Below are 52,328 nucleotides of genomic sequence, written 5' to 3'. Positions count from 1 at the left end.
TTTGTGGGGATACCTCAGACTCTGACCCCACTATTTTATTTGAGGTTGCGGAGGCCTTGGGTGAGGAGTCGGTCTAGTGCGTTGGCGAAGTTTTGTTTGTCACGTTGGGAGAAGGCTTTTGGGCCGCCTGTGTGTTCGCCGCTTGAGCGCATAGTTTCCATGAAATCACGCATGCCCAGTATCTGCTTAATAGACGACTTATCGTATTCTTCACCACGATTATTTAATGCTAGCGCATTTTTTGCCAGTACATCAGCGGCCAATGGAATGTCATTGGTAATCACCAAGTCGCCCGCTTCACACTTCTCTACTATATAGTCGTCAGCAGCATCAAACCCTGAGGGAACTTGCGTTAAGGTTATGTGCTTGTCTGGTGGAACAGACATAGAATGGTTAGCCACCAAAGACAAAGGCAGCTTGGTACGTCTGGCTGCCTTAAAAAGAATGTCTTTGATCACTGCAGGGCACGCGTCGGCGTCAACCCATATATGCATGGTCGTATCTCGTAACTGTATCTAATTACGCTAGCATACCACCATCTACCACCACTGTCGTGCCAGTTGTGTAGGTTGAAGCGTCTGATACTAAATACAATACCGTGCCCGCCATTTCATCTGGGTCAGCGACACGACCTAGTGGAATAACTTTGAGCGCGTGCTTCAAGATTTGCTCGTTAGTTGTTAACGCTGACGCAAATTTAGTATCGGTTAAACCTGGCAATAATGCGTTTACGCGAATGTTCAAGCTACCGCACTCTTTTGCAAATGACTTAGTCATGCTGATAACCGCAGCTTTCGTTATAGAATAAATCCCCTGCATGTCGCCCGGTGTTACACCATTTACCGATGCCGTGTTGAGAATGACGCCACCACCCTGCTCTTTCATGATTTTGCCAGCTTCAATCGACATGAAGAAGTAGCCACGAATATTGACGTCTACAGTTTTATTGTAGGCGCCAAGATCAGTATCTAAGATATGCCCAAAGTAAGGATTGGCTGCCGCGTTGTTTACTAGAATATCCAATTTTCCAAAATCCCGTTTAATGACGTTAAATGCTTCTGTAATTTGCTCCATCTCACCCACATGACACGCTAGCGCTGTCGCCTTACCACCTGCGTCACGAATTGAAGAAGCCACGGCTTCACAGCCGTCAATTTTGCGGCTTGATACAATTACATGCGCGCCATACTGGGCAAGCAAACGGGCAATAGACTCACCGATACCGCGACTTGCACCTGTAACCAGTGCCACTTTTCCTGTTAAATCAAAAAGGTTCTTCATTGTCATATCCTTAATTCTTGCTGATAAAGTGCTGTGTGCTTAATTTCTCTTATTAACGCTTGTTACGGTGCCTGCTCTAGGCCAACATACCACCGTCGAGTACTACTGACTGACCCGTCATGAATGACGACTCATCACTACACAACCAAGCAATGGCATTAGCAATCTCTTCTGGTTTACCCAAACGCTTCATTGGATTGGCGCCAATAAGCCCTTTTTGGCCTCGTTCATCCAATTTTGATAAAACGCCTTGAACCATAGGCGTATCGACAAAACTAGGACATACTGCGTTGATGCGGATATTCGCTCGCGCGTACTCCACCGCCGCCGATTTTGTCAGCCCTATTACTCCGTGCTTAGACGCACTATAAGCACTTATCATGGGCGCTGAACGCAAACCTGCTACTGATGCGATATTAATAATGTGACCGCCACCTGTTGCCGTCATGTGCTTCAGTGCGTTTTTCATGCAGTACCACACACCAGCTAAGTTGACCTGAATGTTTTTCATGAACATTGCGTCGTCGACTTCGGTGAGTGGCGCAGGAAAATGATCGATACCCGCGTTGTTAATGATCACGTCAATCTTTTCATGGTGAGAAAGCGCAGTATCAAACATCGCGTTGACTTGAACAGGTTCGGTAACATCAACAGCAACTGCATATGCTTTACCACCAGCTGCAATAATTTCTCTAGCTAACGCATTCGCGTTATCTTCGTTTAAGTCGGCAATTCCAACAATTGCACCCCGTGCACTTAATACGCGGGCCGATGCAGCGCCTATCCCCGAGCCACCACCAGTAATAAGAATGTGTTTACCTTCAACATTTGCAGCTACATTCATTAGCTGTACTCCAATTTCGTGAACAAGCGCAACGCTGTTAAATAAAGGTCACTGCGCATGCTCTTTGTTTTGAATGATTAAAAATAACTCGCTTTTACGTTGTTACACGTTGCCTCGCGTGAAGAAAGCACTTCAATATCGCGACTGACCAGCGGTAATTCCCAATTTAAGAAGTATTCCGCGGCCGCTAATTTACCTTCATAAAAATCAGCATCTTGCTCGCCTGCACCGTTAGCGAGTGCTTGTTCGGCAACATTTGCCTGGCGCAGCCAAATCCAGCTCACCACACAACTTGAAAATACATTTAAGAAGCAACTCGCATTGGTTAACAAAACTGGTTGCTTATCTGAACGCAGATCTGCCGCTGCTTGTTGGATTAAACCGCCAAGCTGATCTAGATAAGGTTTTAATTTTGCAACCAGCGCCTTTGCTCTTGGCGTTTCTGCGCGCTTCATATCACTGGTTACACGAGAAAGCAGCACCTGAAGACCTTTGCCGTCGTGCTGCCATAACTTTCTTCCTAGCAGGTCTAACGCCTGAATACCATTTGTGCCCTCGTGAATTGGGTTTAAGCGATTATCTCGCCAGCACTGCTCAACAGGATATTCACGGGTGTAGCCCGCACCACCTAGAATTTGAATAGCCAAATCGTTGGCTTTAGGGCCAAACTCCGAAGGCCATGCTTTGAACACGGGTGTTAAAAGATCTAAAAGCTGAGAAAGCTCGGTGCGCTTTTCGCTGTCAGTTTCTGTCTCCATCTCATCGATGAGCATGCTGCCGTACAAGCAGAGGGACATACCGCCTTCACAGTAGGCCTTTTGCGCTAGCAACATACGTCGCACGTCACCGTGATTGATAATAGGTGTTGGCTCATCTTCTGGTGCGAGATTTGGCGCGGCACGACCTTGTGTACGGTCTTTGGCATATTCTAGTGAGTAACGGTACCCGCGATATCCTATCATGGCAGCACCATAGCCCACGCCAATGCGTGCTTCGTTCATCATCATGAACATGTAGCGCAAACCTTGGTGTGGCTCGCCAATAAGGTAGCCGTGGCAGTCACCATTTTCGCCAAAGGTTAGTGCGGTTGAAGTTGTACCTCGGTAGCCCATTTTGTGGATGAGGCCAGCAAGGGTAACGTCGTTGCGCACATCTGGGTTGCCGTCAGCGTCGAGGCGGTATTTAGGTACAGCAAATAAGGAGATGCCTTTTACACCAGCTGGGCCACCTGGAATTTTCGCCAACACCAAATGTACGATGTTGTTAGAAAGCTCATGCTCACCACCTGAGATATAAATCTTGCTGCCTTTGATTCGATACGTACCATCATCTTGCGGCCTTGCAGATGTACGAATATCAGCAAGTGACGAACCGGCATGGGGCTCAGTAAGTGCCATGGTTCCAGTGAAATCACCCGCTAGCATTTTTGATAAAAACGCACTTTTGATATCTTCAGAGGCAAAGTGTTTAATGACATTAGCAGCCGCTGCAGTTAAGAAAGGATAAGCAGTTGACGATGGGTTAGCCGCCAAGAAGTAGCCCGCACAGGCATTCATAACGGTAACAGGAAGCTGCATACCGCCATCTTCAAAATCAAAATGACCCGCGATAAACCCAGACTCTCTATATGTGTCAAAAGCCACTTTTACGTCATCAATCATAGAGACTTTGGTGCCGTCAAAAGTAGGCTCATTTTTATCAGCAACAGCGTTATGAGGAAGAAACAGTTCTTCTGCCATCTTCTCAGCCATGTCGATAACGGCGTTGAAAGTTTCCACATTGTGCTCTTCGAAGCGTGCTTTTTCACATAAGGCAGCGGTATTTAAAACTTCGTACAGCTGAAATTGCATTTCACGGCGGGGAATAAGTTGGTCGGCCATGGTGTCCTGTCCTCTACGAATACTTGTTAACACATTGTGTCATATTCGTTATCGTGCCATTATTGTCATTAATGACACAATAATGGCCAATCACGCCAACAATCACTGAGCTTTATATTACTTTATAACTCGAATTATTTTTATGAATGACACGAAATTCACCGTGACCGTACTCGGATTTAATCAAGCGCTAGCATCTGCCATTACGGGAGCCCTCGATGTATTTGCTTTCGCAGGTATTAGTTGGCAGCGAATACACAGCTTACCGACCAGCCCACAGTTCAAAGTACAGTTGGCCAGTCACCACGGGCAGCCTATTCTCTGCTCTAATCAGGTAATATTGCAGCCAAATATCGCCATTGAAGATGTGTCGCACACCGACATTCTGTTAATTCCAACAATTGGTGGCGATATTGATGAAGTGCTAGAAAGCACAGCGCCTCTGCTTGTACATATAAGGCGCCTTCAAAAGATGGGGGCCGACATCGCGGCCAATTGCACAGGCACTTTTCTTTTGGCCCAATCCGAACTACTAAACAATAAAACTGCCACCACCCACTGGGGGTATGCAGATAAATTTAAGACCATGTACCCTACCGTAAACTTACAACCCGAGAAAATGGTCACTGAAGACGATACAGTGTTTTGTGCAGGCGGCGGCATGGCGTGGATTGATTTATCTATCTTGTTGATAGAACGCTATTGTGGCCATCAAATTGCCAGTGATACGGCAAAATCCCACGTGTTAGATGTGTCTAGAACGAGCCAAACTGTTTACGCGAGCAGTCGTCAGAGGCATTTTCACTCAGACAAGGACATTAAAGCAGTGCAATCCTTCTTAGAGAAAAACGTGCAGAACAAATTTACGCTCGGCGAATTAGCGCAAAGGCATAATATGACCGAACGTACACTTATACGCCGTTTTAAAAACGCGTGTGATATTACACCAGGTCAGTATTTACAGTCGCTACGCATTGAGCATGCGAGAAAGCTTTTGGAAACCTCCGGGATGCCGTTAGAGCGCTTAATCAGCGCCGTGGGATATGAAGACCTTAGTTCTTTCACACGTCTCTTTAAAAAAACTACTGGATTATCACCATCTCAGTATCGTGCAAAATTCAAGCGCAGCTAGGATCTGGTGGAATGCTTTTATATAAAACGCACCAAAAAATATCTTTGTTCTAAGACAAATGTTCCACGCCTGTGCACAAAGGCGTTTTGAGTACATGCGCTCTAACTAATATTGTGCATTTGCGATGAAAAACGCGTCGTATTGCACAAATTTGAAGTTTTTACGCAAAAGTTTGTGTAAAATGCAGCGCCAAGCATAGATTGTTAATTTTTGTGCTAAAAACACTACAAAAGTATAAATTTAAAATCATCTTGGTGGAAACATGAGAACACACAAAATCGCCACACTAGCGTTAGCCGTTAGTGCTGCGTTCAGCTCTTCAGTTCTTGCACAAGAGGCCGCGACGACAGAAAAAAAAGAAGCCTCACTTGAACAGATTACCGTTACTGCGCAAAAGCGTACTCAGTCAATTCAGGAAGTACCTATTTCTGTTGCGACGCTAAGCGGTGAGAAATTCGAAAGCCTTTTCTCTGGCGGTGAAGATATTCTTGCTCTAGCAGTTCGTGTACCTGGTCTTTATGCTGAGTCATCAAATGGTCGTGTTGCACCGCGTTTTTATATTCGTGGTCTAGGTAACACCGACTTCGACCTTGCTGCATCACAACCTGTTTCTATTATCATGGACGAAGTGGTAATGGAAAACGTGGTACTTAAAAGCTTCCCGCTTTTCGACGTTCAACAAGTTGAAGTACTGCGCGGTCCACAAGGCACATTATTCGGTCGTAACACTACAGCCGGCATAATTAAATTTGACACCGTTAAACCTACACAAGATGTTGAAGGTTATGCGAAAGCTGGCTTTGGTTCATACGGAACTATGAATTTTGAAGGCGCGATTAGCGGCGGTCTTACTGACGAGCTTTCAGCGCGTTTATCGCTACTATCGCAAGAACGCGACGATTACATCAATAATGCCTTCACCGGAGAAAACGATGCCATCGGTGGTTACGACGAAAAAGCCTACCGTCTACAGCTTCTTTGGGAGCCGTCTGCTGACTTTTCTGCTTTGCTAAACGTACACGGCCGCGAGCTTGAAGGTACAGCGTCTATTTTCCGCGCTAACGTGTTTACTAAAGGCAGCAACGAGCTTAACGAAAACTACGATCGCGAAACTGTATTCTATGACGGCGATCTTCAAGGCGACGGCATTGATAACAACCCACAAGAATACGACGGTTTTGGTGCTTCACTTAAATTAGAGTACGATATGGATGAAGTTACATTCACGTCGATCTCAGCCATTGAAACAGCTGAAGGCTCTAGCCTAGGTGACGTTGATGGTGGCTTTAATCGTGCTGACGGCACTTCAGGCCCTGGGTTTATTCCTTTCTCTGCGGTAACGCAAGATAACCTTGACGACCTAGAGCAATACACCCAAGAATTCAGATTTTCAAGCAACACGCGCGATGCTTTGAACTGGCAGCTAGGTGCGTTCTACTATGACGCATCGTTTAACGTTACCAGCATCGACGGATTCTTTGGTGCAACAACCGTATTCCATGAAAACCAAACATGGGCGGTATTCGGTCAGACGTCTTATCAAGTTAACGAAAAACTAAACGTTACGGGCGGTATTCGTTACACCCATGACTCAAAAAGTTTAGTAGTCGGCGATCAAAACGTTGACGGTTTTGCTCTAGTAATTGGCGCTGCTCAAGTTCAAGACTATGAAGACATTGACGTAGATGACGGTCAAACGAGCTTTGAATTAAGCGCAAACTACCGCGTTACTGATGATATGTCTGTTTTTGCTCGCTACGCTAATGGCTTCCGTGCTCAAACAATTCAAGGCCGCGATGTTGCATTCGAGGGCTCGCCTTCCGTTGCAGATGCAGAAACCATCAACTCATTTGAACTTGGTATTAAGTCGGACTTGTTCGATGATTCACTACGTCTAAACGCAGCAGCATTCTACTACACAGTAGATGACATGCAGTTCTCAGCAATCGGTGGTGGCAACAACTTTACTGCGCTTGTAAACGCAGACAAAGGCGAAGCGTATGGTTTTGAAGTAGACGCACAGTGGCTAGCTACTGATGAGCTAACGTTTACAGCAGGTTACAGCTATAACCACACTGAAATTAAAGATGACTCTTTAACTGTTTCACCGTGTGGAACAAGTGCTGCTGATGGATTTACCGGTAACTGTACGGTAACGGACCCTCGTCCAGACGGCTTCGTGGCCTCTATCGACGGTAACCCATTCCCTCAAGCGCCAGAGTCTATCTTTAACTTCACAGCACGCTACACCATCCCTATGGGTGATGATGGCGAGTTCTTCGTATTTACTGATTGGGCGTTCCAAGGTAAAACAAACATCTTCCTATACGAAGCGGTTGAGTTCACTACTGACGACAACTTTGAAGGCGGTCTACGTATTGGTTACGAAAACTTCGCGCACAACTACACGGTAGCGCTATTTGGTCGTAACATTACTGACGAAAACAATGTTAAAGGTGCAATCGACTTCAACAACCTTACAGGTATCGTAAATGAGCCGCGCATTTGGGGTGTTGAGTTCAAGTACACTTACTATTAAGCAAAGATAAGTAGCTACTTTCATTTATTGTGGCTATTGAGATTATCAAAAGCGGTGGCGTTGAAAAACGGCACCGCTTTTTTATGTCTATCATGCCGCCATATGAATATCAGACGTAGGCATTTGCACTAGCTGCTGCAGTTTTCTACAAACCTGCACCCAGCGCGCGACTTTTTGATAGTAGACTTGCTCTATCAATTGCCCTTTTTCATCAAACAGAAAGCTTGCTAACTTCCCTTTATTACTCGGCATATAAAAGTGGTGCACGGTAAACTGCTTTGATAATGGGGCATGTGCCACTTTTTGATACATACAAAATGGCAATGCGTTAGCGCGCTCATCGCCACCGGTTAGGCGAGTACGGCGTTGAAACGTGTCTGCACCTAAATCAGCCATAATGCCGTGTTTTGAAATAAGTTGATCAACCGCTTTAATGCCTGTTTGCATAATTTTCTCCTAAAGGTTGTGCAAAATCGCCCAACCAAATAAGACTCAAAATAAACCATACTGATATTTATACAGTATATGTTCATTTGTTTAAAATGCAAACAAAAAAGCCGCTTTTTAAAGCGGCTTCTATTTAATAGCAGTATATATGCGCTAGTTGAGAGCGGATTCCAAAAAGGCCCACTGGTCGGCATACCCTTCTATTTGCATCCATGTTGGCGTACCCGCACCGTGACCAGCTCGAGTTTCAACACGAAGCAGAACTGGGTTATCACAGCTTTGGTCAGCCTGTAGTTGAGCTGCAAATTTATAGCTGTGCCACGGCACAACACGGTCGTCGTGATCACCGGTAGTAACTAATGTAGCTGGGTAGCACGTGCCCGGCTTAGTGTTGTGAAGTGGCGAATAAGCATAAAGCGCTTCAAATTCGTCTTTGTTTTCACTTAACCCATAATCAGAGGACCAGGCTCGCGCATTTGCACTTGGCGTGTGATAGCGCAGCATATCTAATACACCGACTGCTGGTAAAGCGGCAGAGAAGAGATCCGGGCGCTGTGTTAAGGTCGCACCAACAAGCAAACCGCCATTTGAGCCCCCCTGAATACCCATTTTCTCTGGCGTGGTATAGCCGCTTTCCACTAAATACTCACCGGCGGCGATAAAGTCATCGAATACGTTTTGCTTATCTAACTTAGTCCCAGCCTTGTGCCACTGCTGCCCATATTCGCCACCACCACGTAAGTTAGCTATGGCTAGCACATTACCCTGCTCTACCCATACCATGCGTGATACTGAATAGCGTGGCAGCAGTGAAATATTAAAACCACCATAACCATATAGCAGGGTTTTATTATTGCCATCCAGCTTTAAGCCCTTTTTATGCACAATAAACATGGGCACCTTAGTGCCATCTTTGCTGGTATAAAACACCTGCTTAGTTTCATAATCGTCGTAGTTAATTCCCGTGTCGATTGTTTTGAACAGTGATGATTCGCCACTTTCAATATTATAGGCATAGACCTGACCCGGGTTAGTAAACCCAGTAAGTTTATAAAAAGTGGTATCTGCATTTTTACCGCCATAAAAGCCGCTTACGCTACCGATATCGGAAAACGCAATTTCATCGACCTTTTTGCCGCTTAAATCAAAGACACTTACCTGCCCCTTTACGTCTTTTAGATACTGAGCAAAAAGCTTTTCACCTAAAAGTGAGACACTAGACAAGGTATCTGGAGAACTCTCAATTACAGTGTCTGTTGCTTTAACGCTATTATCAAAAGTGACTTTGATAACCTTACCTGTTGGCGCGCCTGCAGTAGACTTAAAAAATAGCGCATTTTGTTGTTCGCCGATTAAATCGTAACGCCCATCCCACTTATCGAAAACGGGAACAAGTTCACTGTTTTCTTTTTCAAGAGATTTAGCGTAGACACCATTAGCCTGGTACCCCTCGAAAACGGATATAAGCAACGTTTTTCCGTCTTGCACAACTGATGGGTATGGGTTCCAAGTGGGTTTATTATCAAAAGCAAAGACCTTTTTATCTGCGCTTTGCTTCGTACCCATAGCGTGAAAATAGATAGATACGGTTTGGCTATCATCGTATTTGCCTGACTCATTTTTAGGATAACGAGAATAGAAAAAACCGCTTTCATCGGGCAACCACGCAATATTTGAAAACTTAATGCCTTCAATGGTGTCGGTTAAGTCTGTTTTGCTGCTGGTGTTACGAACGTGGATAGTTTTCCAGTCGGTACCGCCGTCAGACAGCATATAGGCAAGATATGAAGCTTTAGGGCTAAGTTCAGTCGACGCCATTGAAACGGTGCCGTCATCACTCAATGTATTCGGATCGATAAGTACTTGAGGTTCATCGTTCACGCCATCAGCCATATAAAGCACGTATTGATTTTGAAGGCCATTGTTATATGAATAAAACAGCTTGCCGTTTACCATATAAGGAGTTGAATACTTTTCGTAGTCCCAAAGTGCGGTTAAGCGTTCCTTGTAAAGCTCTCTAGAAGATAGTTCGGTCAGATAAGGGCGAGCAAGCGCGTTCTGTGAGTCAACCCAAGCCTTTACTTCTTCGCTCTTTTCTTCCTCTAGCCAGCGGTATGGATCGCTGACTATCGTACCGTGGTAGTTATCTTTGTGTGCCACAGTTTTAGTTTCCGGATAACTCGAGATCTTAGGCATGGAGGCGCTATTTACTTCATTTTGCTTCGATGCGGTTGTTTCGTTTTGCGAACTTGTACATGACCAAGTTAGGCCTGCAGATGCTGCAACCACGGCAGCGTATATCAGCTTTTTCTTCATGTTTTATTCCTTTAAAGAAAAATGCCGGTATTACCCGGCATTATCTTTTTAGCTTTCTGTCGTAACTTCTGCGTGTTTTCGACCTTTAAACACATTTTTAAGGTCGTTTAAAATAAGGTACAAAGCGGGCACTAACAGTAAGGTAATCACCGTGGCAAATAAAATACCAAAGGCTAAAGAAATAGCCATGGGGATCACAACTTGAGCCTGAAGACTACGCTCAAATACGATTGGCATAAGACCCATAAAGGTTGTTAATGAAGTCAAGATGATAGCTCTAAAACGCTGTGTACCAGCGCTAATAGCCGCATCCATAAGCGACATGCCTTCTTTACGTGCGCGGTTAACAAAGTCCACCATAATTAAGCTGTCATTAACTACGACACCCGACAATGCGATAATGCCGCAGAATGAAAGTACGCTTACTGCCATCCCCAGTACTAAATGCCCGACAATCGCACCGACAATACCAAAAGGAATGACTGACATAATAATGAAAGGTTGGCTGTAAGACCTAAGCGGTATGGCAAGTAAGGCATAAATAGCAAACAATGCAAACAAGAGCCCTTGCATCAGGCTTACCATAGCATCAGCTTGCTCTTTTGAGTTGCCTTGAAGCTGAAACTCTACACTTGGATAGCGGGCTAGTAGGTCTGGCATCAAATTTTCAATTACATCGTTGGTGACTTCTGATGGATCGAGCAGAGCTTTATCCACTACGGCTGTTACCGTTACCGAACGTTTTCCATCGACACGAATTATCGAATCAAACCCCTGACCCACTGTAAATGTTGCCACTTGCTCAAACGGGACTTCTTGGCCGTTAGGTGCTCGAATTCGCATATTTTCAAGGTGCTCTACAGAGCTTCGCTCCGCTTTAGGATAGCGAACCATAACCTTGATTTCTTCATCATCTCGCTGAATACGCTGAACTTCTGCACCGTAAAAACCAAAGCGAACTTGCTGCCCTAGGTCGCGAAGTGAAATACCTAAAGCATCAGCCTGAGGCTTCAATGCTAACTGAATTTCTTCACTGCCGCCTGAGAAAGTATCGTTGATGTCAGTGACGCCTTCGTATTTGTCTAACGCCTCTTTTAGCTGGTCACTGATTGCTCGAAGCGCTTTAATATCGCTAGAACTAAATTCAAAGCTAAGGTCAGAGCCGCCCCCAGGCCCTCCCGGTGAACTAATATTGAACGACTTTACCCCAGGAATTTCGGGTAGCTCTTGACGCCACAAGTCTTGAATCTCGAAATCAGTCAGCGTACGGGTTTCCCCCTTGGTAAGCTCCGCAAAAATTTCACCACCTAGATTGCCATTATCAAAGGCGATGGCGTGCTTAATGACATTTTCCCCCGTCTCTTCTGCGACTTTGTCATCCATGCGGTGCATAGCTTCACGAAGTGTAGTTAGTACCTTGTCTCGCTGCTCAAGTGACGAACCAGGCTCTAACTCAAAGCTGGCCATCATAAAGTCACTAGGAATACTCGGGAAGAATACGAAGCGCACGATGCCACCACCGAATAGCCCCACAGTAAGAATAAGCATCGCCAAAAAAACGGCCACTGTAGTGTAGCGATTGCGTATTGCTTTTGCTAAAAACGGCGCATACTTATTATTAATGAATGTCTTTATGCCTTCACTAAAGAAGTCTCGAAACTTTTGGAACGCGTTAGCTTTTTGCGGATCATAAGGCTTAAGCTTCATGTGCACTAAGTGCGCCGGAAGGATTAACTTCGATTCAATAAGCGAGAAAATAAGACAAACGATTACCACTATACCTATGGTTTTCCAGATAATCCCAAATGGACCTGATACCATAAGCATAGGTGAAAACGCAGCAATAGTGGTTAAGACACCAAAAGTTGCGGGCATAGCAACTTTTTTAACGCCAGCTATAACGTTGTCAGCACTATGCCCTTTTTTATCGATCTCAGAGTAAGCCGATTCACCCATAATAATTGCATCGTCGACCACAATCCCCAGTACAAGAATGAATGCGAATAGACTCAGCATGTTGATGGAAACACCAACCATATCTAAAGGCATTACCAGCAAGGTGCCAAGAAAGCAGACTGGCAAGCCCACAATTACCCAGAACGCGAGCTTAATTTTCAAAAACAGTGAAAGAACTAAGAATACAAGCAGTGCACCGAAAAACATATTTTCAAGCATCATGTTCAGTCGGTCAGCCAAATAGAAAGAGCTATCCCCCCATGTATCGGCAGTGATGTGTGCTGGAAATTCCGATTTTTGACTGTCAATGTAAGCGTTAACTTGCTCTGAAATTTCTAACGCGTTTTGGTCTCCTACCGCTTGTACCCGAAGACTTACCGCTGGTTTATCATCGAAGAGCGCATATTGATTATTCTCAATAAAACCATCGTTGATATAGGCTACGTCACCAAGCATAACGCGCGTCCCGTTAGCGTTTGTTACAAGAACAATTTGTGAAAAGTCCCAGCCAGTATAGGCCTGTCCTTTTGTTCTAAGCAGTATATCGCCGTTTTCAGTGCGAATTGAGCCACCGGGTAAGTCCACACTGGTTTGACTTAAACGCGCCACCACATCAGCAAACGTAAGATTGTACTTTTGCAAGTCAACTTCAGATAGCTCAACAGAAATTTCATAGTCTCTTGCGCCAACCACCTGAACACTTGAAATACCTGGCAAATTAGCAATGTCGTCGCGTAAGTCTTTAGCAAATTCCTTAAGCTCCCTTTCAGAAGCATCACCGTAGACTGATAGCCATATCACGTCTTGTTGAATCTTTTGACGATAAATAACAGGCTTTTCAGTATCTGCAGGAAAGCTTGGAATAGCGTCTACTTGGACTTTCACTTCATCAAGTAGTGACTGAACATCGTAATCTTCTTCAACTTGTATACTCACTGTTCCCATGCCTTCAACGGCGGTCGAGTTGAGTTGTTTTATGCCTTCTAAATCTTTTATAGCCTCTTCAATTTTAAGGAGTACCCCTTCTTCAACTTCTTGAGGCGCTGCACCCAGATAGGGTACACGAACGCTAATAACGTCTATTTCAAAGCTTGGAAATACTTGTTTTTGTATACTAAAAGCACTGAACAAGCCGCCCACAATAAGCAAAATCATTAGCAAATTTGCTGCTACATTATTGCGTGCAAACCAGGCAATAATGCCTTTATTAGTATCGATGCGACTCATTAGTTTTCACCTTCCGAGCGTTCACTTTCCACCTTTTCAGAGCTATCGGAGATATCCGCTTCGGCAGTATCGGCAAGTACGGGCTCATCACCGGGAAGTCGAACTTTCATCCCGTTATATGGGTTAGGTACAGCACTAGTTACCACTAAGGCTCCCTCAGTTATACCAGAGCGCACGAACACCTCTTTTGCGGTTGTGCGTGCAACCTCTACAGGTTTAATTTCTATTTCACGGTTGTCGTTAACAGTCAAAACCGTATTGTCTAAACGCAATATACTGCGGGGAAGCACCACAAGCTCTTCGTTTTGACGAGACGTAATTTCAGCTTCAACGAATTGACCAAAACGCAAAGGTGACTTGTGTGAAGACTTCAAGTTGTATGGGTCTCTCACCTCTACGATGGCGTACACTACGCGGCTGCCCGTATCTAATATACCTTCGGAACGCACCAGCTTACCTTCCCAAGTTCGCTTCATCCCCCCTACAGAAGCTGTTAACGTAACCGGAGCACTGTCACTAGACTGCCCCGCAATGTTAATAAACATCAAATCGCTGTCAGTGATAGGCAACCTTACTTCAGCAGTATCAGTTGAATAAATCGTACCAAGCACGGAGCCCATCGCCACAAACTGACCAAGGTCGATATTGCGCTCAACCACAATACCGTTATAAGGGGCGGTAATCTGCGTTCTGGCCAAGTTGCGCTTGGCGCGCTCTAACTTCGCTTCTGCTGCTTTAACGTTTGCTTGTTCTTTTGCCAACTGCGGTTTTCTTAAACCTAACTCTGGAGGAGCTACACTGCTGACCGAACGCCATTCTTGCTCGGCCACTTTACCCCGTGCGATTTCCTCTTGAAGCGCAGCCTGAGCTTGGGCCAGTTCTGCTTCGGCAAGCTTAAGGTCAGTGCGGTAATCATCTTGTTCAAGTGTTGCCAACACGTCGCCTTTCTTAAACGTGCCACCTGCAATAAACACATCAGATAAACTGATCACTTGCCCACTCACTTGTGCACTTAATGCGGTTTTATTTCGGGGCACCACATTACCTTGAGACTTAACAATGAAATTTACGGGCTCTGCAAAGACTTCTTTTGCATCAACAAGGAAAGCGGGAATTTCTACGGGAGCTTGTTCGGGCGGCTTGCGTGACTTTATCATAACGGTAGCCGCTACGAATGCGACCAACAATATGACTAATGGAAGACCACTTTTCATCAACATGGAGTTTTTCATTTACTATCCCTAGGAACGAAGGCAAGCAGCGTGAATGAGGTTGGCGCAGCGACTCACTGCACGCATCATTAAACACCCGATAACCGACTAAATTCTATTATTATTGTTACAACACTAGTGTACTAATTTTATGTTTTGCGTGCCCAATTTAGATTGTTAAATTTTGTGTCTATTTATTGTTTTCAATGTGCACACTTAAATCAGCTTTCCTAATATAAAAAATTATCAAAAGAATACAAAGTAAGATTGATAATTATCAGTTTTTCGTTGATTATTTAATCACTCATTGATTATGAGTTAACCGACGGCTGCTAGTTAAGTGCAGTCTTAACAGATTGTAGCCTCGGAAATGATTTCGCTACGTTGAAGGGAAAACACATTATGAGTCTTAAGAAACAATACCTTAAATCAAAACCTCTGTGCAAAGTGACATTTCGACTTAATGCGGAAGCGGCGAAGGACGCCAAAGAAGCATCGCTGTGCGGAGATTTTACTGACTGGAAGTCACAGCCACTTACGATGAAAAAATTGAAAAGTGGTGATTTCACGTTAACGGTAGATTTGGAGAAAGATCACGAGTACCAGTTCCGTTATCTGCTTGACGGAGAGAAGTGGGAAAACGACTGGGAAGCCGATGCTTATATTCCCTCACCTGTTAGCATTGAAGATAATTCAGTTGTGCGCGTTTAACTCATTGCTTTAAAAATAGAACATGCCTGTAATACCTCTGGGCGTAGAATAACAATTCCCTACAAAAAAGGCTGCAAGAATGCAGCCTTTCGTTTTATTATCGTTTATAGACGCAGATTAAAGAGAGCCTTCCAACTCTGGTAATACGTCAAACAAGTCACCTACTAACCCGTAGTCGGCAACCTGGAAAATTGGCGCTTCTTCGTCTTTGTTGATAGCAACAATAACTTTAGAGTCTTTCATACCCGCAAGGTGCTGAATAGCCCCTGAAATACCAACAGCGATATAAAGTTGAGGCGCAACAATTTTGCCTGTTTGGCCCACCTGCATATCGTTTGGAACAAAGCCAGCATCTACCGCAGCGCGTGATGCACCAATGGCTGCACCAAGCTTGTCTGCAATACCTTCAAGAAGCTTGAAGTTGTCACCGTTTTGCATACCGCGGCCACCTGAAATAACGACTTCTGCAGCAGTAAGTTCAGGACGCTCTGATTCAGTAAGCTCTGCTGAAACGAAGTCAGACTTCTCACTACCTTTAACAACATCAATTGCGGCTACTTCAGCACTACCACCAGTTGCAGTTGCAGCTGCATCGAATGATGCTGCACGAACCGTAATCACCTTTTTTGCGTCAGATGATTGAACGGTAGCAATCGCGTTACCTGCATAAATAGGACGTACAAAAGTATCTTCGCTCTCTACGCCAATAATGTCAGATATTTGAGCAACATCTAACAATGCAGCTACGCGAGGCATAAAGTTTTTACCTGTAGTGGTTGCAGCGGCAACAACATGGCTGTAGTCGCCAGCAAGTTCTACTACTAGGTCAGCCGTATTCTCAGCAAGCTGGTACTTATAAACCGCATTGTCAGCAACAAGTACTTTTGCTACGCCGTCAATTTGCGCTGCTGCTTCAGCTACCGCTTGGCAACCTTCACCCGCTACTAATACATGGATATCACCACCCATTTTTTGTGCGGCGTTTACAAGCTTATGCGTTTCAGTCTTTAAGCTTGCATTGTCGTGTTCTGCATATACGAGTACGCTCATGAGATCACCTTTGCTTCATTCTTTAACTTATCTACCAACTCAGCAACGTCTGCTACTTTAATGCCACCTTCACGCTGAGGCGGAGGTGTAACTTTGAGTACCTTTACGTTTGATTCAAGCGCAACACCAAAGTCTGCCGCAGCTTTAACATCAAGAGGCTTACGCTTTGCTTTCATAATATTTGGAAGCGATGCATAACGCGGTTCATTCAAACGAAGATCTGTCGTTACAACAGCTGGAAGCGAAAGTGCAACCGTTTGAAGGCCACCGTCAATTTCACGTGTTACATTCACCTTCTCGCCATCTACAACCACTTCTGATGCGAAGGTACCTTGAGGCATACCTGTTAGCGCTGCAAGCATCTGACCAGTTTGGTTGTTGTCAGAGTCAATGCTCTGCTTACCAAGAATAACAAGTTGAGGCTGTTCTTCTTCAACCACTTTCGCCAAAAGCTTTGCCACTTGAAGTGAATCAAGATTTTGGTCGGTATCAATTTGGATACCACGATCAGCACCTAGGGCAAGTGCTGTGCGTATTTGTTCTTGGCAGCTTTTGTCACCAATTGAAACAACAACGATTTCCGTTGCCACGCCTTTTTCTTTTAATCGAACGGCTTCTTCAACAGCAATTTCACAAAAAGGGTTAATGGCCATTTTCGCGTTTGTAAGATCTACGCCTGATTCATCAGCCTTCACTCTTACCTTAACGTTGTAGTCGATCGCGCGTTTGACCGGTACGAGTATTTTCATATTTACCTCAATTGTTGAGTTCGTCAGTGCTAATTACGTTTCATTAATAATTAACTATTAATAATTAAAAACGTATTACTTCACCACGCTTTTTGAAACTTTAACAATGTGCTCTACGTTAAAAAAGAATCCGTGGAACGTACGTTTTTTAAAGGCTAGCCTTAAAACGCCGTTAACACCACGTTTACGAGCAGGTATAATACACTGCCAGTTAACGTTAACGTAAACTGCTTTGCAATGTACTTACTGTTGACGTAAACGTCAACCTGCATTACCTTGCAAAACGACAATTAATTTACATGTTTTTGACACAAAGCATTATTTGTTTCATCAATAGTGCATTATAAAAATACAAACATAAGGAGCCTCCCGTGGAACGAGAATCGATGGAGTTTGACGTAGTCATCGTCGGTGCCGGCCCAGCTGGATTATCAACTGCTTGCAAGCTTATGCAGCTTGCGAATGAAAAAGACCAAGAACTTATGGTTTGTGTGGTCGAAAAGGGCTCCGAGGTAGGTGCACATATTCTCTCAGGCGCGGTATTTGAACCTCGTTCTCTTAACGAACTATTTCCCGATTGGAAAGAAAAAGGTGCGCCACTTAACACCCCGGTAACCGAAGACCACATTTATTTACTTAATGATGAAACGTCAGCTAAGAAGTTACCAAACGGCATTACGCCCAAAACTATGCATAATGACGGTAACTATATCGTATCTATGGGTAATGTTAGTCGTTGGCTAGCAGAACAGGCCGAGCAGCTAGGCGTTGAAGTATTCCCCGGTTTCGCAGCTTCTGAAGTTATTTACAACGAAGACGGTAGTGTTGGCGGCGTACTTACCGGTGACATGGGCGTGAGTGAAAATGGCGAACCGAAAGACGGTTACATGCCGGGTATGGAACTACGTGCCAAATACACGGTGTTTGCAGAAGGCTGTCGCGGACACTTAGGAAAAGAGCTGATTTCACACTTCAAATTAGATGAAGATAGTTCACCGCAACACTACGCCATCGGCTTTAAAGAAATTTGGGATATAGATCCATCTAAGCATCAGCCAGGCCTTGTTGTTCACAGTGCAGGCTGGCCATTGGATGATGCCACAGGCGGCAGCTATTTATATCACGCCGAAGATAATCAAGTATTTGTAGGGCTAATTGTCGACCTTAACTACGACAACCCTTATTTGAGCCCGTTTGACGAATTTCAACGCTTAAAACACCACCCTGTTTTTAAACAGTACCTTGAGGGTGGTAAACGTGTATCTTATGGCGCACGTGCAATTGCCAAAGGTGGGTTTAACTCGTTACCTAAGATGACTTTCCCAGGTGGCCTACTGGTTGGTTGTGAAGCAGGCACCCTAAACTTTGCCAAAATTAAAGGTAATCACACGGCCATGAAGTCGGGCATGCTTGCAGCAGAGAGTATTTTTGAAGCCATTTCAGAAAATGCTGAGGCACCAGTAAAAGAGTTAACAAACTTTACAGAGAAATTTAAATCATCGTGGCTATACGACGAATTGTTCCGCTCTCGTAACTTTGGCCCCGCTATCCACAAACTCGGAAATTTCTGGGGTGGCGCATTTAACACGCTAGAGCAAAATATCTTTAATGGTAATTTGTTTTTCACCATGAAAGACGAACATAAAGACTACGCACAGCTTAAAGAAGCGAAAGATGCAAAAGAGATTTCATATCCTAAGCCAGATGGCGTGTTAAGCTTTGATAAATTGTCTTCTGTATTTTTATCTAATACAAATCACGAAGAAGACCAGCCTTGCCACTTAAAATTAAAAGACCCTTCTATTCCTTTGCAGGTTAATTTACCTAAATTTGCAGAGCCAGCACAGCGCTACTGCCCTGCTGGTGTATATGAAGTAATTGAAGAGGAAGGTGAAAAACGGTTCCAAATTAATGCGCAAAACTGTGTTCACTGTAAAACGTGCGACATTAAAGATCCGAGTCAGAATATTAAATGGGTTGTACCAGAGGGTGCTGGAGGCCCGAATTACCCAAATATGTAATTTAATGCGTTATTTAGTTATTTAACTGATATTTTTTAAAAGCGAGCTTAGCTCGCTTTTTTTTTGTGCTACTTTTAATTATTATCTTAAAAAAATTTAGTACAACGTATTAAGGTTAATTAATGAGCGAATTTTTAGATATTTTAACCCATGGAAGACGTTTACAAGGTGCTGTTAAGGAATTAAGCATAGAAGAGCTTGAACAAGTTCAGGAAAAACTTAGCGGTATAATAGAAAAAAGAAAAGAAAAATTACTAGAACAAGAAAAACTAAAAAAAGAAAAGTTAGAAAAACTTGCTGCTATTAAACAGCAAATGGAAGAAGCTGGTCTAAACGTCGAAGATTTACAAGCTTTAGATACCGGCACAAATAAAAACGTAGGTAAGAAGCGCCCTGTTAAATATAAACTTGTGGATGACAATGGCGAAGAGCATTTGTGGACTGGCATTGGTCGTATGCCACGCGTTTACAAAGATGCACTAGATAGCGGCAAATCACTCAACGATTACGCTATTAATTAATATCACTATTTAACCTGCTAATAAGGTCTGTTTTTACAGGCCTTATTTTGTTTTTAAGACTAAAGCTATGTCTATCAGACAATTATTTATGGGTAACTAAATTGTGAAGTTAAATTATAAACTTTCAAAGCGAGATGCATCATCACCATGGTTAATTTTAATCCATGGGCTTTTCGGTAATGCGGATAATTTAGCCGTTGCTAAACGGCATTTTGAATCGGCTTTTAATATTATAAGTGTAGACCTCCCGGATCACGGTGAGTCTCCATGGACTGAGAGTTTTTCTATGTCAGCTGCCGCAGATGCAATCTACGACATTATGCAATCTTTAAATATTGAAAAGAGCGCTGTATTGGGTCATTCCCTTGGCGGAAAGGTTGCAATGAAGCTGGCTTTAAATCACAACGAAAATATCACACACTTAATTGTAGCTGATATTGCCCCAGTAAGTTATGACCACAGCCACCAAGCGGTATTTGATGGGTTGAATTCTGTTTCTTTGGACACAATTGAAAGTAGAAAGGACGCTGAAAAACAAATGGCTGCCCACGTAAAAGAAATGGGTGTCAGACAGTTTCTGCTTAAAAGCCTGTATCAAGATGAAAGCGGAGCATGGAAGTGGCGGTTTAATGTCAGTGGGCTAATGAAAAGTTACTCGCACATTATTGATTGGGAACAAACAAATCAAACGTACGATGGCATAACCTTATTCATTAAGGGCAGCGAGTCTGACTACATCACACCGGCCTATCGCGATTCGATAGCTCGCTACTTTCCAAATGCGAAAGCGCATATTATTGAAGGTACGGGTCATTGGTTACACGCAGAAAAACCAGCTATATTTAACGGTATTGTAGAGAGAACGCTTAACAAATCGTCATAAAGTTGAACATTTCTCATCAATCAGGATGAGAATGACTATTATTACATATTTTTGAACGTTTTAGGCTCTTACAGGCGTATATACTGTGATATAGTTGCGCCAGAAATTTTTAAGTAACAACACTATGCTTGCAGAAAATTACGAACTCATTGAGTCCATTATGCTGTATGGCGGCTTATCTATTCTTTTTGGATTGATGGGTTTTGCTGTACACGATGTATTACGTAAGAACGATGTTCCACTTATTGGACGAGTGGTTACCTATGGCGTGCTGGGTTTAGGCGCGTTAGGGTTTCTTGCGAAAGGCATTATTGAATGGTTTTGGCTAAGCACAGGCGTTTAATTAGTAACGATTAATAGAGGTTAGATATGGCAAGCGTTGGCCTATTTTTCGGAAGTGACACGGGTAATACCGAACATGTTGCGAAAATGATCCAGAAGGAATTGGGTAAACAGCTAATTGATGTTAAAGACATTGCCAAGAGCAGTAAAGAAGACATCGCTGAATTTGATTTGCTTATCTTTGGTATCCCTACGTGGTACTACGGTGAAGCGCAATGCGATTGGGATGATTTCTTTCCTGAACTAGAGCAAATTGACTTCAACGACAAGTTAGTTGCTATTTTTGGTTGTGGAGACCAAGAAGACTATGCAGAGTACTTCCTAGACGCGATGGGCATGGTACGTGACATCGTTGAAGCCAAAGGCGCTATTTTAGTAGGTCAATGGTCAACTGAAGGCTACGACTTTGAAGCGTCTAAAGGCATGGCTGACGACAATCACTTTGTTGGTTTGGGTATCGACGAAGACCGTCAACCAGAACTAACTGACTCGCGCGTTAAAGCCTGGTGTAAGCAAATTCACGACGAGCTTTGCTTGGCGGAGCTTGCCTAGAATCGCTGGAGTTTACTTAATCTTTACTGTGAAAGCTGTTAAGTAACTGTATATTGAAAAAACCGCTCTATTGGAGCGGTTTTTTGTTTCATAAAGAGCCTTCTTTTAATTTTTTGGCATAGTTTTTCAGCGCCCGCTAAAGCTGAAACCGCTCTACCGCCCTTCGTAAACTCTCTGTTTGCGCATCCAGCATCATAGTTGATTCGTTCGACTGCCTTGTGCTTTGCGCACTTGAATCGGCCAGTGCTACTATTCGGTTTAAGCTTTTCGCTACATCTCCTAACAACACATCTTGTTGTTCAGTGTCTTCAACAATGTGCTCATTAATATCGCTCAAACGCTCAATAATTTCGCGAATGCTGTTTACTTGCTCAGATACTTGCTGAGTTATCACTACCCCTTCTTGGGCTTGCTCGCGACCTGCATTGATGGCCTTCACAGCTTGCGCTGCATCTTTTTGTAAATTACCAATCATCTGCTCAATTTCTTCAGTAGAGTCATGTGTACGGTTTGCCAAAGTTCGAACTTCACCCGCCACAACAGCGAAGCCCCTGCCCTGCTCGCCGGCTCTCGCAGCTTCGATAGCGGCATTAAGCGCAAGTAAATTTGTCTGCTCTGCAATGGTTTTAATCACGTCCAAAATACTGCCAATACTCCGTGAGTTATCATCTAAACGTCCGATAACCTGCGCCGACGACTCTGCCTGTTTGGCTTGATTACTTACTTGCTCACTACTTTTTTGAACGAGTTGGCCTATATCTGAACTTTGTTTAGTAATTGTGCGTAACGCATCCATCGCTTCATTAATTTGGGCTAGGTTGCTGCGGCTCTTATCCTGAACATTTTTAGTGTTAGTAGAAGTAACGGTTACTTGTTCTCGCTGTTTGTCCACCTCAGATAAACTTTTATTTCCAAGTTCAACACTTTCTTTTGTAATCTCAATTAAACGCTTTTCTTGTTCAAGAATATTACCGACCAACTCTCGTAAGCTATCGGTTAAGCTATTAACTTTTGCTGAAAGCGCAGAGAATTCATCATTGCCTTCTTCTGGTAATTTAGTACTTAAATCGCCTTGGCTTAACAGGCTTAACCCTTTGTTAATTCTACCAAGAGGTTTTGAAATACTCCGTGTAACAATAACAGCAAGGAAGATAGCAGCGGTAAGCCCCAGTACCGCAACAATAATGTTGCGTAGCAAATTTTCTTGCACAGATTCAAGAATAGCATTTTGCCCTTCCAGTGATTGTACTTGAACGGTATCAAACAGGGTATTAATGTCTGTTAGCGCAGTTTCTAATGCGAGCTTAGCTCGTTTCTGCGCTTTCGCTGCTTTTTCAACCTCTAAGAGTTTTTGACGTTGAAGCGCGATTAAACCGCTCGAGCCATTCACCGCATCTATCAATAAATCGTATTGCTCGTTAAATGCCTCGATTGTGCCACCATCATCCACCCCTGTGGCCAAGCGATTCACATAGTCTTTGTCTACTTGCAGATTACTTAGCTGGTATTCAAGATCCTCAATAATGCTGGCACTTTGCTCTGCGTCATTAGATTCAGCGAGTTCGATAAAGGAGTCGTTCATCGTTAGCAGCTTGTTGTCGATGGCGGTACCTGCACCAATGAGTGTTTCAATACTTGGGTTGTTACTTTCTAGATAAGAAAGATCGAGCATGAGCGCACTCGCTTCATCAGCAATCATCAGAACGTTTTCAAGTTGTGCCGCAAGCGCTTTTTCTATATTCATCCTTTCATCGATTGCAGAATACATTTCAATGCTATCACTGACATACGCAAGACTCACTTCAACGGCATTTTTAGCTACCGAATTGCTAGGCATAAGCGATTTTAATTGCGCAAGGTCATCGGAGAAGGTTGAAGAAAGCGAATTGAACGTTTGCTTATTAGCATCGAGTTCGTTTCTATTTTCTACGTGATAGCCGTTAGCTGTTATCACCGAAAGAGACAATATTTCTGTTTTAACTTTAACCATGCTGGTCTGTACCGGCATTTTTTGTTCTACCACATTTTGCGCAGAATCCTTTATGCCACTGAGACCAAAATAAGAAAGAATACTTGTTAGTAATAGCAAGCAGCCGAATAAGCCGAAGCCTAACGTAATTTTATTTATAATTGTTAACCGCATGGGTACTTCCACTTAAAAACATGCCAAAAACCACAAAATAGAAAGCAACTCTTTAAGTTTAGTTTAACAGGATGTTAATTCAATACATCAAAAGTTTTAATTATTTTGCTTATTTATCTGATAAATCTGACACTTACATTCTGGTCAGGCCACATGCTATGAGGTCTGTACTTGTGCGCGACGTTTTTAGTCAATTTCTACTTGGGCAAATTTTCGTCGAGGAAACAAAGTTTCCACGGTTTTCCTTTTAAATTGTTTCAACTTACCTATAATAACCACCAAACACCTTTTCACTCGTTTTTAGTAGGCTGTAATGGATCAAAATAAAGAATTGAAAAAAGCAGGGCTTAAAGTAACTCTGCCTCGCCTTAAAATTTTACAAATTCTGCAAGAGCCAGAAAACCAACATATCAGCGCTGAAGACGTCTATAAAATCCTTATCGAACAGGGTGAGGAAATCGGTCTTGCTACTGTATATCGCGTTTTAAACCAATTTGATGATGCAGGCATTCTTAATCGCCATCATTTCGAGGGCGGCAAATCTGTTTTTGAGATAAGCCATAAAGATCACCACGACCACCTTGTTTGCTTGAAATGTGGCAAAGTCATCGAGTTTGAGGATGAGATCATCGAAGAACGCCAAGAGATGATAGCTAAGCAACACAAGATGAAACTCACGCATCATAGCCTGTACCTATATGGTGAATGTACAGACGGAAATTGTGACAACATTCCAGAATAAGTAGCTCTATTCTTATCGTAAAAGGCCCGCTATATTAAGCGGGCCTTTTACTGTTAATTACGCTTTAAATTTGTATGCGTGGTAGGCCCTAATTGCTTTTTCCCACACCTCACCCACTTCCCCTGTACCAATAGGTTTTCCGTCTACTTCAACTACCGGTGCTACTTCCTTGCTTGAAGAGGTTAACCATACTTCATCTGCCTCTAGCAACTCAGCTTTGCTAAACCAGGTTTCAGTTACCACCAGGCCGGCGTGTTTAAAAGCCTCAATTGCTATAGCGCGAGTAATACCGGGAAGAAGTTCATGGTTTAATGGCGGCGTAGAAATACATCCGTCTTTCACTATAAATACGTTACATGAGCTCGCCTCGGTTATCATACCTTCGCTGTTATACAAAATAGTTTCGTTAACACCTGCATCAACGCCTGCTTGATAGTGCATTACGTTGCCTAACAAGGATGTTGATTTAATATGACAACGCTGCCACCTTTTATCTTGCTCAAGCGCGACCTTGAAAGGTTTTGCATCCTCTTTTGCCGTGGGCTGAGGAGGTGCTATTTCGAAGGCAAATCCGAACACTGTCGGCGCTATATTCTTTGGGTAGGCATGAAAGCGCTTTGTATCAGCACCACGACTTACATGGAAATATATACCAATGTTTTCACTTTCAATAAACGCGAGATTTTTCTCAACCAAGCTAGACAAAATGACTTGCCATTCTTCTACCGTATAAGGGTTAGCAATTTCAATGGCTTTAAGACCTTGCGCCATACGCGATGTGTGCCCTATGAAGCCTACTGGGTTGCCGGAGTACGTTGGGATGACTTCATAAATACCATCACCAAAAAGGAAGCCTCTGTCCATCGGAGAAATTTTCGCCTCAGAAAGAGGCATATATTCACCGTTTAAAAACGCAATTGTCACAATATTTCTCCTTGCAAACGGCGGCGTCTACTTGTCATTAGTAGCCAGTCGGCCCTTGCTTCTTCTTCATCTTGAAAAACAAAATTTACTTTTTCACCTGGGACGGCTTGGGCTAAGCGACTTATATCGCAGGGGCTTACGCAGCCAAGTTTTGGATACCCCCCCAGTGTTTGCCTATCGCGCATCATTACAATAGGCTGCCCATCACCAGGAACTTGAATAGCGCCCAAATGAATAGCTTCAGAGCGCATATTTTCTATATCGGCGGTAACCGGTTCACCGATAAGCCTAAAGCCCATGCGATCGATAGCTGAAGAAACCGTATAGCTACTCGTTTCAAAAGTACGCAAAGCAACAGTGCTAAAATTTGAAAACTGATACCCTGGAATAACACGGATAGACTCTAAGAAGCCATAGTCATCGATATGTCGCTGCGCAAGCGAGCGCATTTTAGCGCTTTCTTGATTTCTAGTGTTAGTTAAAACCTCGATGCAGTCTCCTTCTTTTAACGCGCTTCCCTTGCCATCTAACCCGCCAAGCTGTTCGCGAACTACTGTGCAAGCACTGCCTACTGCTTTGGGGACTTGCCAGTTTCCACCTATGGCTAAGTAAACTTTACTACCCAGTAATACGCTACCAAACGTGATAACAGCGCCTGCGGATACCTGTTGGCTTTGATAAGCCGCACTCGGTATTCCGTCTATACAAAGTGTGGGCTCCCTTCCAGTAACCGCAACAGTACAATCTTCGTCAACCTTCAATCGCATTTCACCAATGGCTTCAATGCATGGCGTGCCATCTAAATTGAAGGCAAGAAAATTAGCCCAGTCGTAGGCGTTACTATCCATAGGGCCTGATTCACAAAACCCATCCCGTTGCCGCCCTACTCGCCCGTTATCAATAATAAGGCTATATAGTCCCTTATTGAGTACTTCAATTTTCATCGTTCAACCTGCAATCCTGCTCTATATTCCTGTTCAGTAACAGGAACGAATTTAACGACATCTCCTGCTTTTAATCGCGCTTCACTTTGCTCTTCGCTGTGAATGAGCATGTCAAATGCCGTAAGACCCAATAAGTTCCAGCCTCCTGGTGATTCACTGGGATAAACGGCAGTTTGCCTATCAGCGATTGCGACCGCACCTTTAGGTACGCGTTTGCGCGGTGTACCTAGTCGTGCACATTTGAGCGCTTCCGGAATATCGCCCATATAGGCAAATCCCGGAGAAAACCCCACTGCGTATACTTTATAAGTCGTGCTCGTGTGCAATTCGATAATCTCTTCAATAGACAGTGACGTTTTCTTACTCACTACGCTTAAATCACTGGCATTAGGCGCACCGTACCAAACAGGAATTTCAATCACGGCGCTACTTTCATTCTCTTTTGCTTGCAAAGAGAATGATTGCAGGCTCATGTCTTCAGCGCTTAGATTACTTATGGCACGGTATACACCGTGGCTATCAATTAATGCCATATCAAAAACAATTAACAGGCTGTCATAGGAAGGCACGCATTCGCGCAGCCAACGCCATGAATTGCTTTTCTTGTTGCTATCTATCGCTGCCAGCATGCAATGACAGGCATTATTTGCGTCGTCCAAGTTTGCACCATCAAAATACAAAATAATGGCGTCTGCACTTGCAGTAACTATTCGCTTTATGCGACCAAAAGCTTGCATCTACTGTCCTTGTTATTTAAATGGCTGTCAGTGCTTGGTTCTGAGTACTTGGTTTTAGATATACCACTCTCAGCACAACAATGGGTAACAGCCTCTTGTATTGTTCTAGTAAATTGTGTTTTTTATGAGGCAGGTTTATAGAAATGTTCTGATTTTCTTTGCAATATTCACCGCCCCTTTAGTATCGCCATGTACACACAGAGAATCCGCTTCTATTGCAAGTGTTGCACCCGAGGCTGTCGTTACTGTTCCCGATGATATAAGTTGTTTAGCTTGAAGTAATGCGTCGCTCTCGCTTAACACGGCACCTTCGATCAAGCGGGATTGTAGCAAACCTTCATCGGTATAACGCCTGTCTGAAAATGCTTCAAAATACAACGGCAGTCCCCACTCTTGCGCAGCGTCTTTAAGCGCTGCATTTTGCGAAGTAGCCTGTACCATTAGTGCGAGGGGCGAATTTAACGACTGCATATTTATTTCGGCTATGCTTTGCATTACTGTGCGCATGACAGCTGTATCTTTCATCATGTCATTGTAAAGGGCGCCATGAGGTTTCACATAGCTCACGTTGGCCCCACAAACCTTTGCCATTCCACTCAATGCACTTACTTGATATTGGATCATAGCCTTAAGTTCATCAGCGGCAATCGCCATACTTCTGCGGCCAAACCCCTGTAAGTCTGGATAGGCTGGATGGGCACCTATGGCCACGTCATGTTGTTTAGCTGACAGAATAGCCTGCTTCATGACTAATGGATCACCCGCATGAAAACCACATGCAATGTTGGCCTGATCAATTTCTGCCATAATGGCCGATTCCACCGGCATAGACCATGCGCCAAAACTCTCACCTAAATCGCAATTTAACTTCATAATGGTTTAGCTCTTACGTTCATTCCAGTATCATGTTACCTGTTCTTTTAAAAAAGTCAGTGCTGATGATAAATATTGGAAAAATTAATACATTACGCGTGGTAGCCCAATACCCTTTTGGCTACGCTTTAGCGCCACTTGTCGTAAACAACGACGAAAACGACAGCGTAATAGAAATAGATGATGCTGATGAGCAGCAAACCGTTACACTTGCGGTTGACGAAGTAGAGACGTCGTTAACCGAAGGCCACCAGGTAGACGTATTTGTAGCCACAGATCAGCGCGGCGATCTTTATGCCACCATGAAGAAACCTTTGATTCAAGTTGGTGAAACTAAAGTACTTAAAGCAGTATCTGCCACTAATTTTGGCGCATTTTTCGATTGGGGCTTAGACAACGATCTTTTAGTGCCTAACGATTATCAAGCTCAACCTGTTAATCCAGGTATGTACTATGTTGTTCACACCTTTTTTGATGATAAAACCCAGCGTATTTTAGGTGCTACCAAGCTCCACTATTTTCTAAAGGAAAGTAGCGCCTATCTCAACGAGGGCGACACAGTGCAATGCTTGGTTTATGCCAAAACTGATTTAGGTTTTAAGGTAGTTATCAATGAAAAAAGCTTAGGTCTTATTTTCCATAGCGATGCCTTTAAGCCGCTTAAAGTCGGGCAAGCTACTGAAGGGGTAATTAAAACAATTCGTGAAGACGGCAAAGTGGATGTAGCCCTTCAGCGCATAGACAAAGGTGGCCGTGATGCACTTCAACAAGCCATTTTGGATGACTTAGACGCCCACGGTGGGATTTCTACGCTAACAGATAAGAGTGCGCCAGAAGCCATTTACTCTCATTTTAACGTGAGTAAGGCGGCGTATAAAAAAGCGTTAGGGGCGCTATATAAGCAAAAGAAAATCACGCTTAGCCCAGATGCAGTTCGCCTTAACAAATAAACGCACATGTTACAGCTGCATTGAAGCGCTAAACTAGCCTGTGTTGCAGCTTCTCTTATTCTTATGACATTAGGACAAACAATGAAAGCACGTGTTTCTTGGGATCAAGATTTAACTTTTACAGGAACTACAGACAGCGGTTACAAAACGGTTATGGACGGCAGCGGTAAGGCTGTATCTCCGATGGAGTCGGTACTACTAGCGGTTGGTGCATGTTCAAGTATTGACGTCGTAGATATTCTTAAAAAAGGCCGCTTTAACATTGAAGCCTGTAACTGTGAATTAGAAGCTGAACGCGCTGAAGAGCCGCCTCGTGTATTTACTAAAATTCACGCACATTACACGGTGTCAGGCGAAGGTATAAGTGAAAAGGCTCTTGCTCGCGCTGTTCAGCTTTCTGCAGAAAAATACTGTTCCGTAATGTTAATGCTAACGGGTAATGTTGAGATCACTACAAGCTATACTTTGGTTTAATAAACTATAGTAGAACCAGCCTCTTTTTAGCGATTCTCGCTAAGCATTAGTAGAAAAGGCCAACCGCTTAGGTTGGCTTTTTCGTTAAAACTGTTTGTTACACTCGTAAACAATTGAAATAATTAACAATTAACATTAATTAACATCTTTGGCATATTAGCTGCTGTATGTGGTCATTATCATATAACGACAATTACCTTAGGGTTATTGACCATGGAAACTACAACGCACAGCAACACCTCTCTTTCACCATCACATCTTTTATCACCTTTTTCGCCAAACGCGCTTAAACTACTTGTTGGAAGTAGTATTGTTGCCCTTACTCTCTCGATGACAGCATGCTCTGATGCTGATGCCATTAACGACCAAGCCAACGCCACCGAAGTTGAAGAAACTGCTTTCGCTATTCCCGTTGAAACCCAAACCATTGTTACCGGCGACATTACGTCAACCTATGACACAACAGCTATTTTAGAAGCCCGTGAAGAAGCATTTGTCGTAGCACGGGCCTCTGGAATTATCGAAGAAATCTTCGTAGAAGAAGGTGATTATGTTGAAAAAGGCCAGATACTGGCACAGCTTGATAAGCGCCGCTACGAGCTGAACTTATCAAAAGCTTTGGCTGATTTAGCTGGCATTGAAAGCGAACTAGAAAAGGTCAACAAAGTCTATTCTAAAAAGCTTATCAGCGATGACACTTACGACAAGCTCACTTCGCAATTTGAATCAGCAAAAGCATCTGTACGCTTGGCTGAACTTGATTTGAAAGAAGCCACTATCACAGCCCCAATTGATGGATACATTGCAGAGCGAAACGCCAAAGTAGGTAACTTAACCGAATCGTTCCAACGAGAGAGAATGTTCCATATCGTTCAGCAACGTAATCTTCAAGGCATTGTGTATCTGCCTGAAAATGAGCTACCCAACGTAGTGATTGGACAAGGTGCAATGCTTACCGTGGCGGCTTTAGGCGACAGAACGATTACAGCCAACGTAGAGCGTATTAGCCCGGTTATCGACGCGACCACCGGCACGTTCAAAGTAACGTTAAAAGTACCTAACGAAGACAACAAACTAAAAGCCGGCATGTTTACCGATGTATCGCTTGAATATGCTACCCATGCAAACGCTACATTATTACCCCGCAGAGCGCTGGTTACCATCGATAACAACCACAGCGTGTTCGTAGTCGATAATGGCAAAGTTAAAAAAGTTGATATTTTAACTGGCTTTGAAAACAACGAAGTAATCGAAGTTACCAATGGTTTAAGCGGCAATGAAGAAGTGGTTACCGCAGGCCACCAAAATTTGAAAGACAGCGCCCCTGTTGAAGTAGTAAACAGCTAATTCGGTCCAACAAGGAATTCACACAATGCGTATTGTAGATATTGCTGTAAAGCGCCCTGTTGCCGTTAGTATGTTCACTTTTGCGGTATTGCTCTTTGGTATGGTGTCGTTAGGCAGACTGTCGGTTAACCTTCTGCCTGACTTATCTTACCCTACTCTCACTATTCGCACTGACTACGACGGTGCAGCGCCAGGCGAAGTGGAACAACTGGTTTCAAAGCCCATTGAAGAAGCCATCGGCGTAGTAAAAGGCGTACGTAAAGTCACCTCAACATCACGAGCCGGACAGTCTGACGTAGTGCTTTCATTTGCATGGGGTACTGATATGGATTTCGCGAGCTTAGAAGTGCGCGAGAAGCTTGATGTATTACAACTTCCCCTTGATATAGAAAAGCCAAGGCTCCTTCGTTTTAACCCAAGTTTAGACCCGGTAATTAAACTGGGGCTGACGGCACAAAGCGACACGTCAAGTTTAAGCGTAGCGCAAATGAAGCGATTACGTTTATATACCGAACAGCAGGTAAAACGAGCTTTAGAGTCGGTAGAGGGTGTGGCAGCTGTGCGCGTTGGCGGTGGTTTAGAAAACGAAATTCACATTCTTATTGACCAGCAAAAAGCCAGTCAGCTGTCTATTCCTATTACCCGAATTATTGACCGGGTCAATGCTGAAAACATTAACGCAGCGGGCGGTCGAATTGATAACGCAGCCCAGGCGTTTTTGGTCAGAACCCTGAATCAGTTTGAAACGCTTAGCGATATAGAAAACCTGTTTATTGGCCGTTTTGAAGGCAAAAACATCCAGCTTAAAGATATTGCCACGGTAGAAAGTGCGTATAAAGACCGTGATGTGGTGACGCGCTTTAACGGCAATGAAGGCATTGAAATTGCCATTTATAAAGAAGGCGATGCTAATGCGGTTAACGTTGCGCAAAAAGTAGCTAACCGGTTAAATGAGGTCAACAACAATCTGCCTTCTAACTACACGCTTAGCGAAATTTACGATCAAAGTGTGTTCATCAAGCAAGCCATAGACAACGTGAAGTCAGCGGCAGTGATGGGCGGTATTTTAGCCATGTTAGTGCTGTACCTTTTTCTTAAAGACTTCTGGGCTACCGTTATTATCTCGGTTTCTATTCCGGTATCAGTAATTGCTACCTTTAATCTAATGTATGCCAACGATATAAGCTTAAACATGATGAGCTTAGGTGGTATCGCGCTGGCTGTTGGATTATTAGTAGATAACAGCATTGTTGTGCTTGAAAATATCGATCGCCATAAAAAATTAAAAGTGGCTGGGAGTGATAACGCTACAGCTAATGAAAAAACGACGGCAGAAGCCACAGACACTGAGGCATCTGCCGCCAGTGAAGGCACAAAAGAAGTCTCTAGCGCAATTGTGGCTTCTACACTGACCACTATGGCCGTGTTTGTGCCGCTAATATTTGTAGAAGGTATTGCAGGTCAGCTGTTTAAAGACCAAGCGTTAACCGTGTCGTTCGCTTTAGCTGCATCGCTTGTTGTCGCGCTTACACTAATTCCTGCGATGGCACACAAGAAGAAAAAGCAACAGCTCGATCACGAAGAGGTGTTCACTACACCAGCGCCTCCCCCTCCTACGTCAACGTTTGGCAAAGTTATGTATTACCTTACCCTACCAATCCGTTGGGTATTCAGACTTATCTTTGTATTTTTACCTGCAGCTTTGGTCACCTTGGTGATAGGTGCATGGCATATCGTCAGCAAATTACTGAGCGTTGCCTTTAAACCACTTATCTGGGTATTTAATAAAGCGTTTGACCTTCTCGCTTCCGCCTATGAAAAACTGCTACGTATAAGCCTTCGAGCAAAAGCACTGGTACTAGCCATTGCCTTTGTACTTGCTGCGGGCGCGGTGTTGCTGATACCGAGATTGGGCATGGAACTTATCCCAACCCTATCTCAAGGCGAGTTCTCGGTAGAAGTGACCCTTCCAGCGGGATCGCCACTAGCGCGTACCGACGCTATTATCAGCGAACTTGCTGCGGTTGCAGTAAATAATAATGATGGCGGCGAAACCACAATGCTTCGCAGCGATAATAAGGTGCTTCGCACCTATGCCATGTCTGGTACAGGAAGCCTTATCAGCGCAGCGCCAAATCAAGGTGGCGATCATTGGGGCCGCTTAAACATTGTCATGCAGCCTACGGCGACAGCTGCCGATATGGACGCGGTAAAGCGTGCGCTTCGTGATTACCTAGCCTTCAAACCTCAGGTTCAGGCAACGTTTTCAGAACCAGAGCTATTTAGCTTTGCCTCGCCTATTCAAATTGAAATTGCGGGCTACGACCTTAATCAATTACAGCAATATGGCGACGCCATTGCGACAAAACTTGCCAGTTACAGTAATTTTGCAGACGTAACTACCAGCATTCGTGACGGAAACCCAGAGCTTAAGATAGCCTTCCATCACGCTAAACTTGCTCGACTTGAGCTTGATGCATCAACCGTTTCTCAGCTTATTGCAGCAAAGGTGGGTGGCCGTGTCGCTACACAGTATAGTGTTGAAGACAGAAAGGTAGATGTGCTGGTAAGAACGCAAGAAAACCAGCGAGATGACATCGCTAGTGTGCGCGCCATTGTTGTTAACCCAGGCTCTGCACAACCTATTCCATTAAGTGCCGTTGCAGACGTATACATGAGTGTAGGTCCTAGCGAGATCACCCGCGTTGGACAGCAGCGTGTAGCGCTGGTATCTGCGAATTTAGCTAAGGGTAAGCTTGATGAAGCAGTTGCCGTTGCTAATAAAGTCATTGCTGAAACCCAACTTCCTCTATCTTTAAGTGCAGAGGTAACCGGACAGAGCGAAGACATGCAAAGCAGCTTCCGTTCGCTACAGTTTGCTCTGGCACTTGCAGTGTTCATGGTGTATTTGGTTATGGCGTCACAGTTTGAGTCGCTGCTGCACCCTTTGCTTATTTTGTTCGCAGTGCCGCTAGCCGGTGCAGGTTCTGTGTACGGATTGTGGCTTACCAATACGCCGCTAAACGTGGTGGTATTTATAGGTTTGATTATGCTGTGCGGTATTGTAGTGAACAACGCTATTGTATTAGTTGATCGTATAAATCAGTTACGCCGTCAAGGAGTAGATAAAGACACCGCTATTCTAGATGCTGCAAAGACCCGCCTGCGCCCCATTGTGATGACTACACTTACTACGGTACTGGGTTTATTGCCTATGGCGTTTGGTTTTGGTGAAGGTGCTGAAATTCGCACGCCAATGGCCATCACCGTTATATACGGCCTCCTGTTTGCTAGCTTGCTCACCCTCATATTACTGCCAGTGCTTTACAGCCTGTTCGACGTTAAGAAAAACGTTGCGCAGAAAACGTCTGTTAATACTAATGCGGGCTTTGGTGACGAAGGAACAATGCCAAAAGGAGGTGTACTATGAGTACACCTTCTCACAACGCTAATAACAGTGCTGAAACCCACACTGACAAGCGCCAAACACGTGACCCGAATCAACGCGAGACAGACATAGCTTCGCAGCCGCACCTTTCAAAAATTGCAGGTATAGGCGCCTCGCTTGCACGCTTTGCGTTAAATAAGCCCATTACCATCGGAATGCTGTTTTTGTCTATGTTGCTGTTCGGCATTGTATCTGGCCGCTTATTACCCCTTGAAAAATTCCCTGGGATTGATATTCCAGAAATGGTAGTGCAGATCCCCTACCCTGATGCGACTCCAGTTGAAATTGAGACGATGATAACCCGTCCGGTTGAAGAAGCTGTTGCTACCATGTCGGGGATAAAGCGCTTAAGGGCGCGGTCGTACGACAATATGGCTGAGGTCATTGTAGAGTTCGACTGGGATGAAAACCTTAAAGCCAAAAGTATTGAAGCGCGGGAAAAGATTGACACTATTCGCCATGAACTCCCTGACGATATAGAGCGGATCATGGTGTACAAGTTTAACACCAACGATATGCCTATATTCCAGCTGCGTGTATCGAGCGACCGCGACTTATCGAATGCTTACGACTTGCTTGAGCGTAACCTTAAGCGACCGCTAGAGCGTGTTCCGGGTGTGTCGAAAGTTGAGCTATACGGCACCATGAAGCGTCAAATTACTATTCGCTTAGATCCTAAGAAAATGGCGGCCTACCAAATAGACGGTACACGCTTAGAGCAGCAGCTTCAAAACGCAAACTTCTCGCTAACCGCGGGCTACATGTACAATAACGGTGAAAAAGTTCTGGTTAACCCAACTGGCGAATTTACCGATGTGAACGACTTTAAAAACATGTGGGTTACCCGCAGCGTTCGCTTGTCTGATATAGCCAGCGTGACTTACGAGCTTCCTCAACGCAACGAAGGACGTCATTTAGATCGCACCTTCGCGGTAGGCTTTAACGTATTTCGCGAATCGGGCAGCAATCTTGTAGAAGTTTCCGACGCGGTAATGAAGGTTATCGAAAAAGCCAAGGAAGACCCTGAGTTTACAGGAATTAGTTTATTTGTAATGGACGAGACCGCGAAAAGCGTAACTTCGTCGCTGAGCGATTTGCTAAACGCTGGCCTTTTAGGTGCGTTACTTTCAGTTATTGTGCTGTACTTATTCTTGCGCCAGCTTACCACCACCTTAATCGTGGTGCTTTCTGTACCATTCTCAATTTGTATTACCTTAGGTGTGATGTATCTATTAGGTTATACACTCAACATCTTATCGTTAATGGGCCTCATGCTAGCTGTAGGTATGCTGGTAGACAACGCCGTTGTGATCACTGAAAGCGTATTTCAAGAACGCCAACAAGAGGGAGACATTAAGCGAGCCACCCAGATTGGTGTAAACAAAGTCAGTCTTGCAGTCATTGCCGGAACTGCAACCACGGCAATAGTGTTTTTACCTAATATTATTGGGGTAAAAATAGACGTGACAATTTTCTTAGAGCACGTTGCTGTGGCTATCTGTATATCTCTGTTCGCGTCGCTTTTCATTGCTAAAACACTTATTCCCTTGCTGACAACTAAGGTAAAGATCCCTGTTGTAAAAACGCCTCAAACACCGTCCTACATAAAAGGCTATGGTCGTGCGCTAAACTGGATGTTGAAACACCAGGGCGTAACCTGCGTTATCGCATTATTTATCCTGGCATCGACCTTTGTGCCTATGCAGGTGGTTACGTCTGACGATGAGGGTAACGACAATCAAGAGCGCATTTGGCTTAATTACCATGTGACGCAAAACTTCACCTTGGATGAAGTGGAAAAAACCGTAAATAAAATGGAAGCATATCTTTATGAAAACCAAGAACGTTTTCATATTAAACAGGTTTATACCTATTTTACTGCCGGCCATGCTGTTAGCGGTATTACGCTTAATGACGAACTCCCCGTCAGTGTAGGAAAAATTAAAGAGGATATTCGTGAAAACATGCCTTCATTCGTGCGTGCTCGCCCCTCTTTCCAGTGGGATAGCGGCAACGGTGGTGGCGTAAGAGTAACGCTGTTGGGCGAATCGTCTGAAACCTTGCTCACTATTTCAGAGCAGATCATTCCTATTCTTTCCACTATAGAAGGGCTGGAAGATGTAAAAGCCGACACGGGATCTACCCGCGATGAGGTTCAAATACGCATAGACAGAGAGAAAGCAAACCGTTTTGGCATTCAGGTGAACGATGTGGCTAAACTTATCTCTACGGCACTTCGAGGCAGTAATTTACGTACATTCCGTTATGGTGACGCCGGAGAAGTGGCGGTGCAGCTTAAGTTTGGCAGCGATATTCAAGCCTCGCTAAGCGAACTTAAGAACATCAATATTGGGTTTACGCAGGGTCAATCGGTAACGCTGAACATGATTGCAGATTTCTCTGTGGTGCCACAGCTTTCGCAAATTAACCGCAACTATCGTCAAACAGCGCTAGCCATTGGTGCAAACTTAGAGGGTGAAACCACCACCGAACAAGCTCGTGAACGCATAGAAAAAGCATTAGCTAATATCGAATTGCCGACAGGCTACAAGTGGACGCTAGACGGTAGCTTCTCTCGACAGGATGAAGCCAATGCCGTAATGCAAATGAATATGCTACTCGCGCTTTGCATGATTTATGTTGTGATGGCCGCGCTGTTTGAATCGCTAATTCTTCCAACATCTGTAATTACGTCACTACTGTTTTCGTTCACAGGTGTTTTTTGGGCATTTATGGTTACAGGTACATCTATGTCTATCATGGGGATGATTGGCATGCTGATCCTAATGGGTATTGTGGTTAACAATGGCATCGTATTGGTAGACAGAATTAATCAGCTCATCAATGAAGGTCTGTCGCTGTATTACGCAGTGATTGAAGGATGTATGACACGTATCAGGCCTATTCTGATGACAGTAGCCACAACGGTTTTAGGGCTTATTCCACTTGCGATGGGGAGTACTCGAATTGGTGGCGACGGTCCTCCCTATTCACCAATGGCCATTGCAATCATTGGTGGGCTGGTGTTCTCAACACTAACCAGCTTGTTCTTAGTACCACTTGCTTACGTGTTGCTACTAAAGCTTAGGTTTAAAACGCAACGTTTGTTTAAAACCAGTAAAGCGCGTGTAGCCACGTATATTAAAATCGCTAATTAAGGCGCATGTTAAGGCAAAAAGTAAGACAATAAGCGGGTCTAGTTTTCACCATTTACGTCAACGTGATTGACGATGAGTGCAAGCTAGCCCGCTTTTTCTGGATTTATCGTAACCGCAGTCAACGCCTTAGCTACGCGACGTTAAGTATTCGTGTACCGCATCAGCGTGACGCTCTACTGAAAACTCAATTAGGCTGCTGCCATTGCACGTTAGTCCTTCTTCAGACGTTACCATACGCAACACTTCACGCTGACTAGCACCAATGCGTCCTACGTTACGTGAAAGACTAGAGCGAAGTACTCTAACGTCATCATTTATCACAGCTTTACAAAACCCTGCAAATTGGGTTTCGCCTACAAAGCGTATGTCTTTTTGTGGTGCTGCGGCAGTTGCGTTTACGCTAAATGCTACGGTTGCAGTTACAGCTAGAACTTTTACCGCGTTGGCTAATTTCGATTTAACTGGTTTCATGTTTAATTCCTCAATGTGTAAATAAAGGCTTTAATCAAGTTTGTGGCAAACTCTTAGTTTTTGGTTGAACAAAGCTGAACAATCAACAATTCGCTCAACGCCCTTTATTTATGCATCAAGAATTAAAACTTTTCTGTTGAATGATTGTGTAATGGGGGTAAATGTGTGGTAAATCAGTTTGTTACACCATTGTTACGAGGCTAAATCACTGTTTTATCGAGATTAATTTAGATTACATATTACTAATATATCTAGCGATGGAACTTGTAGGAAGAAAGAAATATAAGACTTAAGTATAAAAAGGCCCCTTTCGGGGCCTTAAAACTGTAATTTTAACAAAATATATAATGATAAAGCGCATCTAATGTACAGAAAACCTCACCATTTCCGTAATTAAATTACAGAAAGTGTGGGCGATTACTCATATTTGCGTTCGCGCTTAGTTTCAATGGCATCAATATAAGCATGCCATGACGCGTAGCCGATTATAGGCATTAACACGATAAAACCAATAAACCCGGTTACGTAACCAATCGCAACGGTGGTAAAGATGATCGCCCCCCAAATAAGCATGGGCACCTTATTAAGCCATACTGCGTTAACGCTGGTTAATACGGCGGTAGCAAGGTCAACTTTACGTTCCATCAAAATAGGTTGGGTAAACGCCGTAATGAAAAGCATAGCCAATGTAAAACCCGCACCGACAATCGTGCCTAGCGCTAAAAACGGTAACAAGCTTTCTAAGTCGTTTTCTATATAAGGCGGATAAAGCGCGTGGATTAGCGATGCGACACGTAACCAAAATATCATCATCACCATAAGCAGTATGGCAAAGCCCCACTCGTTAAATGCATTTCGGCGCATTGCGCGTAAAGAGTGGCGTAGCGTGGGCTTGTGGCCTTTTTCCATTTCCCAACTCACATCATAAAGACCAGCAGCCAGAAATGGACCTACCAACATAAAGCAAACAATGGCGGGTAAAATAACTAAGTGCCAACCTGTCATTTCAACCAAGTACATAATGAACCACGGAATAACCGCGAAAAGAACGCCATAAAACAATGTGAGACCTGGTGCGCGCATAGCGTCTCGTAATGCCAATGACAACCATTTTATAGGGTCGCCAACGTCTAACTCTTTACAGGGAATAACGCGTGCTATACCACTTTGCGTGATTGCATTCTCTGGTGTTTCTTTGAAATGGTGCGACATATTCTTATCACCTCTGCTTGTTAGCCTGTTTGTTACTAACGCGTTTTTTATACACGCCTTACTACTACGATAGGCGCTGAATGAAAAGTTCACAAGCTATTAACATAAATTTTATACTTAAGTGACAAGCGGATCATTCATCTCGTTATGTGGTTAATAAATAACCACTTGGTGAAAAAAGTAGTGCTTAAAGCAGAAATACTGCAAAAAGGCCATCGCATATGGCTCTGTATTGCGATAATCTCAGGGTATGTAAATCAACCAGATAGACCATGAAAACTGTATCTCGCTCACATAAATTAGATAACGTTTGTTACGACATTAGAGGCCCAATCGCTGCGCAAGCACGCAAAATGGAAGACGAAGGACACCGCATATTAAAGCTGAATATCGGTAACCCTGCCCCATTTGGATTTGAAGCCCCTGACGATATCGTAAAAGACGTTATTCATAACCTGCCTACGTCTCAAGGATATTCAGACTCGACAGGAATTTATGCTGCCCGTGTGGCCGTGATGCAGTACTACCAGCAGCGCAACATTAAAGACATCCGTGTAGATGACGTTTATATTGGTAACGGCGTATCTGAGTTAATTATGATGGCAATGCAGGCGCTACTTAATCATGGCGATGAAGTGCTTATTCCAAGCCCTGACTACCCGCTTTGGACAGCAGCAGTTAGCCTCTCGTCAGGTTCACCCGTTCATTATCGCTGCGACGAGCAAGCAGGCTGGTTCCCAGATATTGACGACATAAAAAGTAAAATCACCAGTAAAACCCGCGCGATCGTACTGATCAACCCTAACAACCCAACCGGCGCAGTTTACGACAAAGCCCTTTTACAAGATGTGGTTGAAGTCGCCCGCGAACACGGACTTGTTGTATTTAGCGACGAGATTTACGACAAAATTCTTTACGATGAAGCAAAGCACACCAGTATTGCTTCACTGGCTGACGATGTGTTTTTTGTTACCTTTGGCGGCTTGAGCAAAAACTACCGCGTGGCGGGCTTTCGTTCAGGTTGGCTAGTTGTCAGCGGAAATAAACGCCTGGCATCGGACTATATTGAAGGGCTTAATATTCTGTCTTCCATGCGGATGTGCGCTAACGTACCTTGTCAAAGCGCTATCCAAACGGCATTAGGCGGCTATCAGAGTATTGACGATTTGGTAAAGGAAAACGGGCGTTTACGCATTCAGCGTGACGTGACTACAGATATGCTAAACGGCATTGACGGTATTTCTTGCGTTAAACCTAAAGGTGCCATGTATTGTTTCGCTAAAGTGGATGAGAAGAAATTCAACATTCAAAACGACGAACAAATGGTGCTGGACTTATTAAGCTCTGAAAAAATTCTGCTGGTACATGGTCGCGCGTTTAACCTTACTGAAGGCACGTACTTCCGATTAGTATTTTTACCGCACAGCGATGTATTGGTGCCTGCGCTGCATCGTATTGGCAACTTCTTTAGAACGTATAAGCAAGGGGCGTAATGTGTCTGATAAAAGTCACTTTTTTGCGCACCTGGCGCGCTTAAAGCTTATTAATCGTTGGCCGCTGATGCACAATGTGCGCACAGAAAATGTGCAGGAGCACAGTTTGCAGGTGGCTATGGTTGCCCATGCGCTTGCTTTAATAAAAAATAAGTTTTTTGGCGGCACACTAAACCCTGATCGTATTGCTACCATGGCAATATTTCACGATGTGTCCGAGGTGCTCACCGGAGACCTCCCTACCCCAGTGAAATACTTTAACCCTGCGATTAAAGAAGAATATAAAAAGATCGAAAAAATTGCAGAGAACAAGCTAATTGAAATGGCACCAGAGGCATTTCGAGAAGACTATGCGGCGCTTATTGATCATCACTACCATAGTGAAGAAGAAGCTTTTATTGTGAAAGCAGCAGACGTGCTTTGCGCTTACCTTAAAACGCTTGAAGAATTGGCTGCTGGCAACCAAGAGTTTAAGCTTGCTAAGAAAAGATTAGATAAAACCCTTAAAGAATATCATTCTGATGAGGTGGACTACTTCTTAACACGCTACGTACCAAGCTTTTCTTTAAGTCTTGATGAAATTACGCAAGACGATATGTGAGCGAGGCGGCTAACAGCCTATAAATCACTATACTGACGAATAGAAGTAGCATAAACAGCGAGGCAGCGAGGTTTTTTTGGCAACAAGCGATTGGGAATTAGCATTACACGAGCGTCGTTTACCCCGTAGTGAAACAAGAGACGGCGATCACCGCAATCCGTATCAACGTGATAAAGCGCGCGTTCTTCATAGCGCCGCCTTTCGTAGATTACAGGCAAAGACTCAAGTGCTTGGTGTGGGGCTGAGCGACTTCTATCGCACTCGACTAACTCACTCTCTAGAAGCCGCCCAAATTGGCACAGGTATTACTGCCCAACTTTGGGTGAAATTTCCAGATATTGCCTCGACGTTAGCGCTTGATCCTACGTTAATCGAAACCCTCTGCTTGGCTCACGATATTGGTCATCCCCCATTCGGCCATGGTGGTGAAATTGCGCTTAATTACATGATGCACCAATACGGCGGGTTTGAAGGAAACGGGCAAACCTTTAGGATCATCACTCAGCTAGAGCCCTATACCGCCGAACACGGCATGAATTTATGCAGAAGAAGCGTGTTAGGCTTGGTTAAATATCCGAATTTTATCGATGCCCTTCATAGTAAAGGACCTACGCCAGAGCGCCCTGTTTCACTTCGTCAGGTAAAGGCCCACGACTGGCATCCGCCAAAAGGTCTGTTTCGCTGCGATGAGCCCCTATTCGACTGGCTACTTGCGCCATTTAGCAATGAAGATAAAGATGGGTTTATGCAGTTTACTGCAAAACTGAATGCACACAGTAAAACGCAATTTAAATCGTTCGACTGCTCAATTATGGAGCTGTCTGACGATATCGCCTATGGCATTCACGACTTAGAAGATGCCATTGTAATGGATATGGTCGACAAGCATCACTTTGTCGAGGATGTAACCACGCCGCTAAAAGCGCTAGATGTACCGTGGCTGTCAGACAATATAGAAGTGCTAACCAATAAGCTATTTAGCGCTGCACATCACGAAAGAAAAAATGCCATAGGCGCGCTGGTAAATAGCTTTATTACAGCTATTGAAATAAGAGGCGTTGAGGGTTTTGCTCATCCGTTACTGGCGTTCAACGCTGTGATGCCTGAACAATTTGCGCAAGCTCTAGAGCTCTTCAAACGCTTTGTGTTTAACAAAGTAATACGCCGCCCCGATGTGCAGCTTCTTGAATACAAAGGACAGCTGGTGGTTATGGAGCTTTTTGAAGCCTTTGCATCAGATCCCGACCGCTTACTTCCCGAAAATACCCAAGTTCGCTGGCGTAAGGCCTGTGAGAGCGGCAATGGTATGCGCGTTCTCGCCGATTATATATCTGGCATGACCGATGAATTCGCATCTCGCCTATACAGCAATATCTTTTCACCTAAACAAGGCGGTATTCAAGATAGTCTGCATATGTAGATTGTTTTGTTTTTCCAAATTAATTGAAATGAAAAGACCGTACTCTCGGTCTTTTTTATTATGTTGAACTTACTCGTTACATTAACGTAGCTAAATGTACTGGGCGAAGTGACGACCATTTCTCATAGTCTTATCATAATTTAGGTGACGTAATGCCAAAACCATTTAAACCCTCAGTAAAATTAACCGATAACGACGTAACTAATGAAGACGTTTACAAGAGTCGCCGTACATTGCTCAAATCTATGGGCTTTGTGGGAGCGTCTACGCTGTTGGCGAAGTCGGCAGGCGCTGCCGGTTGGTTTTGGGAAGATGAAGAAGAGAAGGCAGCGTTTAAGGGAAAGGCGCTGGAGTTTAGTCAGCCCCCTAAGTTTCAAATAACGGAAACCCGAACGCCTGAAGATAAAGTGACCAGCTACAACAACTTCTATGAGTTTGGCACATCTAAAGATGCACCAGCCAAAAATGCGACTGAATTTCAAACTAATCCATGGACGTTAAAAGTTGACGGGATGGTTAAAAACCCCATTGAGCTTGATCACGATGCCTTAACAAAGCGTTTTCCCCTTGAAGAACGCATTTACCGCTTGCGCTGTGTGGAGGCATGGTCGATGGTGGTGCCTTGGATTGGGTTTGAGTTGGGGGCGTTTTAAAAACAAGCCGAGCCATTAATGTCAGCCAAGTATGTGGCGTTTGAAACCCTATACGACCCTGAGCAAATGCCCGGTCAACGAAGCCGCTTTACCGGTGGTGGTATTGATTACCCTTACGTAGAGGGTTTGCGTCTTGACGAAGCCATGCACCCGTTAACGCTCATGTCGGTTGGTCTTTACGGGAAGACCTTGCCACCTCAAAACGGCGCGCCTATCAGGCTTGTTGTACCGTGGAAGTATGGTTTTAAGAGCATTAAGTCTATCGTGAGAATTCGCCTTACCGATAAGAAACCGCCTACCACATGGAATCGACTGGCCGCCAACGAGTATGGCTTTTACGCCAACGTGAATCCAAACGTGTCGCACCCAAGGTGGAGCCAGGCCAGCGAGCGTAGAATAACCACAGGTGGGCTACTCGCCAGAAATCGCATCGACACCCTAATGTTCAACGGTTACAGCGAAGTCGCGCCGCTATACAAAGATATGGACTTATCCCGTTATTACTAGCTGGTACGTTTTATAGAGCTACGAGCAAATAGCTAGCCCTTCTAACCAATATCACTTAACTAGAGTTTTTAAATATTATTATTAAGTTGTTCATTTAATGCCGTTAAGAAAAAAAACATTTCGACTCGCTGTATGGCAGCGCCGCAGCCTAAAAGGTCTTATTCACCTTTTCGCATTGGGCTATATCGCCTGGTTGTTTTTTGCAGGGGTAACCGATCAGCTTGGTCCAGACCCTGTAAACACGCTCATCAATGAGACTGGAACTTGGGCAATTCACTTTCTTTTACTAACGCTTACTCTTAGCCCACTTGCAAAATGGCTACCAAGCCCAGAACCGATGCAATTCAGACGTATGATTGGCGTATACACCTTTGTGTACGCCTTTGCACACCTGCTCACATACATTGTGTTTGAAATCCAGCTTGATATGGCACTAGTGGCTAGCGAGATAGTAAGCAGGCCATACATCATTGTTGGCATGGCAGCGTTACTTCTTCTTTTTGCTCTCACCGCTACGTCGTTCAAGCGTATCCAGCGCAACATGGGAAAAAAGTGGCAGAAGCTTCACAACAGCATTTACCTGATCCTGCCCCTTGCACTACTTCATTTCAGCTGGTCGCAGAAGACGTTTTGGCAAGAGCCCGTTTGGTATTGGATGATTGGACTGATATTAATGAGCCCAAGAATGAAGCTGTGGTATGTGACGTATCAGAAGAAAAGCCAAAAGAAGTCGAGAGACAAAAACGCAGTGGCGTGAGAAAACTAAAGTCGAAAACCTTTTAAACAAGTACGTAAAGCAGCGCAGCATAACGCGCTGTTTTACTAAGCGTTACCGCGAGAATAAAAAACCAAAATGGGCTTCTAAGTACACCTGCTACTAAAGTAATAGGGTCGCCAATAATAGGTACCCAGCATAAAAACAAGCTCCACTTCCCCCACTTTGTAAAGGTGTAACTTGCACGGTTAAACGCCGCTTCGCTCACTTTTAACTTATCGGTCGCAATTTCTTTTCCGAACTTGAAGCCCAATGCATAATTAACCACCGAGCCGAGTACATTTCCTAACGAAGCAACAACAAGCAAAAACAACCAGCTCAACCCACTACTGTATAAAGCACTAAGCACAATTTCAGAACTAAAAGGCAATATAGTGGCAGCCAAAAATGCCGATAAGAACATCCCCAAGTAGCCTAAATGTATTAATGCGCTCAACGCTCCTCCAGCTTTATACAGTAGTTTTCTATGTAAGATTCGCGCGCATCTTACCTTAATCGGAGTATGAATACTTCCTTCAGAATTCGAAAGCACAAAAAAAACATTATCTTTTATATAGTTACTGACAAAGCACCAATTTGTGTGAAAAAAGTACAACTAAATACTTGCCAAATCCCTCTTTTATGAATACTGTATACACATACACACTGTATAAGTAACCAGTATCAATTAATAACAATATTCCTGAAGTTCGATTTATGAACTTAAGGGCAAATGCATAAAGGGTTTTACTATGAACACATCTTCAGTTTCACGATTTAATGCTTTGCGCGCTTCGGTTTCAAATGTTGTTCAACTACCTTTGCCGATAGAAGGGTTTCCTGGCGAAAAACAAGGTAATGGAAAAGGAAATAACGACAAAGGTTGGAATTATCTGCTTTCAAATACGGTGTCGTTTTCTAAATCTGTAGATCACGCTATCCGTATTCAGAAACCTGAAAAAGAAAAAATGCCTGAATGGATCAGTAAGCTGATTACAGGTGGCCAGTGTAAAACACTGTATGTGGAAAACATTGATTTAGACCTTCAACCAACCGATAGTGAAATGATCAGAAAGCTGTGTGAGCTTTACTCTGTCAGCCTGGTGAATGTGCGTGTTAACAGCATTAATGACGAACAAAACGTAGCATTAGGTCCTTGGTAATACAAAGCCTGTTTATGCTTACATCTTGCGTTTGCCCCATCTTACGTTTGCCTGAATAGCGGTGCGTAAACAAAACCTAAATATTTATTTTCATACAACTCTTTGGCGTGGAATCTCTGACATGTACCCTTTGGCATGGACCGCCAAGGAATCTTTGAATATCGGCAACATTTACGTTTAAAAAAGTTGGGGCTCACGCAACTTATACTTATACTGTAGCGCTTTGTTTTACTCTTAAACTGCGAGTTGTCTTATGCGCTGCTACTGTTGCTCATCAAAACCCTTCGACGAATGCTGCGAGCCTTTTATTAAGGGTGATAAACACCCTAGTTCTGCAGAGCAACTTATGCGCTCCCGTTTTTCAGCCTACGCTACAGCGCATTATCAATATATTCTTGAAACCTACACCAAAGAAAAGCAGCAGGGTCTTTCTGTAGAGGATTTGGCGCAAAGCGCACAAGGTGCGACATGGTTCGCACTTAAAGTTCACCCCACTCTAGCGGCTAGCTCCGTAGATAACTCCGTAGATAACTCCGTAGATAGCTTGGTAGGTAACTCGGTCAGTAGTACTGAAGATAGTTCGATAGACAGTACTGTACATGCTGACGCTAAAGTCGAAGCAGTAACCAACGCCGAGCCAATCTCTAAGACTAATTTAAAGTCCATCTCCAAGCCCATCTCTAAGCCAAATAATGCCATTGTTGAATTCACTGCTTACTATTTTGAAAATAAAAGTATGTATCAGCTTCACGAAACGTCTAATTTTAGTGTTGAAGACGGTAAGTGGCGTTATCACGACGGCGTATTACACGACGACTGCGGCAAAATTAAATACGGGAGAAACCTACCTTGTGTTTGCGGTAGCAACAAAAAATTCAAACAGTGCTGCGCAACTAAGAGCCGCTAACCCAGTGGCAATAGCTAACCTTACTCCCTTCCCTGCGCATCTTGATTGTTCATCTTTTCTCTCGCTCCCACATAAAATAGGACACACTATGAAGATGAAGAAACATGCGGCAGGCGTTCTAATAGGCGCAGCACTGAGTACATTAAGTTATCAAAGCTATGCCGACGTTATACTACACGCATTTAACTGGATCTACGATGACGTCGCCGCAAAAGCCCAGGAAATTGCGGATCTTGGTTACACCAAAGTACTTGTTTCGCCTGCTTATAAATCGACAGGTGATCAGTGGTGGGCGCGATATCAACCACAGGACTATCGAGTTATTGATAACCCACTTGGTGACACTGCTGACTTTCAAGCGATGGTTAATGCATTAAATGCCAAAGGTGTAGAGACCTATGCGGATATTGTCTTTAATCATATGGCGAACGAAGCATGGAAACGTTCAGACTTAAACTACCCCGGAAGTGAAGTACTACAGCAATACTCATCAAATCAGGGATACTACAATGGCATCACATTATTTGGTGATGTAAGTAGCGGCCTTTTGGGCGGTGGTGACTTCCACGGTACGTATGATCAAGGTGGCCCTAAGTGCATTAGTAACTACAGCGACGTGGGCGATGTTCAGTACAATAGATTATGCGGCGCCGCGCCAGATCCTGGCTTGCCCGACCTAGACCCCAATAATTGGGTAGTAGCTCAGCAAAAAGCGTATCTTCAGGCGTTAAAAGACATGGGTGTAACCGGGTTCCGCGTTGATGCTGCAAAGCACATGACCAACTATCATATTAACGCGGTGTTCGACAGCAATATAAAAAACGGCGTGCATGTTTTCGGAGAAATAATTACCACGGGCGGTGCAGGCTCTAGTGAGTATGATAACTTCCTTGCACCTTATTTATCAGCAACAGGTCACTCGGCCTACGATTTCCCGCTTTTCGCGCAAATACGTAGTGCATTTAGCTTCGGTGGTTCGATGAATGCCTTAGTTGACCCAGGTGCGTACGGTCAGGCTTTATCAGGCGACAAGGCCATCACATTTAGTATTACCCACGACATCCCGCTAAACGACGGCTTCCGCTACCAGTTACTTGACCCTACCGACGAACATTTGGCAAATGCCTATGTACTAGGCCGTGACGGTGGTGTTCCATTACTGTACTCAGATAACAATGAAAGTGGTGATAATCGTTGGGTAGATTTGTACAAGCGTGATGACATCAAGGGTATGGTTAAATTCCATAACGGAGTTCAGGGCAGTGGCATGCAAGTGGTAAGTCATAATGACTGCGTTATTTTCTTCAAGCGTGACCATCAAGGCGTTGTGGGTATTAATAAATGCGCAGACGGCCAAGATATATGGGTAGATACATCTACGGACAATTTGTGGTGGTATAGAAATTACCGCGATACGTTAAGTAATGATGTGCAATATATTACAACTCAGTGGCACAAGTTCTATGTACCAGGAAGAAGCGCCCGAATGTGGCTTATGGAATAACCCACTGTTAACAAGAAAAGCCTGAACATCGATTGTTCAGGCTTTATTGTTAAGTTACCCACGTGTCAGGCTTGTAGGATCAGGGCACAAGCACCATCTTACCTTTCACTTCCCGGTTCATTACCTTGGCCATGGCTTTCGTTGCTTGTTCTAAGGGTAATGCTTCATCTACGACCACCTTCACCTTACCTTGCACATACCAAGTTAAAAGCTCTTGCATATTTTCCGCAAAGCCTTTTGGATCGTGCTGAGTAAACGAGCCCCAAAATACGCCCATAACCGAATAGCCTTTTACCAGCGCTAAATTAACCGGGAATTTCGGGATCTCACCGCCAGCAAAGCCAACCACAAGTAAACGACCTTCCCATGCCATACTGCGGCTGCAAGCGTGGAATGTGTCACCGCCAACGCATTCATAAACTACATCGACACCTTTGCCGCCTGTGACTTCTTTCAGCGTTTCTTTGAGATCTTTTTCTTTGTAGTTAATTAAAACGTCTGCGCCATACTCTTTAGCAAGCGCCAGCTTTTCTTCTGTTGAGCAAACTGCAATAACTTTAGCGCCCATAATCTTGCCTATTTGCACTGCTGCTAAGCCAGTACCACCCGCTGCGCCGGTTACAACCAGTGTTTCGCCTGGCTGCAGTTTTGCGCGCTGCTTTAACGCGTGATGTGCTGTCGCATGCGCAGTTACAAGAGCAGCCCCCTCATTAACATGGATGGGATCAGGTAACGGCATAACATGAGTGGCAGGGATCAGCGCTTTTTCTGCGTAACCACCTAAGTTAGACAACGCAATAACTCGTTGCCCTTCTTTTAAATGGCTTACGCCCTCACCTACTTCAGATATGGTGCCTGCCACTTCATTGCCAGGAATAAACGGGAAGTCTGGCTGCATTTGATACAGACCTTGCACCAATAGTCCGTCTGGAAAGTTCACCCCTGCGGCTTCAACATTTACGACTACATGCCCTTTTTTTACTTGTGGGTCTGCAACGTCTTTAAATTGAAGTTCTTCAAGTGGTCCAAAAGATTCGCATACAATTGCTTTCATACTGTCTCCAGTTGCTTTGTTCGACGAGCACGCTATTGATAGCATGACATGTCATTAAATACGTTATATGGCGTTTATTCGCTTTGGTGAATGGTTTGGTTTGCAATTTGCGCCAGAGGTCGCACCATTGCGCCTAATTGCATAGCCTTCTCGCTTGACGCATTGCCATCGTGTGCACGTTTTACCACGCCTTGTAAAATAGCGGCTAAACGGAAAAAACTAAATGCGAGGTAAAACGTCCAGTTGCTAATGCTATCAATACCTCTTCGCTCGCAATACGCATTGATATATTCTTGTTCACTTGGAATGCCTAACTGCTCTCTGTCTAAACCACCTAACCCAGCTGCGTGCGCAATGTCAGAGGGAAGGCGCAACTGCATACATTGGTAAGCCAAATCGGCATACGGATGCCCCAACGTTGATAATTCCCAATCAAGCACCGCGACTACGCTTGGTTTTTTAGGGTCAGACATATCAAACATCATATTGTCTAAACGAAAGTCGCCATGGACCAACGAGACTTGACCATCATCTTTTGGCAGGTTGGCCTCAAGATACTGAATAAGACTTTCAATTTCTTCAACATGCTCAAGTTCTGACGCTCTATACTGCTTTGTCCACCTGCTTAGCTGACGTTCAAAGTAGCTGCCAGGCTTTCCATAATCGCGTAAGCCTGCGCTTTCAATATCTACACTGTGAAGCGCTGCAAGCACCCGGTTCATTTCATCATACATGGCACCACGAGTAGCAGAAGACGCTATTTCAGGCAGTGCACTATTCCAAAAAATGTCACCTTCAACATAGGCCATAATGTAAAACATGCTACCGATTATGCTGGCATCTTCACATAAATGGTACGCTTTGGGCACAGGCACTTCTGAGCCCTGCAACGCATTGATAACGCGAAATTCTCGGTCAACTGCATGGGCCGATTTCAGTAACTTACCCGGAGGTTGACGGCGTAACACGTAGACGCCGTTATCCGTAGTAAGCTTAAACGTCGGGTTCGATTGCCCACCTGCAAATTTCTCGGCACTTTTTACCTTCCCAACACTGGGGCACGCAGAAGATAAATACGAATTCAGCACTGCTAAATCTATGACATGTGGGGCTTTCGCATTGTCTTTAGACACGTTCACTCCTTACCCGTAATTTTTTGTATTGTTTATTTACAACACTGACTTATTCAGCGACTGCTTTTTCAGCAATAAGACTACGACCTAACTGCATCATGTGAACCTGATCAGGGCCATCTGCCAGCTTGATAGTACGCGCATAAGCGTACATTGCAGACAATACGAAATCTTGGCTTGTACCTGCAGCGCCGTGCATCTGAATGGCTTGGTCGATAACGTTACAGGCCATAGTAGGTGCAACTATCTTGATAGCAGCGATAAGGTCGCGCGATACTTTGTTGCCATAGCGATCCATCTTATCAGCCGCTTTCAACGTAAGCAGACGCGCCTGTTCAATATCACAGTGCATCTGCGCAATGCTTTCTCTAACCGATTGCTGTTTTGACAACGGTTTGCCAAACGCCACTCGGCTTTCAACTCGTTCACAGGCCATATCGAGCGCGCGCTGTGCACAGCCAATAAGGCGCATACAATGGTGAATACGGCCCGGGCCTAAGCGCCCTTGTGCGATTTCAAAACCACGCCCTTCACCAAGCAGTAAGTTTTCTGCCGGTACACGTACGTTTTCAAACAAGACTTCAGCATGACCAATAGGCTCGTCGTAATAGCCCATTGCTGCCATTGGGCGAACAATAGTTACACCCTTGGTGTCCATAGGAACTAAGATTTGAGACTGCTGCTGGTGACGAGGCGCATCGAAATCAGTTTTGCCCATTACAACCATAATCTTACAGTTTTCATTCATAGCACCGCTGGTGTACCACTTACGGCCGTTGATAACGTATTCATCACCATCGCGCTTAATGGAAGTTTCGATGTTTGTCGCGTCACTTGATGCCACGGCAGGCTCTGTCATAGCAAAGGCTGAGCGTATTTCCCCGTTTAAGAGAGGCTCTAACCACTGCTTTTTCTGACTCTCGTTACCGTATTTCGCCAGCACTTCCATATTGCCGGTATCTGGCGCACTACAGTTGAAGATTTCAGAGCTAAACAAAACTCTGCCCATTTCTTCACAAAGTGGTGCATACTCTGCGTTAGTCAAGCCCGCGCCATATGGCTTATATTCTTCAGGTAAAAATAGATTCCAAAGACCCGCTTCTTTTGCACGCTTTTTCAATGTATGCATCATTTCAGGCGTTTTCCAACGGCCTTCGCCATTGTTGGCAGAGCCATTTTCTACGGCGTGAATGTATTCCTTTTCAATTGGATACACTTCTTCTTTCATAAACGCTTTTAGTTTTTCTAAAAGTGCTTGGGTCTTTTCATTATATTCAAAGTTCATAACTGCCCCATTTAGCTGTAGGTAATGGCGTGTAACCTGTCAATCACATCCAGGTGAGGTACGCTGTTGAAGTTATTAAGGTAAACGCCTCGCGCATTGGCAAAGCATTGAGAAAAACTGGCATTTCGGATCTGCAAATTCATATTTACAACGGTAGCCGCATCGTAGCCAAGAATATGTTTAAGCATCATGGCAATTGCGCCGCCCGAGCTCACAACAAGTACGCGCTTCGCATCTATACTTTGAAGATGCGTGAGCATACTGTGAACTCTATCTTCGAACTGACCCCATGTTTCATCAAGGAGTTCATGCGCCAACTCGTCTTGCGACCAGGCAAGCATTGCTTTTTTTAGCAATCGGTAATATTCAGAAGGCGAAGCACCTTCAGGTACTTTTGCTTCTGGGTAGCGTGTTAAATAGGCGGTAGCCACTGCCTGAAAATTGAATTCATTCAGGGCGCTATTCACCGTAACTTCAGGTAGCGTATAGTTTTCAGTAGCAATACCCGAGGCAATACCTTCTTTGGTTTCGTGATGCCTAACCATGTCGCCAGAGAAAACTGCATCAAATTCAACATTGCGATGCTTGAAATAGTCACCAAGCCAAATGGCCTGTTGCCCACCCAGTTCACTAAGTTTGTCATAGTTCGCTTTGCCAAAAGACGCTTGACCATGTCGCACTAAATAGATGTCTGTCATACCGCTGCCTGATGTTATTAATATGTTAACTTTCAACCAACATGGGGTTCTAGGGATTTTCCCCTCTAAAA

General features: G+C 44.2%; 43 protein-coding genes and 1 pseudogene. 22 read left to right on the top strand and 22 right to left on the bottom strand.

The features are described from left to right. Positions 1-35: 35 nt before the first annotated feature. The 4 genes from ACX5KA_RS08395 to ACX5KA_RS08380 all read right to left on the bottom strand — a co-directional run bounded on the left by ACX5KA_RS08395 (position 36) and on the right by ACX5KA_RS08380 (position 4,005). The gene (locus ACX5KA_RS08395) at positions 36-494 is read right to left on the bottom strand and encodes a YaiI/YqxD family protein (protein ID WP_014949724.1); all 459 of its coding nucleotides are present in this window, start codon (positions 492-494) and stop codon (positions 36-38) included. A gap of 25 nt (positions 495-519) precedes the next feature. Beyond that, positions 520-1,281, bottom strand: a complete 762-nt coding sequence (locus ACX5KA_RS08390; RefSeq protein WP_458730870.1) for an SDR family oxidoreductase — start codon at positions 1,279-1,281, stop codon at positions 520-522. Positions 1,282-1,357: 76 nt separating this feature from the next. Further along, positions 1,358-2,125, bottom strand: a complete 768-nt coding sequence (locus ACX5KA_RS08385; protein WP_458730869.1) for an SDR family NAD(P)-dependent oxidoreductase — start codon at positions 2,123-2,125, stop codon at positions 1,358-1,360. Positions 2,126-2,202: 77 nt separating this feature from the next. Further along, positions 2,203-4,005 carry an acyl-CoA dehydrogenase gene (locus tag ACX5KA_RS08380; RefSeq protein ID WP_458730868.1) on the bottom strand — a complete coding sequence of 601 codons (1,803 nt, stop codon included), beginning with the start codon at positions 4,003-4,005 and terminating at the stop codon, positions 2,203-2,205. A 142-nt stretch (positions 4,006-4,147) separates the two neighbouring features. Here ACX5KA_RS08380 and ACX5KA_RS08375 point away from each other — a divergent pair, with 142 nt between their 5' ends. Both ACX5KA_RS08375 and ACX5KA_RS08370 read left to right on the top strand, forming a co-directional pair. Continuing rightward, positions 4,148-5,137, top strand: a complete 990-nt coding sequence (locus ACX5KA_RS08375; protein WP_458730867.1) for a GlxA family transcriptional regulator — start codon at positions 4,148-4,150, stop codon at positions 5,135-5,137. 262 nt (positions 5,138-5,399) lie between these two features. After that, positions 5,400-7,676: a TonB-dependent receptor gene (locus tag ACX5KA_RS08370; protein WP_458730866.1), complete on the top strand. Its 2,277-nt coding sequence runs from the start codon at positions 5,400-5,402 to the stop codon at positions 7,674-7,676. 90 nt (positions 7,677-7,766) lie between these two features. On the opposite strand, the gene ACX5KA_RS08365 is transcribed toward ACX5KA_RS08370, so the two are convergent. From ACX5KA_RS08365 to ACX5KA_RS08350, 4 genes are all read right to left on the bottom strand, one after another. Continuing rightward, positions 7,767-8,123, bottom strand: coding sequence for a hypothetical protein (locus ACX5KA_RS08365; protein WP_039216442.1), 357 nt, complete (start codon positions 8,121-8,123; stop codon positions 7,767-7,769). Positions 8,124-8,276: 153 nt separating this feature from the next. Then, positions 8,277-10,439 carry a prolyl oligopeptidase family serine peptidase gene (locus ACX5KA_RS08360; RefSeq protein WP_458730865.1) on the bottom strand — a complete coding sequence of 721 codons (2,163 nt, stop codon included), beginning with the start codon at positions 10,437-10,439 and terminating at the stop codon, positions 8,277-8,279. Positions 10,440-10,487: 48 nt separating this feature from the next. Further along, complete coding sequence (locus ACX5KA_RS08355) at positions 10,488-13,622, bottom strand: efflux RND transporter permease subunit (protein WP_458730864.1); 3,135 nt, start codon at positions 13,620-13,622, stop codon at positions 10,488-10,490. Continuing rightward, positions 13,622-14,854: an efflux RND transporter periplasmic adaptor subunit gene (locus ACX5KA_RS08350; protein WP_458730863.1), complete on the bottom strand. Its 1,233-nt coding sequence runs from the start codon at positions 14,852-14,854 to the stop codon at positions 13,622-13,624. Before ACX5KA_RS08350 ends, ACX5KA_RS08355 begins: the two co-directional genes overlap by 1 nt. Positions 14,855-15,235: 381 nt before the next feature. On the opposite strand from ACX5KA_RS08350, the gene ACX5KA_RS08345 reads away from it, so the two are divergent. Continuing rightward, the gene (locus tag ACX5KA_RS08345) at positions 15,236-15,544 is read left to right on the top strand and encodes an isoamylase early set domain-containing protein (protein WP_039216445.1); all 309 of its coding nucleotides are present in this window, start codon (positions 15,236-15,238) and stop codon (positions 15,542-15,544) included. Between the two features lie 117 nt (positions 15,545-15,661). Here ACX5KA_RS08345 and ACX5KA_RS08340 read toward each other — a convergent pair whose 3' ends face one another. Together ACX5KA_RS08340 and ACX5KA_RS08335 are read right to left on the bottom strand one after the other, a co-directional pair. Continuing rightward, positions 15,662-16,594: an electron transfer flavoprotein subunit alpha/FixB family protein gene (locus ACX5KA_RS08340; RefSeq protein ID WP_458730862.1), complete on the bottom strand. Its 933-nt coding sequence runs from the start codon at positions 16,592-16,594 to the stop codon at positions 15,662-15,664. Further along, positions 16,591-17,343, bottom strand: a complete 753-nt coding sequence (locus ACX5KA_RS08335) for an electron transfer flavoprotein subunit beta/FixA family protein (RefSeq protein WP_039216447.1) — start codon at positions 17,341-17,343, stop codon at positions 16,591-16,593. Before ACX5KA_RS08335 ends, ACX5KA_RS08340 begins: the two co-directional genes overlap by 4 nt. 371 nt (positions 17,344-17,714) lie before the next feature. On the opposite strand from ACX5KA_RS08335, the gene ACX5KA_RS08330 reads away from it, so the two are divergent. The 5 genes from ACX5KA_RS08330 (at position 17,715) to fldA (ending at position 21,662) form a co-directional block, all read left to right on the top strand. Then, positions 17,715-19,364: an electron transfer flavoprotein-ubiquinone oxidoreductase gene (locus ACX5KA_RS08330; protein WP_458730861.1), complete on the top strand. Its 1,650-nt coding sequence runs from the start codon at positions 17,715-17,717 to the stop codon at positions 19,362-19,364. 122 nt (positions 19,365-19,486) lie between these two features. After that, positions 19,487-19,885 (top strand): H-NS histone family protein, encoded by a 399-nt coding sequence (locus tag ACX5KA_RS08325; RefSeq protein ID WP_039216449.1) that lies wholly within the window; start codon positions 19,487-19,489, stop codon positions 19,883-19,885. A gap of 103 nt (positions 19,886-19,988) precedes the next feature. Beyond that, on the top strand, positions 19,989-20,768 hold the full coding sequence (locus ACX5KA_RS08320; protein ID WP_039216450.1) for an alpha/beta fold hydrolase: 780 nt from the start codon (positions 19,989-19,991) through the stop codon (positions 20,766-20,768). A 124-nt stretch (positions 20,769-20,892) separates the two neighbouring features. Continuing rightward, a complete protein-coding gene (locus ACX5KA_RS08315) occupies positions 20,893-21,111 on the top strand; it encodes a DUF2788 domain-containing protein (protein WP_012519093.1) in 219 nt (72 codons plus the stop codon). A 26-nt stretch (positions 21,112-21,137) separates the two neighbouring features. Beyond that, positions 21,138-21,662, top strand: coding sequence for a flavodoxin FldA (fldA, locus tag ACX5KA_RS08310; RefSeq protein ID WP_014949739.1), 525 nt, complete (start codon positions 21,138-21,140; stop codon positions 21,660-21,662). A 136-nt stretch (positions 21,663-21,798) separates the two neighbouring features. Here the strand turns inward: fldA and ACX5KA_RS08305 are convergent, their stop codons facing one another. Further along, a complete protein-coding gene (locus tag ACX5KA_RS08305; protein ID WP_458730860.1) occupies positions 21,799-23,805 on the bottom strand; it encodes a methyl-accepting chemotaxis protein in 2,007 nt (668 codons plus the stop codon). A gap of 313 nt (positions 23,806-24,118) precedes the next feature. Between ACX5KA_RS08305 and fur the strand changes: the two genes are divergently transcribed. Further along, positions 24,119-24,547, top strand: coding sequence for a ferric iron uptake transcriptional regulator (fur, locus tag ACX5KA_RS08300; RefSeq protein WP_039216452.1), 429 nt, complete (start codon positions 24,119-24,121; stop codon positions 24,545-24,547). A 57-nt stretch (positions 24,548-24,604) separates the two neighbouring features. Here fur and ACX5KA_RS08295 read toward each other — a convergent pair whose 3' ends face one another. The 4 genes from ACX5KA_RS08295 to ACX5KA_RS08280 form a co-directional block, all read right to left on the bottom strand. Then, a complete protein-coding gene (locus ACX5KA_RS08295) occupies positions 24,605-25,471 on the bottom strand; it encodes a D-amino acid aminotransferase (protein ID WP_458730859.1) in 867 nt (288 codons plus the stop codon). Then, positions 25,468-26,415 carry a 5-oxoprolinase subunit C family protein gene (locus tag ACX5KA_RS08290; protein ID WP_039216454.1) on the bottom strand — a complete coding sequence of 316 codons (948 nt, stop codon included), beginning with the start codon at positions 26,413-26,415 and terminating at the stop codon, positions 25,468-25,470. The genes ACX5KA_RS08295 and ACX5KA_RS08290 overlap by 4 nt, the downstream gene beginning before the upstream one ends. Further along, positions 26,412-27,152 (bottom strand): 5-oxoprolinase subunit B family protein, encoded by a 741-nt coding sequence (locus ACX5KA_RS08285; protein ID WP_039216455.1) that lies wholly within the window; start codon positions 27,150-27,152, stop codon positions 26,412-26,414. The genes ACX5KA_RS08290 and ACX5KA_RS08285 overlap by 4 nt, the downstream gene beginning before the upstream one ends. A gap of 135 nt (positions 27,153-27,287) precedes the next feature. After that, the gene (locus ACX5KA_RS08280) at positions 27,288-28,025 is read right to left on the bottom strand and encodes a 5-oxoprolinase subunit PxpA (RefSeq protein ID WP_039216456.1); all 738 of its coding nucleotides are present in this window, start codon (positions 28,023-28,025) and stop codon (positions 27,288-27,290) included. A gap of 65 nt (positions 28,026-28,090) precedes the next feature. Here ACX5KA_RS08280 and ACX5KA_RS08275 point away from each other — a divergent pair, with 65 nt between their 5' ends. The 5 genes from ACX5KA_RS08275 to ACX5KA_RS08255 all read left to right on the top strand — a co-directional run bounded on the left by ACX5KA_RS08275 (position 28,091) and on the right by ACX5KA_RS08255 (position 37,402). After that, positions 28,091-28,975 carry a CvfB family protein gene (locus ACX5KA_RS08275; protein WP_039216457.1) on the top strand — a complete coding sequence of 295 codons (885 nt, stop codon included), beginning with the start codon at positions 28,091-28,093 and terminating at the stop codon, positions 28,973-28,975. Between the two features lie 81 nt (positions 28,976-29,056). Then, the gene (locus ACX5KA_RS08270; RefSeq protein ID WP_014949747.1) at positions 29,057-29,449 is read left to right on the top strand and encodes an OsmC family protein; all 393 of its coding nucleotides are present in this window, start codon (positions 29,057-29,059) and stop codon (positions 29,447-29,449) included. 213 nt (positions 29,450-29,662) lie between these two features. Next, the gene (locus tag ACX5KA_RS08265; RefSeq protein WP_458730858.1) at positions 29,663-30,796 is read left to right on the top strand and encodes an efflux RND transporter periplasmic adaptor subunit; all 1,134 of its coding nucleotides are present in this window, start codon (positions 29,663-29,665) and stop codon (positions 30,794-30,796) included. A gap of 25 nt (positions 30,797-30,821) precedes the next feature. Beyond that, on the top strand, positions 30,822-34,226 hold the full coding sequence (locus ACX5KA_RS08260) for an efflux RND transporter permease subunit (RefSeq protein WP_458730857.1): 3,405 nt from the start codon (positions 30,822-30,824) through the stop codon (positions 34,224-34,226). Further along, the gene (locus ACX5KA_RS08255; protein ID WP_458730856.1) at positions 34,223-37,402 is read left to right on the top strand and encodes an efflux RND transporter permease subunit; all 3,180 of its coding nucleotides are present in this window, start codon (positions 34,223-34,225) and stop codon (positions 37,400-37,402) included. The genes ACX5KA_RS08260 and ACX5KA_RS08255 overlap by 4 nt, the downstream gene beginning before the upstream one ends. 126 nt (positions 37,403-37,528) lie before the next feature. Here ACX5KA_RS08255 and ACX5KA_RS08250 read toward each other — a convergent pair whose 3' ends face one another. After that, the gene (locus ACX5KA_RS08250) at positions 37,529-37,873 is read right to left on the bottom strand and encodes a DUF3718 domain-containing protein (RefSeq protein ID WP_014976749.1); all 345 of its coding nucleotides are present in this window, start codon (positions 37,871-37,873) and stop codon (positions 37,529-37,531) included. Between the two features lie 417 nt (positions 37,874-38,290). Continuing rightward, complete coding sequence (locus ACX5KA_RS08245) at positions 38,291-39,085, bottom strand: DUF2189 domain-containing protein (RefSeq protein ID WP_014949751.1); 795 nt, start codon at positions 39,083-39,085, stop codon at positions 38,291-38,293. Between the two features lie 272 nt (positions 39,086-39,357). On the opposite strand from ACX5KA_RS08245, the gene ACX5KA_RS08240 reads away from it, so the two are divergent. From ACX5KA_RS08240 to ACX5KA_RS08220, 5 genes and pseudogenes are all read left to right on the top strand, one after another. Next, the gene (locus tag ACX5KA_RS08240) at positions 39,358-40,578 is read left to right on the top strand and encodes a pyridoxal phosphate-dependent aminotransferase (protein ID WP_014976750.1); all 1,221 of its coding nucleotides are present in this window, start codon (positions 39,358-39,360) and stop codon (positions 40,576-40,578) included. A 1-nt stretch (position 40,579) separates the two neighbouring features. Beyond that, entirely contained in the window at positions 40,580-41,179 is a 600-nt protein-coding gene (yfbR, locus tag ACX5KA_RS08235) for a 5'-deoxynucleotidase (protein ID WP_076011807.1), read from the top strand. A gap of 76 nt (positions 41,180-41,255) precedes the next feature. After that, positions 41,256-42,599 carry an anti-phage deoxyguanosine triphosphatase gene (locus ACX5KA_RS08230; protein ID WP_239246469.1) on the top strand — a complete coding sequence of 448 codons (1,344 nt, stop codon included), beginning with the start codon at positions 41,256-41,258 and terminating at the stop codon, positions 42,597-42,599. A gap of 152 nt (positions 42,600-42,751) precedes the next feature. After that, positions 42,752-43,759, top strand: a pseudogene (gene msrP / locus ACX5KA_RS08225) (protein-methionine-sulfoxide reductase catalytic subunit MsrP). A 97-nt stretch (positions 43,760-43,856) separates the two neighbouring features. After that, the gene (locus tag ACX5KA_RS08220; protein WP_458730855.1) at positions 43,857-44,516 is read left to right on the top strand and encodes a protein-methionine-sulfoxide reductase heme-binding subunit MsrQ; all 660 of its coding nucleotides are present in this window, start codon (positions 43,857-43,859) and stop codon (positions 44,514-44,516) included. A gap of 22 nt (positions 44,517-44,538) precedes the next feature. Here ACX5KA_RS08220 and ACX5KA_RS08215 read toward each other — a convergent pair whose 3' ends face one another. After that, entirely contained in the window at positions 44,539-44,937 is a 399-nt protein-coding gene (locus ACX5KA_RS08215) for a YqaA family protein (protein WP_458730871.1), read from the bottom strand. Positions 44,938-45,265: 328 nt separating this feature from the next. Between ACX5KA_RS08215 and ACX5KA_RS08210 the strand changes: the two genes are divergently transcribed. The 3 genes from ACX5KA_RS08210 (at position 45,266) to ACX5KA_RS08200 (ending at position 48,087) form a co-directional block, all read left to right on the top strand. Continuing rightward, entirely contained in the window at positions 45,266-45,676 is a 411-nt protein-coding gene (locus ACX5KA_RS08210; RefSeq protein ID WP_039216466.1) for a hypothetical protein, read from the top strand. A 253-nt stretch (positions 45,677-45,929) separates the two neighbouring features. Continuing rightward, the gene (locus tag ACX5KA_RS08205) at positions 45,930-46,583 is read left to right on the top strand and encodes a YchJ family protein (RefSeq protein WP_458730854.1); all 654 of its coding nucleotides are present in this window, start codon (positions 45,930-45,932) and stop codon (positions 46,581-46,583) included. An 88-nt stretch (positions 46,584-46,671) separates the two neighbouring features. Next, positions 46,672-48,087 carry an alpha-amylase family protein gene (locus ACX5KA_RS08200; protein WP_458730853.1) on the top strand — a complete coding sequence of 472 codons (1,416 nt, stop codon included), beginning with the start codon at positions 46,672-46,674 and terminating at the stop codon, positions 48,085-48,087. Between the two features lie 79 nt (positions 48,088-48,166). Here the strand turns inward: ACX5KA_RS08200 and ACX5KA_RS08195 are convergent, their stop codons facing one another. The 4 genes from ACX5KA_RS08195 to ACX5KA_RS08180 all read right to left on the bottom strand — a co-directional run. Beyond that, a complete protein-coding gene (locus ACX5KA_RS08195) occupies positions 48,167-49,141 on the bottom strand; it encodes an NADPH:quinone oxidoreductase family protein (RefSeq protein ID WP_061486004.1) in 975 nt (324 codons plus the stop codon). A gap of 74 nt (positions 49,142-49,215) precedes the next feature. Further along, complete coding sequence (locus tag ACX5KA_RS08190; protein ID WP_458730852.1) at positions 49,216-50,274, bottom strand: phosphotransferase family protein; 1,059 nt, start codon at positions 50,272-50,274, stop codon at positions 49,216-49,218. Between the two features lie 49 nt (positions 50,275-50,323). Next, entirely contained in the window at positions 50,324-51,559 is a 1,236-nt protein-coding gene (locus ACX5KA_RS08185) for an acyl-CoA dehydrogenase family protein (protein WP_458730851.1), read from the bottom strand. A gap of 11 nt (positions 51,560-51,570) precedes the next feature. Next, on the bottom strand, positions 51,571-52,328 hold a 758-nt coding region (locus tag ACX5KA_RS08180), incomplete at its 5' end, for a histidine phosphatase family protein (RefSeq protein ID WP_458730850.1).

The organism is Alteromonas alvinellae, assembly GCF_902705805.1.
The sequence above is the reverse complement of the archived record's forward strand: the minus strand, read 5'-3'. Positions and strand labels throughout refer to the sequence as shown.

What these genes read in the sequence shown, in the direction of transcription:
- ACX5KA_RS08395 (WP_014949724.1), bottom strand. Translation starts at nt 494, where the DNA reads ATGCATATATGGGTTGACGCCGACGCGTGCCCTGCAGTGATCAAAGAC.
- ACX5KA_RS08390 (WP_458730870.1), bottom strand. Translation starts at nt 1,281, where the DNA reads ATGAAGAACCTTTTTGATTTAACAGGAAAAGTGGCACTGGTTACAGGT.
- ACX5KA_RS08385 (WP_458730869.1), bottom strand. Translation starts at nt 2,125, where the DNA reads ATGAATGTAGCTGCAAATGTTGAAGGTAAACACATTCTTATTACTGGT.
- ACX5KA_RS08380 (WP_458730868.1), bottom strand. Translation starts at nt 4,005, where the DNA reads ATGGCCGACCAACTTATTCCCCGCCGTGAAATGCAATTTCAGCTGTAC.
- ACX5KA_RS08375 (WP_458730867.1), top strand. Translation starts at nt 4,148, where the DNA reads ATGAATGACACGAAATTCACCGTGACCGTACTCGGATTTAATCAAGCG.
- ACX5KA_RS08370 (WP_458730866.1), top strand. Translation starts at nt 5,400, where the DNA reads ATGAGAACACACAAAATCGCCACACTAGCGTTAGCCGTTAGTGCTGCG.
- ACX5KA_RS08365 (WP_039216442.1), bottom strand. Translation starts at nt 8,123, where the DNA reads ATGCAAACAGGCATTAAAGCGGTTGATCAACTTATTTCAAAACACGGC.
- ACX5KA_RS08360 (WP_458730865.1), bottom strand. Translation starts at nt 10,439, where the DNA reads ATGAAGAAAAAGCTGATATACGCTGCCGTGGTTGCAGCATCTGCAGGC.
- ACX5KA_RS08355 (WP_458730864.1), bottom strand. Translation starts at nt 13,622, where the DNA reads ATGAGTCGCATCGATACTAATAAAGGCATTATTGCCTGGTTTGCACGC.
- ACX5KA_RS08350 (WP_458730863.1), bottom strand. Translation starts at nt 14,854, where the DNA reads ATGAAAAACTCCATGTTGATGAAAAGTGGTCTTCCATTAGTCATATTG.
- ACX5KA_RS08345 (WP_039216445.1), top strand. Translation starts at nt 15,236, where the DNA reads ATGAGTCTTAAGAAACAATACCTTAAATCAAAACCTCTGTGCAAAGTG.
- ACX5KA_RS08340 (WP_458730862.1), bottom strand. Translation starts at nt 16,594, where the DNA reads ATGAGCGTACTCGTATATGCAGAACACGACAATGCAAGCTTAAAGACT.
- ACX5KA_RS08335 (WP_039216447.1), bottom strand. Translation starts at nt 17,343, where the DNA reads ATGAAAATACTCGTACCGGTCAAACGCGCGATCGACTACAACGTTAAG.
- ACX5KA_RS08325 (WP_039216449.1), top strand. Translation starts at nt 19,487, where the DNA reads ATGAGCGAATTTTTAGATATTTTAACCCATGGAAGACGTTTACAAGGT.
- ACX5KA_RS08315 (WP_012519093.1), top strand. Translation starts at nt 20,893, where the DNA reads ATGCTTGCAGAAAATTACGAACTCATTGAGTCCATTATGCTGTATGGC.
- fldA (WP_014949739.1), top strand. Translation starts at nt 21,138, where the DNA reads ATGGCAAGCGTTGGCCTATTTTTCGGAAGTGACACGGGTAATACCGAA.
- ACX5KA_RS08305 (WP_458730860.1), bottom strand. Translation starts at nt 23,805, where the DNA reads ATGCGGTTAACAATTATAAATAAAATTACGTTAGGCTTCGGCTTATTC.
- fur (WP_039216452.1), top strand. Translation starts at nt 24,119, where the DNA reads ATGGATCAAAATAAAGAATTGAAAAAAGCAGGGCTTAAAGTAACTCTG.
- ACX5KA_RS08290 (WP_039216454.1), bottom strand. Translation starts at nt 26,415, where the DNA reads ATGAAAATTGAAGTACTCAATAAGGGACTATATAGCCTTATTATTGAT.
- ACX5KA_RS08285 (WP_039216455.1), bottom strand. Translation starts at nt 27,152, where the DNA reads ATGCAAGCTTTTGGTCGCATAAAGCGAATAGTTACTGCAAGTGCAGAC.
- ACX5KA_RS08280 (WP_039216456.1), bottom strand. Translation starts at nt 28,025, where the DNA reads ATGAAGTTAAATTGCGATTTAGGTGAGAGTTTTGGCGCATGGTCTATG.
- ACX5KA_RS08275 (WP_039216457.1), top strand. Translation starts at nt 28,091, where the DNA reads ATGATAAATATTGGAAAAATTAATACATTACGCGTGGTAGCCCAATAC.
- ACX5KA_RS08270 (WP_014949747.1), top strand. Translation starts at nt 29,057, where the DNA reads ATGAAAGCACGTGTTTCTTGGGATCAAGATTTAACTTTTACAGGAACT.
- ACX5KA_RS08265 (WP_458730858.1), top strand. Translation starts at nt 29,663, where the DNA reads ATGGAAACTACAACGCACAGCAACACCTCTCTTTCACCATCACATCTT.
- ACX5KA_RS08260 (WP_458730857.1), top strand. Translation starts at nt 30,822, where the DNA reads ATGCGTATTGTAGATATTGCTGTAAAGCGCCCTGTTGCCGTTAGTATG.
- ACX5KA_RS08255 (WP_458730856.1), top strand. Translation starts at nt 34,223, where the DNA reads ATGAGTACACCTTCTCACAACGCTAATAACAGTGCTGAAACCCACACT.
- ACX5KA_RS08250 (WP_014976749.1), bottom strand. Translation starts at nt 37,873, where the DNA reads ATGAAACCAGTTAAATCGAAATTAGCCAACGCGGTAAAAGTTCTAGCT.
- ACX5KA_RS08245 (WP_014949751.1), bottom strand. Translation starts at nt 39,085, where the DNA reads ATGTCGCACCATTTCAAAGAAACACCAGAGAATGCAATCACGCAAAGT.
- ACX5KA_RS08240 (WP_014976750.1), top strand. Translation starts at nt 39,358, where the DNA reads ATGAAAACTGTATCTCGCTCACATAAATTAGATAACGTTTGTTACGAC.
- ACX5KA_RS08220 (WP_458730855.1), top strand. Translation starts at nt 43,857, where the DNA reads ATGCCGTTAAGAAAAAAAACATTTCGACTCGCTGTATGGCAGCGCCGC.
- ACX5KA_RS08215 (WP_458730871.1), bottom strand. Translation starts at nt 44,937, where the DNA reads ATGTTCTTATCGGCATTTTTGGCTGCCACTATATTGCCTTTTAGTTCT.
- ACX5KA_RS08210 (WP_039216466.1), top strand. Translation starts at nt 45,266, where the DNA reads ATGAACACATCTTCAGTTTCACGATTTAATGCTTTGCGCGCTTCGGTT.
- ACX5KA_RS08205 (WP_458730854.1), top strand. Translation starts at nt 45,930, where the DNA reads ATGCGCTGCTACTGTTGCTCATCAAAACCCTTCGACGAATGCTGCGAG.
- ACX5KA_RS08200 (WP_458730853.1), top strand. Translation starts at nt 46,672, where the DNA reads ATGAAGATGAAGAAACATGCGGCAGGCGTTCTAATAGGCGCAGCACTG.
- ACX5KA_RS08195 (WP_061486004.1), bottom strand. Translation starts at nt 49,141, where the DNA reads ATGAAAGCAATTGTATGCGAATCTTTTGGACCACTTGAAGAACTTCAA.
- ACX5KA_RS08185 (WP_458730851.1), bottom strand. Translation starts at nt 51,559, where the DNA reads ATGAACTTTGAATATAATGAAAAGACCCAAGCACTTTTAGAAAAACTA.